Origin of the sequence: Roseospirillum parvum, assembly GCF_900100455.1 — a bacterium.
GTDB lineage: Bacteria > Pseudomonadota > Alphaproteobacteria > Rhodospirillales > Rhodospirillaceae > Roseospirillum > Roseospirillum parvum.
On sequence record NZ_FNCV01000006.1, the window covers coordinates 55,517 to 112,696 of the forward strand.

General features: G+C 71.0%; 45 protein-coding genes (2 of these 45 only partly in view). 18 read left to right on the plus strand and 27 right to left on the minus strand.

What is annotated here, in order from left to right; all coding sequences use genetic code 11:
* A protein-coding gene (locus tag BLR95_RS10155) for a glycerophosphodiester phosphodiesterase family protein (RefSeq protein WP_092619326.1) crosses the window boundary here: on the minus strand, window positions 1–354 show its beginning. 381 nt of this gene lie to the left of the window's left edge; only the first 354 of its 735 coding nucleotides appear in the window; it begins with the start codon at window positions 352–354; the stop codon falls past the left edge of the window.
* Window positions 355–474: 120 nt separating this feature from the next.
* On the opposite strand from BLR95_RS10155, the gene BLR95_RS10160 reads away from it, so the two are divergent.
* Window positions 475–2,337 (plus strand): hypothetical protein, encoded by a 1,863-nt coding sequence (locus BLR95_RS10160; RefSeq protein WP_092619329.1) that lies wholly within the window; start codon window positions 475–477, stop codon window positions 2,335–2,337.
* A complete protein-coding gene (locus BLR95_RS10165) occupies window positions 2,334–2,831 on the plus strand; it encodes an RNA pyrophosphohydrolase (RefSeq protein ID WP_092619332.1) in 498 nt (165 codons plus the stop codon). The genes BLR95_RS10160 and BLR95_RS10165 overlap by 4 nt, the downstream gene beginning before the upstream one ends.
* Before the next feature lie 265 nt (window positions 2,832–3,096).
* Here the strand turns inward: BLR95_RS10165 and BLR95_RS10170 are convergent, their stop codons facing one another.
* Window positions 3,097–3,843, minus strand: a complete 747-nt coding sequence (locus BLR95_RS10170) for an SDR family NAD(P)-dependent oxidoreductase (protein ID WP_092619335.1) — start codon at window positions 3,841–3,843, stop codon at window positions 3,097–3,099.
* A 65-nt stretch (window positions 3,844–3,908) separates the two neighbouring features.
* Here BLR95_RS10170 and BLR95_RS10175 point away from each other — a divergent pair, with 65 nt between their 5' ends.
* Window positions 3,909–4,526, plus strand: a complete 618-nt coding sequence (locus BLR95_RS10175) for an SOS response-associated peptidase (protein ID WP_092619338.1) — start codon at window positions 3,909–3,911, stop codon at window positions 4,524–4,526.
* An 11-nt stretch (window positions 4,527–4,537) separates the two neighbouring features.
* On the opposite strand, the gene BLR95_RS10180 is transcribed toward BLR95_RS10175, so the two are convergent.
* The 7 genes from BLR95_RS10180 to BLR95_RS10210 all read right to left on the minus strand — a co-directional run bounded on the left by BLR95_RS10180 (window position 4,538) and on the right by BLR95_RS10210 (window position 13,255).
* Complete coding sequence (locus BLR95_RS10180; RefSeq protein WP_092619341.1) at window positions 4,538–5,359, minus strand: nickel/cobalt efflux transporter; 822 nt, start codon at window positions 5,357–5,359, stop codon at window positions 4,538–4,540.
* A 34-nt stretch (window positions 5,360–5,393) separates the two neighbouring features.
* Window positions 5,394–5,711 (minus strand): metal-sensing transcriptional repressor, encoded by a 318-nt coding sequence (locus tag BLR95_RS10185; protein WP_092619344.1) that lies wholly within the window; start codon window positions 5,709–5,711, stop codon window positions 5,394–5,396.
* 122 nt (window positions 5,712–5,833) lie between these two features.
* The gene (locus tag BLR95_RS10190; RefSeq protein ID WP_245689433.1) at window positions 5,834–7,135 is read right to left on the minus strand and encodes a quaternary amine ABC transporter ATP-binding protein; all 1,302 of its coding nucleotides are present in this window, start codon (window positions 7,133–7,135) and stop codon (window positions 5,834–5,836) included.
* A complete protein-coding gene (locus BLR95_RS10195; RefSeq protein ID WP_092619347.1) occupies window positions 7,128–8,027 on the minus strand; it encodes an ABC transporter permease in 900 nt (299 codons plus the stop codon). Before BLR95_RS10195 ends, BLR95_RS10190 begins: the two co-directional genes overlap by 8 nt.
* A 154-nt stretch (window positions 8,028–8,181) precedes the next feature.
* Window positions 8,182–9,189 (minus strand): ABC transporter substrate-binding protein, encoded by a 1,008-nt coding sequence (locus tag BLR95_RS10200; RefSeq protein ID WP_092619350.1) that lies wholly within the window; start codon window positions 9,187–9,189, stop codon window positions 8,182–8,184.
* A gap of 237 nt (window positions 9,190–9,426) precedes the next feature.
* A complete protein-coding gene (locus tag BLR95_RS10205; protein ID WP_092619353.1) occupies window positions 9,427–10,953 on the minus strand; it encodes a Ppx/GppA family phosphatase in 1,527 nt (508 codons plus the stop codon).
* A 28-nt stretch (window positions 10,954–10,981) separates the two neighbouring features.
* Complete coding sequence (locus tag BLR95_RS10210) at window positions 10,982–13,255, minus strand: RNA degradosome polyphosphate kinase (RefSeq protein ID WP_092619356.1); 2,274 nt, start codon at window positions 13,253–13,255, stop codon at window positions 10,982–10,984.
* Between the two features lie 103 nt (window positions 13,256–13,358).
* Here BLR95_RS10210 and BLR95_RS10215 point away from each other — a divergent pair, with 103 nt between their 5' ends.
* Window positions 13,359–13,886, plus strand: a complete 528-nt coding sequence (locus BLR95_RS10215) for a SixA phosphatase family protein (RefSeq protein WP_092619359.1) — start codon at window positions 13,359–13,361, stop codon at window positions 13,884–13,886.
* Window positions 13,887–13,890: 4 nt separating this feature from the next.
* On the opposite strand, the gene BLR95_RS10220 is transcribed toward BLR95_RS10215, so the two are convergent.
* Genes BLR95_RS10220 through BLR95_RS10230 form a run of 3 tightly spaced genes read right to left on the minus strand, consistent with a single transcriptional unit; the run spans window position 13,891 to window position 16,745 of the window.
* Window positions 13,891–15,093 (minus strand): glycosyltransferase family 4 protein, encoded by a 1,203-nt coding sequence (locus tag BLR95_RS10220; protein ID WP_245689434.1) that lies wholly within the window; start codon window positions 15,091–15,093, stop codon window positions 13,891–13,893.
* The gene (locus tag BLR95_RS10225) at window positions 15,090–16,415 is read right to left on the minus strand and encodes a 3-deoxy-D-manno-octulosonic acid transferase (protein ID WP_245689436.1); all 1,326 of its coding nucleotides are present in this window, start codon (window positions 16,413–16,415) and stop codon (window positions 15,090–15,092) included. Before BLR95_RS10225 ends, BLR95_RS10220 begins: the two co-directional genes overlap by 4 nt.
* Before the next feature lie 36 nt (window positions 16,416–16,451).
* Window positions 16,452–16,745, minus strand: coding sequence for a hypothetical protein (locus BLR95_RS10230; RefSeq protein ID WP_092619361.1), 294 nt, complete (start codon window positions 16,743–16,745; stop codon window positions 16,452–16,454).
* A gap of 328 nt (window positions 16,746–17,073) precedes the next feature.
* Between BLR95_RS10230 and BLR95_RS10235 the strand changes: the two genes are divergently transcribed.
* A complete protein-coding gene (locus BLR95_RS10235; protein ID WP_176787778.1) occupies window positions 17,074–19,416 on the plus strand; it encodes a PAS domain-containing sensor histidine kinase in 2,343 nt (780 codons plus the stop codon).
* Between the two features lie 67 nt (window positions 19,417–19,483).
* On the opposite strand, the gene BLR95_RS10240 is transcribed toward BLR95_RS10235, so the two are convergent.
* The 3 genes from BLR95_RS10240 to BLR95_RS10255 form a co-directional block, all read right to left on the minus strand.
* Window positions 19,484–19,819, minus strand: a complete 336-nt coding sequence (locus BLR95_RS10240; protein WP_425438441.1) for an ArsR/SmtB family transcription factor — start codon at window positions 19,817–19,819, stop codon at window positions 19,484–19,486.
* 208 nt (window positions 19,820–20,027) lie between these two features.
* The gene (locus tag BLR95_RS10250) at window positions 20,028–23,213 is read right to left on the minus strand and encodes an efflux RND transporter permease subunit (RefSeq protein ID WP_092619367.1); all 3,186 of its coding nucleotides are present in this window, start codon (window positions 23,211–23,213) and stop codon (window positions 20,028–20,030) included.
* A 7-nt stretch (window positions 23,214–23,220) separates the two neighbouring features.
* On the minus strand, window positions 23,221–24,381 hold the full coding sequence (locus BLR95_RS10255; protein WP_176787781.1) for an efflux RND transporter periplasmic adaptor subunit: 1,161 nt from the start codon (window positions 24,379–24,381) through the stop codon (window positions 23,221–23,223).
* A gap of 199 nt (window positions 24,382–24,580) precedes the next feature.
* Here BLR95_RS10255 and BLR95_RS10260 point away from each other — a divergent pair, with 199 nt between their 5' ends.
* The 5 genes from BLR95_RS10260 to BLR95_RS10280 all read left to right on the plus strand — a co-directional run bounded on the left by BLR95_RS10260 (window position 24,581) and on the right by BLR95_RS10280 (window position 29,947).
* Window positions 24,581–25,513: a histone deacetylase family protein gene (locus tag BLR95_RS10260; RefSeq protein WP_092619373.1), complete on the plus strand. Its 933-nt coding sequence runs from the start codon at window positions 24,581–24,583 to the stop codon at window positions 25,511–25,513.
* A gap of 209 nt (window positions 25,514–25,722) precedes the next feature.
* A complete protein-coding gene (locus tag BLR95_RS10265; RefSeq protein ID WP_092619376.1) occupies window positions 25,723–26,010 on the plus strand; it encodes an exodeoxyribonuclease VII small subunit in 288 nt (95 codons plus the stop codon).
* A gap of 49 nt (window positions 26,011–26,059) precedes the next feature.
* Entirely contained in the window at window positions 26,060–26,956 is an 897-nt protein-coding gene (locus BLR95_RS10270; RefSeq protein WP_092619379.1) for a polyprenyl synthetase family protein, read from the plus strand.
* A 44-nt stretch (window positions 26,957–27,000) separates the two neighbouring features.
* Entirely contained in the window at window positions 27,001–28,932 is a 1,932-nt protein-coding gene (dxs, locus tag BLR95_RS10275; protein ID WP_092619382.1) for a 1-deoxy-D-xylulose-5-phosphate synthase, read from the plus strand.
* Window positions 28,933–29,209: 277 nt separating this feature from the next.
* Complete coding sequence (locus BLR95_RS10280) at window positions 29,210–29,947, plus strand: TlyA family RNA methyltransferase (protein ID WP_245689438.1); 738 nt, start codon at window positions 29,210–29,212, stop codon at window positions 29,945–29,947.
* A 7-nt stretch (window positions 29,948–29,954) separates the two neighbouring features.
* Here the strand turns inward: BLR95_RS10280 and amt are convergent, their stop codons facing one another.
* From amt to BLR95_RS15810, 5 genes are all read right to left on the minus strand, one after another.
* Entirely contained in the window at window positions 29,955–32,519 is a 2,565-nt protein-coding gene (gene amt, locus BLR95_RS10285; RefSeq protein ID WP_092619385.1) for an ammonium transporter, read from the minus strand.
* 305 nt (window positions 32,520–32,824) lie between these two features.
* Window positions 32,825–33,868 carry an ACR3 family arsenite efflux transporter gene (gene arsB / locus BLR95_RS10290; RefSeq protein WP_092619388.1) on the minus strand — a complete coding sequence of 348 codons (1,044 nt, stop codon included), beginning with the start codon at window positions 33,866–33,868 and terminating at the stop codon, window positions 32,825–32,827.
* The gene (locus BLR95_RS10295; protein WP_092619391.1) at window positions 33,865–34,737 is read right to left on the minus strand and encodes an arsenate reductase/protein-tyrosine-phosphatase family protein; all 873 of its coding nucleotides are present in this window, start codon (window positions 34,735–34,737) and stop codon (window positions 33,865–33,867) included. The genes arsB and BLR95_RS10295 overlap by 4 nt, the downstream gene beginning before the upstream one ends.
* Before the next feature lie 103 nt (window positions 34,738–34,840).
* The gene (locus BLR95_RS15530; RefSeq protein WP_176787788.1) at window positions 34,841–36,814 is read right to left on the minus strand and encodes an O-linked N-acetylglucosamine transferase, SPINDLY family protein; all 1,974 of its coding nucleotides are present in this window, start codon (window positions 36,812–36,814) and stop codon (window positions 34,841–34,843) included.
* Window positions 36,811–37,704, minus strand: coding sequence for a hypothetical protein (locus BLR95_RS15810; protein WP_176787789.1), 894 nt, complete (start codon window positions 37,702–37,704; stop codon window positions 36,811–36,813). The genes BLR95_RS15530 and BLR95_RS15810 overlap by 4 nt, the downstream gene beginning before the upstream one ends.
* Before the next feature lie 484 nt (window positions 37,705–38,188).
* Between BLR95_RS15810 and BLR95_RS10310 the strand changes: the two genes are divergently transcribed.
* The 6 genes from BLR95_RS10310 to BLR95_RS10335 all read left to right on the plus strand — a co-directional run bounded on the left by BLR95_RS10310 (window position 38,189) and on the right by BLR95_RS10335 (window position 44,839).
* The gene (locus tag BLR95_RS10310; protein ID WP_092619394.1) at window positions 38,189–39,088 is read left to right on the plus strand and encodes a flagellin; all 900 of its coding nucleotides are present in this window, start codon (window positions 38,189–38,191) and stop codon (window positions 39,086–39,088) included.
* A gap of 264 nt (window positions 39,089–39,352) precedes the next feature.
* Entirely contained in the window at window positions 39,353–39,751 is a 399-nt protein-coding gene (locus BLR95_RS10315) for a flagellar biosynthesis repressor FlbT (protein WP_092619397.1), read from the plus strand.
* The gene (gene flaF, locus BLR95_RS10320) at window positions 39,738–40,178 is read left to right on the plus strand and encodes a flagellar biosynthesis regulator FlaF (protein WP_092619400.1); all 441 of its coding nucleotides are present in this window, start codon (window positions 39,738–39,740) and stop codon (window positions 40,176–40,178) included. The genes BLR95_RS10315 and flaF overlap by 14 nt, the downstream gene beginning before the upstream one ends.
* 36 nt (window positions 40,179–40,214) lie before the next feature.
* Window positions 40,215–42,848: a tetratricopeptide repeat protein gene (locus BLR95_RS10325; RefSeq protein WP_092619402.1), complete on the plus strand. Its 2,634-nt coding sequence runs from the start codon at window positions 40,215–40,217 to the stop codon at window positions 42,846–42,848.
* The gene (locus BLR95_RS10330) at window positions 42,845–44,578 is read left to right on the plus strand and encodes a tetratricopeptide repeat protein (RefSeq protein WP_176787790.1); all 1,734 of its coding nucleotides are present in this window, start codon (window positions 42,845–42,847) and stop codon (window positions 44,576–44,578) included. The genes BLR95_RS10325 and BLR95_RS10330 overlap by 4 nt, the downstream gene beginning before the upstream one ends.
* Before the next feature lie 54 nt (window positions 44,579–44,632).
* Window positions 44,633–44,839, plus strand: coding sequence for a hypothetical protein (locus BLR95_RS10335; protein ID WP_143130975.1), 207 nt, complete (start codon window positions 44,633–44,635; stop codon window positions 44,837–44,839).
* 193 nt (window positions 44,840–45,032) lie between these two features.
* Here BLR95_RS10335 and BLR95_RS10340 read toward each other — a convergent pair whose 3' ends face one another.
* Window positions 45,033–48,518, minus strand: coding sequence for an FAD-dependent oxidoreductase (locus tag BLR95_RS10340; protein WP_092619411.1), 3,486 nt, complete (start codon window positions 48,516–48,518; stop codon window positions 45,033–45,035).
* A 295-nt stretch (window positions 48,519–48,813) separates the two neighbouring features.
* On the opposite strand from BLR95_RS10340, the gene BLR95_RS10345 reads away from it, so the two are divergent.
* A complete protein-coding gene (locus BLR95_RS10345; RefSeq protein WP_092619414.1) occupies window positions 48,814–52,014 on the plus strand; it encodes a PAS domain S-box protein in 3,201 nt (1,066 codons plus the stop codon).
* Window positions 52,015–52,125: 111 nt separating this feature from the next.
* Here the strand turns inward: BLR95_RS10345 and BLR95_RS10350 are convergent, their stop codons facing one another.
* From BLR95_RS10350 to BLR95_RS10360, 3 genes are all read right to left on the minus strand, one after another.
* Window positions 52,126–52,608 (minus strand): CarD family transcriptional regulator, encoded by a 483-nt coding sequence (locus tag BLR95_RS10350; RefSeq protein ID WP_425438442.1) that lies wholly within the window; start codon window positions 52,606–52,608, stop codon window positions 52,126–52,128.
* A gap of 574 nt (window positions 52,609–53,182) precedes the next feature.
* Window positions 53,183–53,521 (minus strand): ferredoxin FdxA, encoded by a 339-nt coding sequence (gene fdxA, locus BLR95_RS10355; protein WP_092619420.1) that lies wholly within the window; start codon window positions 53,519–53,521, stop codon window positions 53,183–53,185.
* A gap of 211 nt (window positions 53,522–53,732) precedes the next feature.
* Entirely contained in the window at window positions 53,733–54,182 is a 450-nt protein-coding gene (locus BLR95_RS10360; protein WP_176787791.1) for a tellurite resistance TerB family protein, read from the minus strand.
* A 269-nt stretch (window positions 54,183–54,451) separates the two neighbouring features.
* Between BLR95_RS10360 and BLR95_RS10365 the strand changes: the two genes are divergently transcribed.
* Complete coding sequence (locus BLR95_RS10365) at window positions 54,452–55,120, plus strand: DUF938 domain-containing protein (RefSeq protein ID WP_092619426.1); 669 nt, start codon at window positions 54,452–54,454, stop codon at window positions 55,118–55,120.
* Here the strand turns inward: BLR95_RS10365 and BLR95_RS10370 are convergent.
* The 3 genes in view from BLR95_RS10370 to metX are tightly spaced (each overlapping or abutting the next) and all read right to left on the minus strand, a layout consistent with a single transcriptional unit that may run on beyond the window.
* Window positions 55,021–55,458, minus strand: a complete 438-nt coding sequence (locus BLR95_RS10370) for a YbaN family protein (RefSeq protein ID WP_092619429.1) — start codon at window positions 55,456–55,458, stop codon at window positions 55,021–55,023. The two genes, BLR95_RS10365 and BLR95_RS10370, sit on opposite strands and share 100 nt — an antisense overlap.
* The gene (gene metW / locus BLR95_RS10375; RefSeq protein ID WP_092619432.1) at window positions 55,455–56,096 is read right to left on the minus strand and encodes a methionine biosynthesis protein MetW; all 642 of its coding nucleotides are present in this window, start codon (window positions 56,094–56,096) and stop codon (window positions 55,455–55,457) included. Before metW ends, BLR95_RS10370 begins: the two co-directional genes overlap by 4 nt.
* On the minus strand, window positions 56,093–57,180 hold the 3' portion of the coding sequence (gene metX, locus BLR95_RS10380) for a homoserine O-acetyltransferase MetX (RefSeq protein WP_425438443.1). The gene runs 118 nt beyond the window's last position; the window shows 1,088 of its 1,206 coding nt (coding positions 119–1,206); the start codon falls outside the window, past its right edge — the gene reads right to left on this strand; the stop codon is at window positions 56,093–56,095. Before metX ends, metW begins: the two co-directional genes overlap by 4 nt.

Genomic DNA, 57,180 nt, shown 5'->3' on the forward strand with positions numbered 1-57,180 from the left:
CCGCCCCGGGCAGGGCTTCACCTCGAGGTCCAGCCCCAGGCCGAGGTCGAGGATCAGGTCCAGCGCCTCCTCCAGGGTGGGCACCGTCTCCCGCGCCATCTCGCGCGAGAAGTTGAGGCCGGCCGAAAAGCCGGCCAAAACCTCGAGCGGGGTGGCGGCCAGGTCGCCCAGACCGTCGGTGGTGCGCTCCAGGGTCTCGTCGTGGAACAGCACCGGGCGGCTGTCGGCGGTCAGCTTGACGTCCACCTCGACCGCCGGCACCCCCAGCCGGGCCGCCGCCTTGAGGCCGGCCAGGGTGTTTTCCGGGGCGACGGCGGCAACGCCGCGATGGCCGACCAGGGGGGGCAGGAGCATCGGTCACATTCCTTGCGGTTGGGCGGCCGCCGCCGGCGCTGCCCGGTTGGCCGAGGGGGCCAACATGGACTACTCTCGCCCCGGCCCGCAACCCGCCCGGTCCGGGGAGTTTCACCCGCCATGCACCGCCCGCTCGTTCTGCTTGCCGCCGCCCTGATGGTTGTCGCGGCGCTCGCCCTGATCGCCCTCACCGGGCCGCATGGCAGCCTGCACGGCCCGCTGGTCGATTCCGACTGCTACATGCGCCTGCTCAGGGTCGAGCAGCTGCTCGCCGGGGGCGGCTGGTTCGACAACCGGGTGCCCTGGATCAATGCCCCCCACGGCGACGCCCTGCACTGGACCCGCCCCTTCGACGTGGTGCTGATCGCCGTTGCCGCGCCGTTCCGCCTGGTCACCGATTGGCCCCAGGCGCTGTTCCTGGGTGGCCTGATTGTCAGCCCGCTGCTGATGATCGCCCTGGTGCCGGTGCTCTCCTGGGCCTACCGGCCGCTGCTCGGCAACGGCTGGTTCCTGTTGATGGTCCTGCTGGCCTGCCTGCTGCCGGGGGTTCTCTCGGCCTTCGCCTACGCCCGACCCGACCACCACGGCTTCCAGGCCCTGTTGGCGGTGGCCGCCATGGCCGCCTTGCTGCGCGCCCTCGACGGCGGCGATGGGCGCCGCCCGGCGGCTCTCGGGGCGCTCTCCGGCGGGGTCGCCGGGCTGGCCCTGTGGGGCAGTTCGGAGGCGCAACTGGTCATCGTCACCCTGGCCGCCGTGCCGGCCCTGATGTGGCTGGTCGGCGGCCGGGCCGAGGTGCGCCGGGTGCTCGCCGCCTTCCTGGTCGGGCTGGCCGGGGTGGTCGCCCTGGCCCTGCTCGCCGACCGCCCGCCGGGGGCCCGGCTGGTGGTCGAGCTGGACCGCATCTCGGTGGTCCATCTGGTGCCGTTGGGGCTGGCCGCCGCCCTGTTCGGCGCCATCTCGGCCCTGGCCGGGGGGCGGCTCGACGCCCTTACTGGCCGCCCCGGCTGGCTGTCGCGCGGCCTCGTGCTGGGCGCCGTCGGCCTGATCCCGGCGGTGGTCCTGGCCCTGTGGGAGCCCCGTTTCTTCGCCGGCCCCTATGCCGCCATCGATCCGCGCATCACCGCCTCGTGGCTGGAGCGGGTCAGCGAGGCCCAGCCGCTGCTGCCGACCGACGGCTGGACGGCGATGCTGTTCGCCATCCACCTGGGGCCGGCCGTGCTCGCCCTGCCCTTCGCCGCGTGGCGCCTGTGGCACCGCCGGGCCGGGGACGATCCGGCCCGCCCGGCCCTGCTGCTGGGGCTGATCGGCGGACTGGTCTTCACCGCCGTCGCCATGCACCAGTTGCGGGTCGTCACCTATGCCCAGCTGATGTACCTGTTCCCCTGGGTGGCGCTGATCCGCTTCGCCTGGGAGAGCAACCCCAGGCTGACCCTGGGTAGCACCCGGGTGCGCCTGCGCGCCCCCGCCTTCCTGGTTGTGCTGCTCATCCACTACGTGCCGGCGGTCGCCCTGGGGGCGCTGGACCACGGGCGGGAGCGTCTGGTCGGCTGCCCGTGGGGCGGTATCGCCGATCAGGTGGCCGATCAGGTGGCCGATCAGGTGGCCGCCCTGAACGCAACCGACCCGGCGCCGATCCTGCTGACCAACCTCTACGCCGGGCCGCAGTTCGCCTACGAGGCCCGCGTCCCGGTGGTCGGCGCCCCCTACCACCGCAGCGCCGACGCCATCGCCGACACCCTGACCGTGCTCTACGGTGAAGACCCCGAGGCAGCCCGCCAGGTGGTCGCCAAACGCGGCGTCGACCTGCTGGCGGTGTGCCGCAGCCCGCTCGATACCGACCCCTATCTGGCCGACGAAAACAACCTGCGGGCCCGCCTGCTGCTGGGCCAGGCGCCGCCGTGGCTGGAGCCGCTGCCCCTGCCCGAAAACCTGCGCGACATCGCCGGCCTCTACCGCGTCCGCCCCGGAGACCTCAAACCATGACCACGCCCGCCGACCTGCCCTACCGCCCCTGCGCCGGCATCATGCTGATCAATCCGGCCGGCCTGGTCTTCGTCGCCCGCCGCATCGACACCCCGAAAGACGGCGAGCGCGAAGCCTGGCAGATGCCCCAGGGCGGCATCGATCCCGGCGAAACCCCCGATCAGGCAGCCCACCGCGAACTGGAAGAGGAAATCGGCACCAACCAAGCCGAGATCATCGCCGAAACCAAGGAATGGCTGACCTACGACCTGCCCGACCACCTGATCGGCAAGGTCTGGAAAGGACGCTACCGGGGCCAGAAACAGAAATGGTTCCTGATGCGCTTCACCGGTACCGATACCGACATCAACATCCACGACCGACCCCACCCCGAATTCGACGCCTGGAAATGGGCCAACCCCCAACACCTGCCCGAGATGATCGTCGCCTTCAAACGCCCCATCTACCAACACCTGCTCACCGAATTCACCCCCCTGATCCCACCCCTCCGCTAGCCGGCGTCGTGCCGGCCCAAGTCAAAGGGGCGCCGCCCCTTTGAAATCCCCGCTGGGGAGGCCGGGAGGCCTCCCCAGACCCCACCATGAGTCAAAGCCGTGAAGAGGGGGGTATCCGAGCGCACGCGCTCGGATACCCCCCTCTTCACGGCTTTAAGTCGCGGCGGGGGTCCGGGGGGGCCCCTGGTCCCCCCGGCGGGGGTTCCAAGGGGGCAGCGCCCCCTTGGCTGGGCTGGGCCCGGTGCCGACCAGCGGCGGGGTGGGGTCAGTACAGGTGTTGGCCGCCGGTGACGAAGATTTCGGTTCCGGTGACGTATCCGAATTCGTCCGAGCACAGTCGGAAGACGGTGGTGGCGACGTCTTCGGGGGTTCCCATGCGGTCGAGTGGGATGCGGGGGATCAGGGCTTCGTATTCCGGGCCGACCATTTCGGTGGCGATTTCGCCGGGGGCGACGGCGTTGGCGCGGATGCCCAGTTGGGCCAGTTCGGCGGCCATTTCGCGGGTCAGGCCGGAGAGGGCGGCCTTGCTGGTCGAGTAGGCCGAGCCGGCGAAGGGGTGCACGTAGTGGCCGGCGATGGAGGTGATGTTGACCACCGAGCCCTTGGCCTTGTGCAGGTCGCTGGCGAAGCCCCGGGCGAGGATGAGGGGGGCGAAGAAGTTCAGGGCGAAGACGTCGCGCCAGCCGGCGATGGGGCCGTTGAGGACGCCTAAGCGTTCCTTGAACTCGGTCTTGGGCGAGACGCCGGCGTTGTTGACCAGGGCGTTCAGGGGGGCGCCGCCGAGCAGTTTTTTCACGTCGCGCACGAAGGCCTCGACGGCGTTGCCGTCGGCCAGATCGACCGTGAAGTGGTCCTGCCACAGTTCGGTGCGGGTGGGGTCGTCGGGCAGTGGGCCACGGGCGCAGGTGATGACGCGCCAGCCCTCGTTCATGAAGCGCCGTGCGGTGGCCTGGCCGATGCCGCGACTGGCGCCGGAGATGACGACGGTTTTCGGGGTGGAGGCGTTGCTCATGGGCTCAAGTGTTACCTTCCCCGGGGGGCGCCCGCAAGCCGTCCGTGTGTGGTAGTTTGGGGTCCATGTGCGGACGTTTCGAACAGAACCTGACGGGGGCCGAGGTGGCGCGGCGGTTCGGGCTGGCGGTGCCGCCGCAAGTTCCGCCGCAAGTTCCGCCGCAAGTGTCGTCCGAGGTGCCCGGCGGCACGGTGCGGCCGACCCAACGGGCGCTGGCGGTGACCGCCGGGCGCGACGGCGGAAGGGTGGCCGGGCGGCTGCGCTTCGGGCTGTCGGTGGACTGGCAGGCCGGGCCGGTGATCAACGCGCGGGCCGAGACGCTGGCCGAGAAGGCGACTTTCCGGCGGTTGCTCGGGCAGCGCTGTTTGGTGCCGGTCAGCGCCTGGATCGAGTGGCGGGTGGACGCCGCCGGCGGACGCCATCCGAACCGGCTGGGTGGGGCCGGGGTGTTGGCTCTGGCGGCGCTGTGGCGGGCCGAGGAGCTGGTCATCGTGACCTGCGCCGCCAGCCCGGCGGTGGCCCGGGTGCACGACCGCATGCCGGTGGTGCTCGACGGCCCCGGGGCCGAGGCGGCGTGGATCGATCCCGGGCGGGATTTTGGCGAGGTGGCCGGGCTGCTGGTGCCCTATCGGGGGGCGCTGGAGGTCAAGGAGGACCCGCCGGCCCAGGCGGCTCTTTTCTGACCTGCGGGGGGTTACGCGGCCGGCAGGTGCTGCCAGCCCATGACCACCATGCCCAGGCCGATCAGGCCGATCAGGGCGGCGGAGAGGTAGGGGGCGCGGGCCATCAGGGTGTCGAGGCGGCGGGTCCGCCGGGCCACCGTGCGCACCGCCAGGGCGGCGATCAGCCCGGCGGCGACCAGGGTCAGCGCAAGGCCGGCGCTGAACGCCCCGACCAGCCCGACGCCGAGCCAGAAGCGGTCCATGTGCAGGCACAGGATGAGCACGGTGAGGGCGGCCGAGCAGGGGATCAGCCCGCCGCTCAGACCGAACAGCACGGTTTGGGTCAGGGTGGTGCGGCCCTGGCCGGCGAAGCGCTGTTCGATCTCCTGGGCGTGGGCCTGGGCGTGGGCGTCGCCGGGCGGGGGGTCGGGGTGATGGTGGGCATGGTCGTGAGCGTGGCCATGGTCGTGGCCGTGCGCGTGGTGATGGTCGTGGCTGTGGGGTGCCGGCCGGGCCACCCGACGCAGGCGGGCCAGCATCCACAGGGCGATCAGGATGACCAGGACGCCCGAGGCCATCATGAACCAGGGCTCCAGGTTTTCGCCGATCAACGCCTGGCCGAAGTGGAGGGCGAGCAGGGCCAGCACCCAGACGATCAGGGTGTGCGACAGGGCGGCCGACAGGCCCAGCGCCACGGCCTGGGCGGGGGTGCCCCGGACGGCGATGATGAAGGCCGCCATCATGGTCTTGGAATGGCCCGGCTCAAGCCCGTGCAGGGCACCCAGCAGCAGGGCGGTGGCGGCCAGCGGCAGGGGCGAGGCGGTGCCCTGGGCGAGGGCGGCGGTGAGGTCCATGGGGGGTGGCCTTCAGGGGGGGCAGTTTCAGGGGTTACAGATAGCGCGTGATGTCCTTGAACTCGGCCAGCACGGCGCGCCCTTGCGGGCCGCCGGTCAGGTGGCCGTCCAGGCAGTGGTCGATGTGGTCGCGGATGAACACCTGCTTGGCGTTGTGCACGGCGGCCTCGACGGCGGCCAGTTGCTGGGCCACGTCGACGCAGGGTCGGCCGTCCTCGATCATGCTGGCGATCTTGCGCAGATGCCCCTCGGCCCGGCGCAGGCGCTTGACCACCTCGGGGTGGCTGGTGTGGCGGTGGGCCTCCTGGTCCGGCGGGGTTGCGGGCTGGTTGTCGGTCGCGGGGTCGGACATGGCGGGCGATCCTGGCTGGATTGTGTGCGATGATCCTATCCCCGGGGAGGGGATATAGTCAACGAGGGGCAAAAGGAAAGGGGGGCGACACACGCCCCCCTTGCGTCCAGCCGGCCCTGGCCTCAGACCTTGGCGGTTTCGGTGGGTTTTTCGGGGTCCTCGGCCGCCACCTCCTCGGCGTAGGTCAGCACCTCGGCCAGGGCCTCGCGGGGCAGTTGGCCGACCAGCTCGCCGTTCTCGTCGAGCACCGCCAGGGGATACTCGGCGTCGAGCGTGCCGGGCAGGGCCTGCTCGATCAGATCGCCGGTGGTGACGGCCGGCGAGTCCTCCCAGTGCGCCTCGTTCAGCGGCGCGTTGGCGTCGGCCCGGGCGGCCTCTTCCAGCGCCTTCTGCGAGACCACGCCCTGGTAGCCGTCGTCGTTGAAGTAATAGCCGTAGTCGCCCTTGTGGCCCTTCATCTGTTCCAGCGCCTCGCCGATGGTTTCGGCGGTGATGCGGTGCGAGGGGGGCTTCATCACCGTGTCCACGGTCAGGGCGCGGGCCCGGTTGACGTCCTTGACGAAGGCCTTGACGTAGTCGGTGGCCGGGCGCAGCAGGATGTCGACCGGCGCCCCTTCCTGGACCAGTTCGCCGTCCTTCAGGATGGCGATGCGGTCGCCCAGGCGCAGGGCCTCGTCCAGGTCGTGGGTGATGAAGATGATGGTCTTGTGCAGCTTTTCCTGAAGCGCGATCAACTGGTCCTGCATCTCGCTGCGGATCAGCGGGTCGAGGGCCGAGAAGGCCTCGTCCATGAGCAGGATGTCGGCATCGGTGCACAGGGCGCGGGCCAGCCCGACCCGCTGCTGCTGGCCGCCGGAAAGCTGGGCCGGGTACATGCCCTCGTAGCCCTCCAGGCCGACCGCCTCCAGCCAGTGGCGGGCCTTGGCCAGACGCTCCGCGCGGGGCACCCCCTGGACCTGCAGGCCGTAGCCGATGTTGTCGAGCACCTTGCGGTGGGGCATCAGGCCGAAGCGCTGGAAGACCATCGACATCTTGTGGCGGCGGAACTGCTCCAGCTCCCTGGGCGACAGCGCCATGACGTCGGTGCCGTCGATCAGGATGCGCCCGTCGGTGGGGTCGATGAGGCGGTTGAAGTGGCGGATCAGGGTCGACTTGCCGGAACCCGACAGCCCCATGACCACGTAGATGCGGCCCTTGTCGATGGTCAGGTTGATGTCCTTCAGGCCCACCGTGTGGCCGGTCTCGGCCAGGATGTCGGCCTTGCTGCGGCCGGCCTTGACCTGATCCAGCACGCCCCGGGGGTCGGGGCCGAAGACCTTGTACAGCCCTTCGACGCGGACCAGCGGACCGTCGGTGGCGCCGCGCGGGTCGGCCGGCGTGGCGCTGGCGCCCGGCATCGGCTGGTCGGGAGTCATCTCAGTCATGGGCCGGGCCCCCCATGTGGGCCTGGCTGCGTTTGGCGTAGGCCTGCGAGACGCGGTCGAAGATGATGGCCAGGGCGACGATGGCCAGCCCGTTCAGCAGGCCCAGGGTGAAGTACTGGTTGGTGATCGATTTCAGCACCGGCTGGCCCAGCCCCTTGACCCCGATCATCGAGGCGATGACCACCATGGCCAGGGCCATCATGATGGTCTGGTTGATGCCGGCCATGATGGTCGGCATGGCCAGCGGCAACTGCACCCCGACCAGCCGTTGCCAGCGGCTGGCCCCATAGGCGGTGGCGGCCTCCATCACCTCGCGGTCGACCAGCCGGATGCCCAGGTTGGTGAGGCGGATGACCGGCGGGATGGCGTAGACGACCACGGCGATCACGCCCGGCACCTTGCCGATGCCCAGCAGCATGACCACCGGGATCAGGTAGACGAAGGCGGGCATGGTCTGCATCACGTCGAGGATCGGCGTGGCGATGGTCTGCACGCGGTCCGAGCGGGCCATGGCGATGCCCACCGGAATGCCGATGCAGATGGCCATCAGGGTGGCGACCAGGATGATCGCCATCGTTTGCATGGTGTGTTCCCACATGCCGAAGTAGCCGATCAGCATGAACGCCGCCACGGCCCCGACGGTGAGCTTCCACGAGCGGGTGGCGGCGAAGATCAGCCCGGCGATGACGGCCAGCACGGCCCACCAGGGCGAGGAGATCAGCAGGTCCTCGAACCACACCAGGAAACGCAGCAGGGGGGTGAAGAAGCTTTCGATGGTCTCGCCGTAGGCGCGGGAGAAGTCGCGGTAGAGGCCATCCAGGGTCTTGCGGATGGTCAACAGGTCGCCGCGGTCCATCTGCGGGATTTCATGCAGCCAGGAGGTCTCGGCCATGGGCGGGGTCCGTGTTGGTTGGCCGCCGCTGGCGGCGTGTCAGGTTTGTCGTCGCCGCCGGCGGCTCATCAGGCGTGCCGCCGGCGGGGGCCCGAAACGCGGCTGGCCGGCGCCACCGTCCCGGGGGAAGGCGGCGCCGGCCAGGGCAGGGGGATCAGAAGTCGTCGACGGCGGCCTGAACCTTGGCCGCCACGGCCTCGGGCACCCAGGCGCGCCACAGGTCCGGGCGGTCGGCCAGGAAGTGGATGGCGGCGATCTCGCCATCCGCCTGGTTGTCTTCCATCCAGGCCAGCAGACCATTCATCTCGTCGTTGGTGAAGGCGCGGCTTTCCAGGTAGCCCATCACCTCCGGGGCGCGTTCGGCCAGATCGGCCACGACCAGGGTCTTCACCGGCGAGGGCGGGTACATGGTCGGCTTGGGATCGGCGCAGTCGGGCTTGGCGATGCAGCCGTAGTAGTGCTCGGGGTCGGTGCCGGAGCCGAAATCGACCTTGACCATGGGGTACTTGCCGAGCACCGCGGTGGGCGCCCAGTAGTAGCCGACCCAGGGCTCCTCACGCTCGTAGGCCTTGGCGATGGAGCCGGCCAGCGAGGCCCCCGAGCCGGGATCGACCAGCTCGAAGCCGGCCGCTTCCAGGTTCATGGCGTTGAACAGGTTGGTGCTGCTGATCTGGCAGCCCCAGCCGGCCGGGCAGCCCATGAAGCCGTTCTTGTCCGGGTCCTCGGGGTGGGGGAACATGGCGGCGTTGGCCTTGATGCCCTCGATGGTGGCCATTTCCGGGTGCGCCTCGACCAGGTACTCGGGCACCCAGAAGCCTTCCTCGCCGCCGTCCGACAGCGAGTTGCCGGCGACGATCAGGCGGCCTTCCTCGACCCCCTTCTCCACCGCCTGGGCGAAGTTCGAGGTCCACATTTCGGGGGCCAGATCGGGTTCGCCCTTCTCGATCATCGAGGTGCCGGTGGGCATGGTGTCGCCGGGCACCAGCTCGGCCTCGCAGCCGTAGCCGTGCTCCAGGATGAAGCGGTCGACGTGGGCCATCAGGGTGGCCGAGTTCCAGTTCATGTCGGCGATGGTCAACCGCCCGCACTCGGCGGCGGCGGGGGTGGCGCCGATGGCCAGCGGCGCGGCGACGGCCAGGGCGGCGATGAGCTTGGTGCGCATGGGGCTGTCTCTCTCCTCCGATGGTGGGCCGGATGTCTTGGCGGCCGGCCCGGAAGGGGCATCGATTCCGCCCCCCGGATAGACGCCGACACACCGCAAGGCCACGCAAGATTGTCTCAAGGTGGGCGGTGAGGTCTTGGGCTCGGTTGTGGGGAGGAATCCGTGCCTGGAAGGGTAGCCGGCCACGTCCGGGCTGTCAAACCGGCCCCTGGATAAGGCCCGTCCCGGCCCCCGGCCTCAGGCGATTTTCGGCTGGCGGTCCAGGGCCTTGGCCAGGGCCTCGAAGCGGCCCGAGAAGGCGCTGGTCAGGAAGGCCGGATGCTTGGGTTCCAGGCTCAGGGTCAGGGTTTGCGCGTCCATCGCCAGCGCCGTTCTGGGCAGCAGGCCGGGCGCCCCGGCCGACAGCGCGTGCCCCAGGCGCAGGGCCAGCCCGATGACCCGGGCCCGGGCGACGTCCCCGTCGTCGAGCAGGGCCAGCGCCTGGTTGACCAGCGGGTGGGAGAGGTCGCCCCGGTAGCGGCTGTGCACGGTCAGCGCGAGGCGCGCCCGGTCGCGGTGATCGAGCCCCATGAAGGGCAACCGCAGGATCCTCAGGAAGGCCTGCAGGGCGCGATAGTCGGGGTGTTCGGTCCAGAAGCTGTCGCCCAGCAGGCAGGCGGCGAGGCGCAGCCGGCGTGCCGCGTGCGCCTCGTCGGGGAACAGCGGGTCCATCCAGGTCATCAACTCGTCGGCCTGCTCGGGGAAGCGGCCGGCGGCCAGCGACATTTCGGCCGAGGCGGCGAGCAGCGGGTCCTGGCGCCGCACCTCGGGTTTGAGCTGGCGGTAGAACTGCCCCTCGCGCATGCCGTAGACCGAGAACACCAGCCGCTCCGGCTCGATCAGCTCAAGCAGCCGTTCGAGCAGGGCGGCGGCCAGCCACAGGGTGGGCAGGCGCTTGCGCGACACCCCGGGAATCTGCTCCAGCGATTTGCGGCCCAGGCGCGAGATGATCTCCAGCAGCTGGTGGGCCTCGGCCCGCCTCAGGGTGTAGTTGTCGAGCACGTGCAGCGGGTACTGCATCTGATCGATGCACACCCGGGCCAGCGAGCGCCAGGCGCCGCCCACCGCGTACAGGCTGCGCCCCTTGCCCTCGCCCAGCCAGTCGAGGTCGCCCAGGTGGCGGTCGATCTCGGCCAGACAGCGCTCGCGCTTGCCGTCGGCCGCCTCGTCCAGGCGCAGCACGCCGAGCGGCCGGGAAACGAACTTGCCGAAGCGCCCGCCGGCCACGGTGACCAGCTCCAGGCTGCCGCCGCCCAGGTCGGCCACCATGCCGTCGGCCTCGGGCACCGAGCACAGCACGCCCAGCGCGGCCCGCTTGGCCTCCTGCTCGCCCGACAGCACCTGCACCTGGATGTCGTTGCGGGCTTCCACCTCGCGCACGAAGTCGGGGCCGTCGCTGGCCTCGCGCACCGCCGCCGTGGCCAGCACGTCGAGCCGCGCCACGTCCATCGCCCGGGCCAGGGCGACGAAGCGGCCGATGGCGTCAAGCGCCAGGATTACCCCGTCCGGGTTGAGCCGCCCGCTGGCCCCCATGCCGGCGCCCAGGGCGCACACCGCCTTTTCGTTGAACAGGGCGGCCGGCGAGCGGGTCAGGCCGTCGTAGACGACCAGCCGCACGCTGTTCGAGCCGATGTCGATCAGCCCCACCGGCTTGCGCCGCGGCTTGCGCCCGGGGGGGCTGGGGATGGCCAGGGGCGGGGCGCTGTCGGCGCTGTCGGAGGTCATGGGCGACGGACCGGCGGCGGGGGCGGGCTCAGGCCGGACCCTGGCCGTGCCAGCGGCGCGGCGACAGGGCCAGCTTGGGCACCGCGCGGGTGGTCTGCTGAAGGGCGCTGCCACGGCCCGAGAGGCTGGGATTGGTCATGAAGTACTCGTGGCACGAGAAATCGTCGTCGGCCGCCTCGATGCGCCGGAAGGTGCCGTCGGGCAGCAGGATCCAGCTTTGCTTCTCGTCGCGCATGTTGGCCACCATGATCTGGTCCAGCACCTGGGCATGCACGGTGGGGTTCTCGATCGGCACGAAGGTTTCCACCCGGCGCGACAGGTTGCGGGTCATCCAGTCGGCCGAGGAGATGTAGATCAACGCCTGGGGCGAGGGCAACACATGGCCGTTGCCGAAGGCGACGATGCGCGAGTGCTCCAGGAAGCGGCCGACGATGCTCTTCACCTGGATGTTGTCCGACAGCCCCGGCACCCCGGGGCGCAGGCAGCAGATGCCGCGGATGACCAGATGGATGTTCACCCCGGCCTGGCTGGCCCGGTACAGGGTGTCGATCACCGCCACGTCGACCAGGCTGTTCATCTTGCCCCAGATGGTGGCCGGGCGGCCGGCCTTGGCGTGGGCGATCTCGCCCTCGATGCGCTCGATCAACTGTTCGCGCAGGGCCAGCGGGGCGATGGCCAGCTTTTCCATGCTTTCCGGCCGGGCATAGCCGGTCATGAAGTTGAAGGCCTTGGCGGCGTCGCGGCACAGTGCCTTGTCGCAGGTGAAGAACGACAGGTCGGTGTAGATCTTGGCGGTGATCGGGTGATAGTTGCCGGTGCCGTAGTGGACGTAGCTGACCAGCTCGCTGCCCTCGCGGCGCACCACCAGGGAAATCTTGGCGTGGGTCTTAAGGTCGATGAAGCCATAGACCACGTTGACCCCGGCCCGCTCCAGGTCGCGCGCCCACTGGATGTTGGCTTCCTCGTCGAAGCGCGCCTTCAGCTCGACCATGGCGGTCACCGAGATGCCGGCCTCGGCCGCCTCGATCAGCGCCTTGACGATGGACGAGCCCTTGGAGGTGCGATAGAGCGTCTGCTTGATCGACACCACATGCGGGTCGGCCGCCGCCTGACGCAGGAACTGCACCACCACGTCGAAGCTCTCGTAGGGGTGGTGGACGATGATGTCCTTCTTCCTGATGGCGGCGAAGCAGTCGCCGCCAAAGTCGCGGATGCGCTCCGGGAAGCGCGCCGTGAAGGGCACGAACATCAGGTCCGGCCGGTCGTCGGCGATCAGCGTCTTGGTGTCGGCCATGCCGATCAGGCCGTTGATGCGGAACAGGTCGGTCTCTTCCACCTCGACCTCGTCGCAGATCAGGCGGACCAGATCCTCCGGCATGTCGGCGTTGATGGTCAGGCGGATGCAGTGGCCGCGCCGGCGCCGCTTGAGCGCGCTTTCGAAGCTGCGCACCAGGTCCTCGGCCTCTTCGTCGATCTCCATCTCCGAATCGCGGATGACCCTGAAATGCCCCGCCTTGCTCACCGTGAAGCCGGGGAACAGCTTGTTGAGGAACAGGTTGACCAGATCCTCGAGGGCCAGGAAGCGGATGTGCCCGGGGGCGTCGGCCAGGGCCTTCAGGCGGATGAAGCGGGTGATCTGCGGCGGCAGCGGGACCAGGGCGCGCAAGGTTTCCTGGTCGGCCTCGCGGGTCAGCTCCAGGACCAGGGCGTGGGCCAGGTTGGGGATGAACGGGAAGGGGTGCGCCGGGTCGATGGCCAGCGGCGTCAGGACCGGGAAGACATGGTCCATGAAATGGCTTTCCAGGTCGGCCATCTCCTCGGCCTTGATGCCGTCGCGGCCGACCACCTCGATGCCGTTGGCCGCCATCTCCTTCTTCAACTGGCCCCAGGCATGGCCCTGCTCGCCCAGCAACTGGCGGGCCCGCTCGTTGATCTCGGCCAGTTGCTGGGCCGGGGAACGGCCGTCCTGGCTGGGCTTGGTCACCCCGGCCGCCACCTGGCCCTTCAGGCCGGCGACGCGGACCATGTAGAACTCGTCCAGGTTGGAGGCGGAAATGGACAGGAAGCGCAGCCGTTCGAGCAGCGGGTGGCGCTCGTTGTAGGCCTCCTCCAGCACCCGGGTGTTGAAGTCCAGCCACGACAGTTCGCGGTTGATGAAGCGCTCCGGGCTCTCCATGGTGATCTTGGGCAGGCTGGCCGCCGCCGACGCCCGGGCCTGCTTGGCGGTGCCGGCGGTCTGGGCCGTCGGCTTGTCGGCGGCGTTGTTCCTGCCGCCGGCCGCCGCCTTCTCGGGATGGTCCATGGCGCTTGCCTCCGCTGTTCGGGCCCCTGTCCAACCCGGGTTATAGCCCATCGCTCAGGGGATCAGGCAAGACCACCCCACCCCTGGCGTCAAGGAAAGTTCCATGACCGACCGCCATCTGGTGCTGCTGCGCCACGCCAAATCGGCCTGGGACGCGCCCGACCTGCCCGACCACGCCCGCCCCCTGGCCGAGCGCGGCCAGCGGGCCGGCGCGGCGATGCGCCGCTGGCTGGAGCAGGGGCGGGTGCCCCGACCCGACCTGATCCTGTGCTCGGACGCCGTGCGCGCCGTGCAGACCCTGGCCCTGGTCCACCCGGCGTGGCGCGCCGATCCGCCGCCGCTGGCCTTGCGGGGCGATCTTTACGCCTTCGCGCCGGGGCCGCTGCTGGCGGCGCTGACGGCGCTGCCGCAGGCGGTGGGCACGGTGCTGCTGATCGGCCACAACCCGGCCCTGGAAGAACTGGCGGAAGGCCTGATCGCCGGGGGTGATCCGGTGGCCCGGGGGCGTCTTCAGGCCAAGTTCCCGACCGCCGCCCTGGCCCATCTGACCCTCACCGGCGCGACCTGGGCCGACCTGGGCTCGGGGAGGTGTGATTTGGCCGCCTTCATCCGGCCGGCCGATCTGATTTAGGGGCTCAGACCCCGGCCAGGGCGTCGAGCAGGCGCCTGATTTGCGCCCCCCAGGTCCACCCGGCCATGAAGCGGGCGGCGGTGGTGCCCAGGCGGTGGCGCAGGTCGGGATCGGCGTGGAGGTTCTCCAGGGCGGCGGTGGCCTCGTCGGGCAGGGAGTCGCCCCAGCCGGCCAGCCCCGGGGTGCCGCTGATCTGCCCCAGGTCGATCTGACTGTCCAGGCTCAGGCAGCGCTCGGGCCCGATCAGGTCGAGGTGGCCGGTGTTGGCCGACAGGATCACCGGCAGGCCGCAGGCCATGGCCTCCATGGCGACCAGATTGGTCCCCCCCTCGCAGCGGCTGGGCAACAGGGCGGCGTCGCACTCGCGCAGGATGGGCGCGGTCAGCCGGTGGTCCAACTCGCCGAGATCGAGCACCTGCGCCGGGTCGAGGCCGTTGTCGGCCGCCCAGCCGGCGATGTCGAGGCTGCCGTCGGGGCGGTGCCGGGGCTGGCCCTGGCTGTGCGGGGCGTTGGCGATGCTGGCCAGCGAGGCCGGCCAGCGGTTGTGCCAGGCGGTGACGAGCAGGGCCTCCGGATGGCGCCGGGCGAAGGTCTTGAAGGCGGCCAGGGTGATGTCCTGCCCCTTGCGGTACTCCAGCTTGCCGCCGGCGAAGACGGCGAAGCGCCCGGCGAACAGGCCGCGCCGGGGGGCCGGGTGGAACAGCGCCGGGTCGATCCCTTGCGGGCAGAAGGCGAGGTTGGTCAGCCCCGCCTCGGCCAGCGCCCGGTGATTGAAGGTCGAGCCGGTGATCACCCGGGCCAGCCCGGCCGCCGTCTCCAGGTTTTCGGGCGGGATGTCGGTGTGCTCCAGGAACACCACGCCGATGTCGGGCCGACCATTCAGGTGGCGGGTTTCCGGCGGGAAGGACAGCCGGTCGCCGAGGGCGTGCAGCACCGGATAGGGAAACGCGCCGCCGCCGTGGCTGTCGAGCAGGTGCCGAAGGCGGACATGGTCGCGCAACGCCGGCTCCAGCACGAAGCGGCGGGCCGGGTCCAACGGCAGGCTGTCGGGCAGGAAGAACAGGTGCGGGCGCACCCCGGCCAGCCGCGCCTCCAGGGCCAGGTTGAGGCCATAGGTGCCCCAGCCGCTGGGCAGCCCGGCGGTCCAGGCGATGCCCAGATCAGACAGACCGTCGGAGAGACCGTCAGGGAGGGCGGGGCGGCTCACGCGGCGGCCTCCGGGAGTTCCAGCAGGGGGGCGAGCAGGGCTTCCACCCGGTCCACCGCCTGGGCCTCGGCGGCGGCCCAGGCGGCGGCGGCGCGGCCCTGGCCGGCGACCGCCTCGGGATCGCTCAGCAACCGATCCAGCGCCGCCGCGAGGGCCGCCTCGTCGGCCACCTCAAGGGCCGCCCCGGCGGCGTCCATCTCGGCGCTCAGGCTGGCGAAGTTGTCCATGTGGGGCCCATGCAGCACGGCGCAGCCCAGGCGGGCCGGCTCGATGGGGTTCTGCCCGCCCCGCCCGAGCAGCGACTTGCCGATCAGCACCAGCGGCACCTGACGATACAGCAGGCCCATCTCGCCCAGGGTGTCGGCCAGATAGATGTCGGTGGCCGAGGTCGGGGCCTGACCGGCGGCGCGGCGGGCGACGTTCAGGCCCTGCCCGGCCAACTCGGCGGCGATCCGGGGTCCGCGCTCCGGGTGGCGCGGGGCGATCACCGTCAGCAGCCCCGGATGGCGCCGCGCCAACCCCTGGTGCAGGCGCCCGGCCAGGGCTTCCTCGCCGGGGTGGGTGCTGGCGGCCAGCCAGCGCGGCCGGGGGCCCAGGGCCTCGGCCAGGGCGGCCAGGGCTTCGGGCGCGGCGGGCAGGGGCGGGGCGGCCCGCTTCAGGTTGCCCACCCCATCGACCGGCCGGCCGGCCAGGGCGGCCAGCCGCGCGGCGTCTTCCGGGCTTTGCGCGTGGATCACCCGGAAGGTGCCGAGCAGCCGCCGGGCCAGCCCCGGGGCGCGCCGCCAGCCGGCCAGCGAGCCGGCCGACAGGCGGCCGTTGAGCAGGGCGGCCGGCAGGCGGCGCCGGGCAATGGCGGCCAGGGTGGTCGGCCACAGCTCGGATTCCACCCACAGCACGGCGTCGGGGCGCCAGTGGTCGAGGAAGCGCGCGACCCAGGCCGGATGGTCGAGCGGCGCGAACTGGTGATGCGCCCCGGCCGGCAGGCGCTCGGCGAGCAGCCGGGCCGAGGTGACGGTGCCGCTGGTGATGAGCACCGACAGCCCGTGTGGCGGGGCGACCAGACGGTCGATCAGCGGCAGCACCGACAGCGATTCCCCAACGCTGGCGGCATGCACCCAGACCAGCCGCCCGGCCGGGCGGGGCAGGGCGGCGCGGCCGCGGCGTTCGTCGAGGCGGGCCGGGTCTTCCTTGCCCCGGGCGGCGCGGCGTTTCAGGTGGCGTTCGAGCAGCGGCGCGCCGAGGCGCACGGCGCCCCGCCACAACACGAGAAGGCCGCCGCCGAAACGGTCGGCGGGGGTTGCCGGGGAGGGCTCGACAGGCACCGGGAACTCAGGAATCGGGGGGCGGGAACCGGGAGGTCAGGATTTGTCGCCGGTGACCAGGTACTTGACCAGCAGGCGGGTGGTCGGCGCCTCGATCCCCGACTGTCCGGTCTGGGCATCCAGCTCGGCCATGGCGGCGTCCAGCTCCAGCGGGTACTGCTTCATCAGGGCGCGGATCACCACCTGGGCGGCGAACACGTTGGCCGCCAGATCGTCCATGGCGCCCAGCACCTGCTCGGTGTTGTCCTGGGAGTTGTTGCCCAGGCGGTCGACCTCGTCGGAGACGCGGTTGAGCATGTGCTGGATCTGGCTGAGCATCAGTTCGGACATGACGGATCAGGCTCCCGGGATGATGGTGTCGGTCCGGCGTTGGTGGCCGGGCAGCGTCCCGTTCAGATGTACCCCATCCGGCAGCCCGGGAAAAGCACCAGCCACCTCCCGCCCCATCTCGCACCATCTGCTCTTGATTTCAGGTGGGGAGCCGAGAGCGAAAAATCGGCAACCACCAAGTGGTTCCTGTTTTTCGCTCTCGGCTCCTTGATCCGGGTTCCGGGATTCGGGCTCCGGCTTTCCGCCGTTGCCTTGTTTCCCTGGGTGGAGGACACTGCTCCCAGTGGGGGCGCAGGGGTGCAGGGGGGCTGGAAAGTGGACCATCGCGTTGGACATCGAGGTTGACCTGCTGAACCACCTGCTTCCGCTGGTGGCGCTGGCCTTGCGGCGCACCGGAGGGGAGCCCCCCGGACCCGTGGCCGGCATCGACCACGGCCTGATCGCGGCCATCCCGGTGCCGCTGTTCGTGAAGGACGAGGCCGGCCGCTACGTGGCCGCCAACGAGTCCTTCGCGGCCTTTCTCGGCCTGCCCCGGGCGGCCATCATCGGCCACACCGCCCACGACGTGTCACCGCCGGACCTGGCGGTGATCTATCATCAGGCCGATCTTGACCTGCTCGCCGCCGGGGGGGCCCAAACCTACGAGGCCGATGTGCAGTCGGCCACCCGGGGGCGGCGTCGGGTGGTCTTCCACAAGGCGGTGATGGCTTGCACCGGGTCTTCGCGGCGCTGTCTGGTCGGCCTGATCCTGGACGTCACCGAGCGCCACCAACTGGAGCGCGAGCGGGCCGAGCTGGCCCGCGAAATGGCCGACCGCGAGCGCAACTTCCGCACCTTCTTCGAAACCCTCAACGACATGGTGTTCGTGCTGTCGCCGGAGGGCGCGGTGATGCACGCCAACCAGGCTGCCCTGCATCGCCTGGGCCATGCCCTCGATCATCTGGTCGGCCGGCGGCTGACCGATCTGCACCCGCCCGCCGAGGCGGCCGAGGTGGCGCGGGCCATCGAGCGCGCCCGGGGCGGTCAGTCGACCCACTGCGAGGTTCCCTACCTGAGCGCCGGAGACGCCACCATTCCGGCCGAAACCCGGTTCTGGCCGGGGCGCTGGGACGGCGCCGCCTGCCTCTTCGCGGCGGCCCGCGATCTGAGCCGCGAGGCCGCCGCCGAGCACCAGACGCGCGTCTGGTTCGAGCGCTTGTTCCGGCGCAATCCGGCGCCGATGATCCTCAGCGACGTGGCCGAGCGGCGGCTGATCGACGCCAACGACGCCTTCCTTGAAACCTTCGGCTTCGACAAGGCCGAGGTGCTGGGCCGGCGCACCGTCGATCTGGGCATCCTGCCCGACCTCGAGGGCCATGCGCGGCTGGCCGAGCGTCTGCTTGCCGAGGGACGGGTGAGCAGCGTCGAATTGCCCCTGAAGCGCCGCGACGGCCAACGGCTTTACGGCCTTTTCTCGGGCGAGGTGATCGCGCGCCCGGAAGGGCCGGTGTTCCTGTCCCTGTGGCTCGACACCACCGAGGCCCGGCAGGCCAAGGACGCCCTGGCCGAGAGCGAGGAGCGCCTGCGTCTGGCCCTGGACGCGGCGCGCGACGGCATCTGGGACTGGGATACCCTGAGCGGCCAGGTGACGTGGAGCCCCCGCGCCTACACCATGCTCGGCTTCCCGCCGGACGCCTTCACGGTCGACTATGCCACCTGGGCCGACATGGTCCACCCGGACGACCGGGCGGCGGCGGCGGCGGCGGTCCAGGAGGGGATGGCGAACGGTCAGGGCTTTGCCGTCGAGTTCCGGCTGAAGTGCCACAACGGCGACTGGCTGTGGGTCCTCGGGCGGGGGCGGCCGGTGGCCTGGGACGATGCCGGGCGGGTGGCGCGGGCGGTTGGCACCCACACCGAGATCGAGGCCATGAAGCGCACCGAGGCCGACCTCGAGCGGGCCCGCCGCGAGGCCGAACGGGCCAGCCAGGCCAAGTCCGAGTTCCTGGCCGGCATGAGCCACGAGTTGCGCACCCCGCTCAACTCGATCATCGGCTTCGCCTCGCTGCTGCTGGAGATGGGCGAGCGCTCGCTGTCGCCGGGCCGGGGGCGCGAATACCTGCGCGACATCGAAGGCTCGGGCCGCCACCTGCTGGGGCTGATCAACGACATCCTCGACCTGTCGGCGATCGAGGCCGGCAAGGTGGAGCTGGCTTCGGAAACCCTCGACGTGGCCGAGGTGCTCGACGAGGCGGCCCGCCTGATCGCCCCCCGGGCGGCCGATGCCGGGGTGGTCTTCGAGGTTCAGGCGCCCTCCGGCCTGCCCTCGCTGCTGGCCGACCGGCGGCGGGTGTTGCAGGTGTTGCTCAACCTGTTGTCCAACGCCGTCAAGTTCACCCCGGCCGGCGGCCGGGTCGGGCTGACCGCCGCCCCGGAGCCGGGGGGAGGGCTGGTGATCGGTGTCGAGGACAGTGGGATCGGCATGAGCGACGCCGGACTGGCCAAGGCCCTGAGCCCCTTCGAGCAGGTGGACAACGTGCTGTCGCGGCGCCACGACGGCATCGGCCTGGGCCTGCCGCTGACCCGCCATCTGATGGAGATGCACGGCGGCCGGCTGGAGCTGACCAGCACCCCTGGCCAGGGCACCATCGCCCGCGCCCGCTTCCCGGCCGGGCGGGTTGGCGCCGGCGGCTGAGCCGCCCGGTGTCGGATCGGCTGAGCCGCCCGGTGTCGGATCGGGTGAGCCGCCCGGTGTCGGATCGTCAGCCGTTGGCGGCGGCCCGGTCGGTGCCGCAGTAGAGGCCATAAAGGGTGGCGATCACCGCCGAGGCTTCCTCGCCCTTCAGCGAGTAGAAGATGGTCTGGGCGTTGCGCCGTGTCTTCACCAGGTTGTCGCGGCGCAGCCGGGCCAGGTGTTGCGACAGGGCCGACTGGCTGAGGCCGATCACCGCCTCGAGCTGGCCCACCGAGTGCTCGCCATGCAGAAGCTGGCACAGGATCAGCAGGCGGTGCTGATTGCTCATGGCTTTCAGCAGGGTGCTGGCCCGGCGGGCGTTGTCCTGCAGTTGGTCCAGGTCCAGGGTCGGCGGGGGGCTCATGGGGCGGTCCTGTCCGGTGCTGTTTCGGGCATCTGGGTTTGTTTTCAGGGGTGTTTATTTTCGATGACGGCGCGAGGGCATTCAAGCCCGCAGCGCGGGCGACGGCATTCAAGCCCGCAGCGCGGGCGACGGCATTCAAGCCCGCAGCGCGGGCGACGGCATTCAAGCCCGCAGCGCGGGCAATGGCATTCAAGCCCGCAGCGCCCGATCAGGCCTTGGCGCCGCGCCGCCGGCGCTTGCGACCGGCCCGCCGGCCCTCGATGGCGCCCACCGTCAGCGACAGCAGCGGCGGCATGATGATCAGGGTCAGCACGGCCGACAGCGCCAACCCGCCCAGCACCACCGTGCCCAGGCCGCGGTAAAGCTCGCTGCCGGCGCCCGGGAAAAGGACCAGCGGGGCCATGCCGAACAGGCTGGTCAGGGTCGACATGAAGATCGGCCGCACCCGGTCGCGGGTCGCCGCCGGGATGGCCTCGGCCGGCGGCATGGCGTCGACCCGCAGGTGATACAGGGTCTGGTGGACCAGCAGGATGGCGTTGTTGACCACGATGCCGATCAGGATGACGAAGCCGAGCAGGGTCAGCATGTCCAGCGGCTGGCGGACCCAGACGTTGAGCAGGGCCAGCCCGAGCACCGCCCCGGCCGAGGCCATGGGCACGGTGAGCAGGATGATCAGCGGGTAGACGAAGCTTTCGAACAGCACCGCCATGACCAGATAGACGATGGCCACCGCCAGCAGAAGTTGCCAAACCATGGCCTGCCAGGCCTCGGTCAGCTTGTCGGCGGTGCCCGAGAGGGTGAGGCGCACGCCATCGGGCAGGCCGCCCTCGGTGAGCGGCGCCATCACCTGTTGCTCCAGGATCTCCATGGCCGCTTCCAGGGGCAGGGCGTCGGCCGGGCGGATCTGCAGGGTGACCGTGCGCACCCGCTCCAGATGGCGGATCTCGGTCGGCCCGGCGGTGGTCACCACGCGGGCCAGCGAGCCCACCGGGACGATGGTGCCCAGGCCGGTGACCACCGGCAGGTGGGCGATGCCTTGGGTGCTGGCCACGTGATCCAGCGGCCCGGCCAGGGTCAGGTCGATGCGCTCGCCGCCGACGGTGATCTCGGCCACCCGCAGGCCGTCGTTGAAGGCGTCCACCGTCTGGGCCAGGTTGCGGGCGCTCACCGAGGCATCGGCCAGGGCCAGCGGGTCGGGCAGCACGCGCACCTCGGGCGCCCCCAGTTCCAGCCCCGGGCGGGGGCGCAGTTGGGTGCCCTCTTCGCGCGGCAGGGCCGCCCCGACCAGCCCGGCGGCCTGTTGCGCCACGTCCAGCACCACATCGAGGTCGGGCCCGGAGATGTTGAGGTCGACCGAGCGCCCGCCGCCCACCGAGCGCCCGAACAGCGACGGCTGGGTGACGAAGGGCAGGGCGCCCGGCTCCTCGAACACCGGCCGCGCCACCACCGGGATCAACTCGGCGGCGCGCCGCGGATCGAGCGCCGTGGCACCGACGAAGGTGAAGCTGTCCGAGGCGACGAAGAAGAAGTTGTCGATGGCCGGCGGGCCCTCGGGGTCGGGCGGCGGACCCTCGGGGTCGTGCCACAGGGGCTTCAGGGCCTGCTCGATGTTGCCGGCCAGGGCGGCGGTGGTCTCAAGGTTGTAGCCGGGCGGCACGATGACGCGCCCGAAGACCATGTTGCGGTTGCCTTCCGGCAGGTATTCGAGCTTCGGCAACAGCAGCCAGGTGGTTGCCGAGGTGACCGCCACCAGGGCGCCAATCACCCCCACCGCCACCCACTTGCGCCGGGTGACCAGGGCGGCCAGGGACTCGATGCCCTTCAGGAACCCCCGGGCCGCCGGGTCGATCAGCGGCAGCCGGAAGGGCGGCGGGGCGCCCTCGGGCCGGCGTTTGCCCAGCAGCCGGCGGGCCAGCGCCGGGACCACGGTGATGGCGACCAGCAGCGACAGGGTGACCGAGACCGAAATGGCCACCGCGATGTCGCGGAACAACTGGCCGATCTCGATCTCGAGAATAAGGATGGGGATGAACACCATCACCGTGGTCAGGGCCGAAACCAGGATGGCGCCCCACACCTGGCGGGTTCCGGTCAGGGCGGCGGCGGCCCGGCTCAGGCCCCGTTCGCGCAGCCGGAAGATGTTCTCCAGCACGACGATCGCCGCATCGACCACCATGCCCACCGAGAAGGCGATGCCGGCCAGCGAGATGACGTTCAGCGAGCGGCCCATGGCGGCCATCCCGACGAAGGCGCCGATGACCGACACCGGAATGGCCAGGGTGACCACCAGGGTGGCCCCGGCGGCGCGCAGGAACAGGGTCAGGATGGCCGCCGCCAGCAGGCCGCCGACATAGATGTTCTGCACCACCAGATCGATCGCCGAGTTGATGTAGGTGGTCTCGTCGTAGACCTGGCGCAGATACAGACCCACCGCCTTGGCCGGGCCGTCGTTCAGCTCGGCCACGGCGGCGCGCAGGTTGTCCATGGTCTCGATGACGTTGCTGTCGGTCTCGCCGACCACGCCGAAGGGGATCGCCGGCTCACCCCGGAAGCGGCGGGTGGCGGTCGGCTCGGTGTAGGCGAAGGCGACCCGCGCCACGTCGCCCACCCGAAGGCGGGCGATGCCGCCGCCCTCGGGGTCGGGTAGGGCGCGGATGACCACGTCCTGGACCTGGGCCGGGGTCTCGAACTCGCCCTCCACGCGGACCACGTAGCGCCGCTTGCCCTCGTCCACGTCGCCGGCCGACAGCGACACGTTGGCCTCGCGCAGGCCGCTCACCAGTTCGGGCACGGTCAGGCCGTGGGCGGCCATGCGCTCGGGGTCGATGACCACCTTGAGCTCACGCTCCGAGCCGCCGTAGATGTTCAGCCGCGAGATCCCCTCGACCCGCTCCAGGCGGTCGCGCACCACGTCTTCCATGAAGTCGCCGAAGTGGTCGATGGGGGTGTCGTTGCCGGGCAATCGGCGGGTGACGAACCAGGCGATGGAACGGTCCTCGGTGCCCGAGGTGGAAAGCGCCGGCTCGTCGGCCTCCTCGGGATAGTCGCCGACCCGGTCCAGGCGGTTGGCGGTCAGCAGCAGGGCGCGGTCCATGTTCTGGCCGGGGGCGAACTCAAGCTCGATGGAGGCGCGGCCGGGGCGGGCCCGGGCGCTCATCTGGCGCACCCCTTCAAGGCCCTTCAGGGCCTCCTCCTGGCGGTTGATGATCTCGCGCTCGATGTCGACCGGGGCGGCGCCCGGCCAACTGGTGTCGACGTTGATCACCGGCTGGCGCACGTCGGGGGTGAGCTGGATGGGAATGCGGCTGGCCGCCAGCAGGCCGAACATGACCACCATCAGCACCGCCGCCAGGACGGCGATGGGACGGACAATGGCGGTGCGGATCAGGTCCATGGCCGGGTCAACCGTTGCTGCCGGTGTCGGTGCCGGTGTCGGTGCCGGTGTCGGTGCCGGTGGTGCCGTCGCTGTTCGGCCGGGGATCGACCGGCTGGCCGTCGCGCAGCCGTTCGTTGCCGCGCACCACCGCCAGCTCGCCGGGGGCAAGGCCGGACTCGACCACCCAGCGCGGGCCCACCGCCGGGCCCAGGGTCAGGCGGCGCAGGCGGGCCGTGCCCTCGACCACGGCAAAGGCGATGGGGCCGTCGCGGCGCTCGATCACCGCGTCCTTGTGCACCGTCGCCGCCTCGATGGCCGGCCCGGCGGGGACCTCCAGGCCGACCCGCTGGTCGGCCGCCAGATCGCTTTGCCCGGGCGGTTGCTCCAGGGTCAGGCGGACCCGGCGGGTGCGGGTGCGCGGGTTCTCGCTGGGCAGCACGGCGCGCACCCAGGCGGTCAGCGGGTGTGCGCCGGCCTGGATCTGGACCGGGGTGCCGGGGGCAAGGCCGCCCAGCAGGTCGGCCGGGATGTCGGCCTCGGCCTCCAGTTCGCGGTCATTGAGCAGATCGACCACCGTGTCGCCGTCGTCCAGGTGGGCCCCGACCTCGGTGTGGCGCGCCGTGACCACCCCCGGGTAGGGGGCGATGATGGTGGCGTGCGACAACTCCACCCGGGCCAGGGCGAGGGCGGCGCGGGCCCGGGTCAGGTCGGCGCTGGCGGCATCGACGGCGGCGGCGCGGCTGGCCGCCTCCTGGCGCCGCTCGTCGAAGTTGGCCTGGTTGAAGGCGGTTGAACCACGCAGCCCCTCCAGCCGTTTCAGGGCCAGCCGGGCCTGCTCGAGGCCGGCCCGGGCCTGGTCCAGGGTGGCCTCGGCGGTGGCCATCTCGGCGGCGGCGAGGTCGCGCCGCAGGGCCAGGGTTTCTTCGTCGAGCAGGGCGATCGGGGCGCCGGCCTCCAGGCGGTCGCCCACCTCGGCCACCACGGTGCGCACGGTGCCGGCGGTGCGCGCCGCCACCGGCCCGGCCTGACGGGCCAGCAGGCGGCCGACCACGGGGACGGTGCGGCGCACCGTTTCGGTGCGCACCGGGTCGGTCCACACCAGCGCACCCGGGCTGTCCTGGGCCTGGGCCGGGGCCAGGAACAGGCACGGGAAGAGGCACAGGGCCAGGATCGGGAGGACGCGCAAGGACAGGGGTCGGGGCACGGTGGGGGGCTCGCGACAATCTTGAGGAAGGGAGGTGAGGATAGCCCGGATTTGGCGCCAGGACGAGGCCCGCCGTGCCCGATCGCGGCACCCGACGGCACCCGCGACGACCTTGCACCACGCCCGCCGACCGTGCCAGATAGGAGGTTCTGTCTCCCCTCCCCGAGCGACGGACCCGCCCATGGCCACCCTGCTGGTTTCCCATCACGACTGCATCGAGCACGACACCGGCCCCTTCCACCCGGAAAGCCCGGACCGCCTGCGCGCCGTGATGCGGGTGCTGGAACACGAGGACTTCATGCTGTTGCACCGGGCCGAGGCGCCGCACGCCACCCGCGAGCAGCTCCTGCACGTCCATCCGCTGTCCTACATCGAGGAAATCCTCGGCCGGATTCCCCACGAAACCCTGCACGCCATCGATGACGACACCTTCGTCTCGCCGATGTCGGGCGAGGCCGCCCTGCGCGCCGCCGGGGCGGTGGTGCTGGCCGTCGACGCGGTGGCCAAGGGCGAGGTGAAAAACGCCTTCTGCGCCGTCCGCCCGCCCGGCCATCACGCCGAAATGCACAAGGCGATGGGCTTCTGCCTGTTCAACAACGTCTGTGTCGGCGCCTTCCAGGCCCGCGTCGAACATGGCCTTCAGCGGGTGGCGATCATCGATTTCGACGTTCACCACGGCAACGGCACCCAGCATATCGTGTGGGACGATCCGGGGATGTTCTATGCCTCGACCCACGAGGCCGGCAGCTTTCCCGACACCGGCTTTTCCGGCGAGACCGGGGCCCACAACAACGTCGTCAACTGCCCGCTGCCGGCCGGCTCGGAGGGCATCCAGTTCCGCCAGGCCTTCGAGGGCCAGGTGATCCCGGCCCTGAAGGCGTTCGATCCCGATCTGATCATGATCTCGGCCGGCTTCGACGCCCACGCCAACGATCCCATGGCCCACCTGCGCCTGACCGTGGCCGACTTCACCTGGGCCACCCACCAGTTGCTGGCGGTGGCCGACGAGGTGTGCGAGGGGCGGCTGGTCTCGGTGCTGGAAGGGGGCTACGACCTGCCCGCCCTGGCCGGCTCGGTGGTCGCTCACGTCAAGGCGCTGATGGGCATCGACTGAGGCGGCGGCAGGGATCGCGCCCCCCGGCCGACATGTGTCGGAAGGGTCGGCACCCTGGCCGAGGGTGGTCAATCGGGTCGGCCCTTGGGCCGACATGCGGCTTGCCTCGCCGGCCGGCCGGCGCGTAGACTGCCGGCCTTTCCGCGCCGCCCGATCCCCTTCTGCGCCCTGGCCCCCTGGTCGCCCATGAGCAAGTCGCCCGCCCCCCCATGAGCAAGTCGCCCGCCCCCCCGCCCGCCGAGCCCGCGCCCACCGACCCCGAGTCGCTGAGCTTCGAGGACGCCCTGGCCGAACTGGAGACCATCGTCCGCCGGCTGGAAGGTGGCGAGGTCCGGCTCGATCAGGCGGTCGGCGCCTACGAGCGCGGGGTCGCCCTGAAGCGGGCCTGCGAGCGCAAGCTGGCCGAGGCGCGCCTGCGCGTCGAGCGGATCAGCGTCGGCGAGGACGGCGCGGCCCGCGTCGAGTCCGCCGGCGACGGCCCGGACGGCGCCGCCTGACCTCCACCCTTCACATCTGTCCCTTGTCCTGCCGGAGACCCGACCCCCGATGACCGACCTCGCCGCCGCCCTGGCCGCCTCGGCCGAGAAGGTCAATGCCCGCCTCGATGCCCTGCTCGCCCCGGTGGACGGGGACGAGGGACGGGTGATCGAGGCCATGCGCTACGGCACCCTGCAGGGCGGCAAGCGGCTGCGCCCCTTCCTGGTCCTGCAGGCGGCCGGGCTGTTCGGGGTGCCCGAGGCGCGGGCCCTCGACGTCGGCTGCGCCCTGGAGATGATCCACAGCTACTCGCTGGTCCACGACGACCTGCCGGCGATGGACGACGATGACCTGAGGCGCGGCCAGCCGACCTGCCACCGCAAGTTCGACGAGGCCACCGCCATCCTGGCCGGCGACGGCCTGCAGGCCCGCGCCTTCGAGGTGCTGGCCGGCGACACCGTGCACCCCAACCCGCTGGTCCGCTGCCAACTGGTCGCCGCCCTCGCCGAGGCGGCCGGCGCCCCGGGCATGGTCGGCGGCCAGATGGTCGACCTGATGGCCGAACACCGCGACCCGGCCACCATCGACATCCCCCACATCACCCGCCTGCAACAGCTCAAGACCGGGCGGCTGTTCGAATACGCCTGCGTGGCCGGGGCGATCCTCGGCGAGGCCCCCGAGGCCGACCGCCAGGCGATGATCGCCTACGCCCGCGACATGGGGCTGGCCTTCCAGATCGCCGACGACCTTCTGGACGTGGAAGGCGACGAGGCCACCGTCGGCAAGGGCGTCGGCAAGGACGCCGCGGCCGGCAAGGCCACCTTCGTCTCGCTGCTCGGCATCGAGGAGGCGCGCCGCGAGGCCGACCGGCTGGCTGAACAGGCGGTCGGCCAACTGGCCGCCTACGACGCCCGGGCCGACCTTCTGCGCGCCGTCGCCCGCTACATGGTCACCCGCCAATCCTGACCGCCGTTCGTTTTCACAAGCTTCCCCGTCCAGGGAGATACATCGTGTCCCAGCGTCCCTCCACGCCTCTGCTCGACACCATCCAGAGCCCCGCCGACCTCAAGGGCCTGAGCCTCGATGCGCTGAACACGCTGGCCGGCGAGCTGCGGGCCGAGATGATCGACGCGGTCAGTTGCACCGGCGGCCATCTCGGGGCCGGCCTGGGCGTGGTCGAGCTGACGGTGGCCCTGCACCACGTCTTCAACACCCCCGACGACCAGTTGATCTGGGACGTCGGCCACCAGTGCTACCCCCACAAGATCCTCACCGGGCGGCGCGACCGCATCCGCACCCTGCGCCAGGGGGGCGGCCTGTCGGGCTTCACCAACCGCTCGGAAAGCCCCTACGATCCGTTCGGGGCGGGGCATTCCTCGACCTCCATCTCGGCCGGCCTGGGAATGAGCGTGGCCCGCGACCTGGGTGGCAAGGACCACAACGTCATCGCCGTCATCGGCGACGGCTCGATGAGCGCCGGCATGGCCTACGAGGCGCTCAACAACGCCGGCTCCATGGACAGCCGGCTGATCGTCATCCTCAACGACAACGACATGTCCATCGCCCCGCCGGTGGGGGCGATGAGCAACTACCTGTCGCGCCTGCTGTCCTCCAAGCCCTGGCTGTCGGTGCGCAACCTGGCCAAGGAAGTGGTCAACCGCTTCCCCGGGCCGCTGGAGCGCGCTGCCAAGCGGGTCGACGAATACGCCCGCGGCATGGTCAGCGGCGGCGGCACCCTGTTCGAGGAGTTGGGCTTCTATTACGTCGGGCCGATCGACGGCCACCGCCTGGAGCATCTGGTCCCGGTGCTGGAAAACGTCCGCGCCGCCGATGCCGACGGCCCGGTGCTGCTGCACGTCGTCACCCAGAAGGGACGCGGCTACGCGCCGGCCGAGGAAGCCCCCGACAAGTACCACGGGGTGAGCCGCTTCGACGTCGTCACCGGCGCCCTCAACAAGCCGAAAAGCAACGCCCCCAGCTATACCGGGGTGTTCGCCAAGGCCCTCATCGCCGAGGCCGAGGCCGACGACAAGGTGGTCGCCATCACCGCCGCCATGCCGGGCGGCACCGGACTGGATAAGTTCGGCGAGCTGTTCCCGGATCGGGTGTTCGACGTGGGCATCGCCGAACAGCACGCCGTCACCTTTGCCGCCGGGCTGGCCTGCGGCGGCTACAAGCCGTTCTGCGCCCTCTATTCGTCGTTCCTGCAACGGGGCTACGACCAGTTGGTCCACGACGTGGTGTTGCAGGGCCTGCCGGTGCGCTTCGCCATCGATCGCGCCGGGCTGGTCGGCGCCGATGGGGCGACCCACCACGGCACCTTCGATCTCGCCTTCCTCACCTGCCTGCCCAACCTCGTGGTCATGAGCCCGGCCGACGAGGCCGAGTTGATGCACGCCGTGGCCACCGCCGTGGCCCACGATGACGGCCCGCTCGCCTTCCGCTATCCGCGCGGCGAAGGCGTCGGCGTGCCGCTGCCCGAGAAAGGCGAGGTGCTGCCCATCGGCAAGGGCCGCATCGTGCGCGAGGCCAGCCAGCCCAAGGTGGGCATCGTCTCGCTCGGCACCCGCCTCGCCGACAGCCTGAAGGCGGCCGAGGAACTGGCCGCCCAGGGCCTGCCGACGACGGTCGCCGACGCCCGCTTCGCCAAACCCTTCGACCGCGACATGATCCGCGACCTGGCCGGCAAGGTCGACGTGCTGATCACCGTCGAGGAAGGCTCGCCAGGCGGCTTCGGCGCCCACGTGCTGGAATTCCTGAGCAGCGAAGGCCTGCTCGACGGCGGCCTCAAGGCCCGCACCATGACCATCCCCGACACCTTCATCGAACACGACACCCCGGCCAACCAGATCGAACAATGCGCCCTGACGGCCCGCCATATCGTCACCCGCGCCCGCGACGCCCTGGACACAACCACCACCTCCAAACCCGCCAGCGCCTGAGGCTCACCGGTCCGCGCGTGTCAGAAGCAAAGGGGCGCCGCCCCTTTGAACCCCGCTGGGGAGGCCAAGGCCTCCCCAGACCCCACCATGAATCAAAGCCGTCCAAGAGGGGGGTATCTGAGCGCTCGCGCTCAGATACCCCCCTCTTGGACGGCTTTAAGTCGCGGCGGGGGTCCGGGGGAGCCCCTGGCTTCCCCGGCGGGGGTTCCAAGGGGGCGGCGCCCCCTTGGTTCCGGCACACGAGGGCTGGTCAGCCTCGGGCGGTGGAGGGGTTGGTGTGAAGCAGCGGTTGGATCAGGTGTTGGTGGCGCGGGGGTTGGTTGAGTCGCGGGCGCGGGCCCAGGCATTGATCATGGCTGGCAAGGTGGTTGATGGCGATGGTCGGCGGTTGACCAAGGCGGGTCATCCGGTGTCGGCGGATGTGGTGTTGGAGGTTCGTGGTCAGGATCATCCCTGGGTTTCGCGGGGTGGGTTGAAGCTGGTCGGGGCGTTGGATCATTTCGCCGTCTCGCCCGCGGGCTGGGTGTGTCTGGATGTGGGGGCCTCGACCGGGGGCTTCACCGATGTGCTGTTGGCCCGGGGGGCGGCGCGGGTTCATGCGGTGGATGTGGGTTATGGCCAGTTGGCGCACCGCTTGCGGGTCGATCCCCGGGTGGTGGTGCATGAGCGGACCAACGCGCGGCATCTGACCGCCGAGGCGATTGGCGAGGCGGTGGATCTGGTGGTCTGCGACGCCAGTTTCATCGGCCTGCGGACGGTGTTGCCGGCGTCGTTGGCGCTGGTTCGTCCGGGAGGCATGGTGATCGCGTTGATCAAGCCGCAGTTCGAGGTCGGCAAGGCGCGGGTCGGCAAGGGCGGCGTGGTGCGCGACCCGGCGCTGCATGACGAGGTCAAGGCGACCATCGCCGAGTGGCTGGGCGGCCTGCCCGGCTGGTCGGTGCTGGGCATCGAGGAAAGCCCGATCACCGGCCCGGAGGGCAACCGCGAGTTCCTGATTGCCGGGCGGCGCGGATAACCGCCCCTCAGTAGGCCTCTTCGGCCTCGCGGGTGGCGATGGCGCTGGCCTGGGCGCCGGCCTTGTCGAGGGCCGCCTTGGCGCCCCCCAGCTTGCCGACCATGCTTTCCAACTCGCCGGCGATGCGGAAGACGGCGCTGGCTGCCTCCTGCACGCGGTGGGCGGTGGCCGAGCTTTCCAGGGCCGCCTCGTTGACCTGTCCGATGATGTGGAACACCGAGTGGGTTTCCTGGGCCGCGTGGCGGGCGTCGAAGGATACCTCGCGGGCGGTTTTCGAGACGTGGTCGATGGCCCCGGAGATGGTCTTGGCCTCGTCGGCGGCGCGGCTCATGCCGCCGGAGATGGCGCTGATGCTCTCCTGCTGCACGGCGACGCTCTCATCGATGCGGTCGACCGCGCCGTGGACCTCGGTGATGACCCGTCCGATGTCCTCGATGACGCTGACCGCCGAGGAGGTTCCGCCGCTGACCGCGTCGATGCGCCGGCCGATGTCGTCGGCGGCGCCGGTTGCCTGATCGGCCAGGATGCGCACTTCGTTGGCGACCACCCGGAAGCCTTCGCCGGCGCTGCCGGCCCGTTCGGCCTCGATGGCGGCGTTGAGGGCCAGCATGCGGGTTTGCGCGGCGATGGCGCGGATGGCGTCGACGACCGAGGTGATCTCGCCGACGGCGCCGCTCAGGCTGTCGACCGTGGTGCTGGCGTCGTGGGCCCGCTCGGCGGCCGAGGCGGCGGTGTGGGCGGCGGCGCGGGCGGTTTCGGCGATGGTGGTGATGGCCTGGGCGATGCGGTCGACGTCATTGTGGGCGCCGACCACGTGGCCCGACATGGTCTGCGCGGCGTTGGCGATGTCGAGCACGTTTTCGTTCAGGCTGCCGACCCCTTGGGACATGTGGCTGACCCGTTGGGAGACATCGTTGGTCAGTTGCGAGACGTGGCCGGCGCGTTTGGTCATCTCGCCGGAATCGTGGCTCATGGTGTCGGAGATGCCGCGCAGGGCGAGCGACGACTGAAGCAGGTTGCGGGCATTGCCGGCCACGTTGAGGACCATCCCCTGCAGCCGTTCCATCAGCAGGTTGAACGACCCGGCCAACTCGCCCGATTCGTCGCCGGTGGTCTCGTCCAGGCGGTGCGACAGGTCGCCGTTGCCGGTGGCCAGTTCGAGCATCGCCTTCTGCAGCAGTCCGGTGCCCAGCGTGGTGCCGTGTTCGGCCTCGTTCAGGCCCTGCAATTCGTGCTCGGTGCTGACCCGGATGCCGATGGTCCACTTGAGGAGCAGGAAGAAGACCAGCGCCGCGCCGAAGGCCCAGACGAAGGCCATGCCGATGCCCAGGGCCTGGATCATCACCTGGGTCAGGCGGTCCTCGGCGACCAGGGCGTCCGGGGTGGCCAGGGCGCCGGCCATCAGGGTGCCCCAGGCGCCGCACACGCCGTGCACCGGCACGGCGCCGATGCAGTCGTCCAGGCGCAGCCAGTTTTCCATGGCGTGGGCGGCGATGACCACCACGATGCCACTGCTCAGGCCGATGGTGAGGGCGCCGTAGGTGGACACGGCGTCGCAGCCGGCGGTGATGCCGACCAGTCCGGCGAGCACGCCGTTGATCGCCCGGTCGGGGCGGAACAGGCCGTCGACCCAGCGCCCGATCAGCATCGAGGCGATGGAGCCGAAGGCGCCGGCCAATATGGTGTTGGAGATGATGTGCGCGAAGGCGGGGTCGCCGGTGGTGGTCGAGCCGCCGTTGAAGCCGATCCAGCCGACCCACAGCAGGATCGCCCCGGCGGTGGCCAGGGCGGCGCTGTGCCCGTGGATGGGCAGTGGCTTGCCGTTTTCGTCGAAGCGGCCGATGCGCGGCCCGATGACGATCACCCCGGCCAGGGCGACCCAGCCGCCCACCGAGTGGACGACGGTCGAGCCGGCGAAGTCGATGAATCCGAGGTCGGCCAGGATGGCCGGGTTGTCGCCGATCAGCAGGTTGCCCCAGGCCCAATGGCCGATCACCGGGTAGATGACGACGGAGATGAAGCAGGTCGCCGCCAGATAGGCGGAAAAGCGCATGCGCTCGGCCACGGCGCCGGAGACGATGGTCGCCGCGGTGCCACAGAACACCACCTGGAAGACGAAGAAGGTGTAGTGCCAGTCATCGAGTGATCCGAAACCCAGGCCGTTCCAGCCCAGCCAGCCGCCGCCGATCACCGAAGGGCCGAACATCACGCCGAAGCCGAGCAGATAGAAGCCGGCGGTGGCGATGACGAAGTCGGCGATGTTCTTCTGGGCGACGTTGATCGAGTTCTTGGAGCGCACCATGCCTGCTTCGAGGAGCAGGAATCCGGCCTGCATCAGAAAGACCAGGGCGGCGGCGGTCATGGTCCACATGTGGTTCATGCTGTCCTGTTGGGCAGCCAGAACAGCGTCCATGTGGGATTTGAGGGCTTCCAGTTCCTGCAGGGCCAGGCTGTCGGCGGTCTGGGCGGCGAGGTCGGGCGCCCCGCCCGAAAGCAGCGCCGCCACTGCCGCCAAGACCATCACCGCCCAGCCGGCGCCGCGTGCCGCGCGCCGTTCCGTGTCGCCACCCATCACCCGACCTCCCCCCACTGTCACGCACCCGGTCTGGCGTCCGCGCCGACGAGCGGTGCGCGCCCCAACACTGGTGGACAGTCACCCGGATCGGGTCCCGGTCGGCGCGGCCATCCGACGGGGGCGGTTCGGGTCACGGTGGAGCCCTGAATGCCTAAAACAAGTGCCTATAAAACAGGCGCCTACGGGAGCTGCCCACATTGCGAGCATACGCCGCCGCCGTCACGGGCGACCAGAAAAATCAACACCCCCGCCGCTCCGTGGTGGAGCCGGCGGGGGCGGGGGGGGGAGTGGGGGCCGGGATGTCAGCTTCGGCTGTCGGCCACCGCCGGGCCGGCCTCGTACCAGCCCTTGGAGCGGTTGACCAGGCGGACCACCGTGAGCATCACCGGCACCTCGACCAGCACCCCGACCACGGTGGCCAGGGCGGCGCCCGAATCGAAGCCGAACAGCCCGATGGCGGTGGCCACCGCCAGCTCGAAGAAGTTGCTGGCGCCGATCAGCGCCGAGGGCCCGGCGACGCAGTGGGCCACCCCGAAGCGCCGGTTCAGCCAGTAGGCCAGCCCGGCGTTGAAGTAGACCTGGATCAGGATGGGCACGGCGAGCAGCAGGATGATCAGCGGCTGGGCCAGGATCTGCTCGCCCTGGAAGCCGAACAGCAGGACCAGGGTGAGCAGCAGGGCGCCCAGCGAGAAGGGGTGCAGGCGGGCCAGGGTCTTCTCCAGCACCTCCGGGCCCCGGCGCAGCAGGTGGCGGCGCAGCAGTTGCGAGATGACCACCGGGATGACGATGAACACCGCCACCGACAGCAGCAGGGTCTCCCACGGCACGACGATGCTCGACAGTCCCAGCAGCAGGCCGACGATGGGCGCGAAGGCGACCACCATGATGGAGTCGTTCAAGGCCACCTGGGAGAGGGTGAAATGGGGCTCGCCGTCGCACAGGTGCGACCACACGAAGACCATGGCGGTGCACGGCGCGGCGGCCAGGATGATCAGCCCGGCGATGTAGCTGTCGATCTGTCCGGCCGGCAGCCAGGGGGCGAACAGCACCCCCAGGAACAGCCAGCCGAGCAGGGCCATGGAGAACGGCTTGACGGCCCAGTTGACGAACACCGTCACCCCCATGCCGCGCCAGTGCCGGCGCACCTCGCTGAGGGCGCCGAAGTCGATCTTCAGCAGCATGGGAATGATCATCAGCCAGATCAGCCCGGCCACCGGCAGGTTGACCTGGGCCACCTCCAGGCCGCCGACGGCCTGGAATGGGGCCGGGAAGAAATGGCCCAGGGTGATGCCGACAACGATGCAGGCGGCGACCCACAGGGTCAGATAGCGTTCGAAGAAGCTCATGCCGGCGCCTCGGTCGGCTCGGTGGTGCGGGCCGACTGGCCGATGGTGTCCAGGCGCTTCTGCAGGCTGAGCTTGTCGATGCTGGCCAGGGGCAGGGACAGGAACAGGGTGATGCGGGTGTACAGCATGCGGAAGACGTCGTTGGCCATCTGCGCCACCTCGGCCTCGGTGCCGGTGAACTTGGCCGGGTCGGGCACGCCCCAGTGGGCGCTCATCGGCTGGCCCGGCCACACCGGGCAGACTTCGCTGGCGGCGTCGTCGCAGACGGTGAAGACGAAATCCATTTTCGGGGCATCGGGGGCGGCGAATTCGTCCCAGTTCTTCGAGCGCAGGCCGTCCAGCGGATAGTTGTTGCGCTTGAGCACGGCGATGGCGCGGGGGTTCAACTCGCCGGCCGGCTTGCTGCCGGCGCTGTAGCCGCGGAAGCGGCCCTGGCCTTCGCGGTTGAGGATGCATTCGGCCATGATCGAGCGGGCCGAGTTGCCGGTGCACAGGAACAGCACGTTGAAAATCTTGTCGGGATCGTTGGGGGTCATGGCGCGCGGTCCTCGTCGGGTGGGGGGGACGGTGGGGCAGCGCTCGGGCTGGCCCTGGCAGCAGTCCTCGGTCAGAAAATCGATCAGGCGGCGCATCGCCGCCATGTCGGCCCGGTAGATGAGCTGCCGGCTGTCGCGCCGCACATCGATCAGCCCGGCCGCCTTCAACTCCTTCAGATGGAACGACATGGTCGAGGCGGCGGCGCCGCAATAGGCGGCGATCTCGCCGGCCGGGGCGCCTTCCGGGCCCTGGCGGACCAGATAGCGCATGGCTTCCAGCCGGGCCTGGCCGGCGAGTGCCGAGAGCAGGCGGGACGCCTCTGTCGTTTCCATATTTCCAATCCTATCGAAATATCGGCGAGGGTCAAGTGAGTCTTCGATGACGGCCGTCCGGCGATTTCGCCTCACGGCAGGGCGGCCTCACGGCAGGGCGGCCTCACGGCAGGGCGGCGATGAAGGCGCGCAGATGGCTGGCGAAATCGCGGGCGAAGCCCTTGTGGTCGAGCAGCGGCGAGGCCAGAAGGCGGGCCCGCAGCCCGGCCCGCAGCTCGGCCAGGGCCGCCGGGTCGCCCACCAGATCGGCGGCGATGCGGGCGAAGTCCTCGGCGTCGCGCGCCGCCAGATGACCCAGGCCGGCGTTGGCGAGGTGGCTCAGGCTGTGCCGGCTGGCGAAGGTGGGGCCGGGCAGGGTGACCACCGGCACGCCCATCCACAGGGCCTCCAGCGTGGTCAGGCCACCGCTGTAGGGGTGGGTGTCCAGGGCCACGTCGACCCGGCCATAGGCGGCCAGGAACTCGGCGTGCGGGCGCTTGCCGAGCAGGTCCAGCCGGGTCGCGTCGATGCCGCGCAGGCCGAAGGCGGCGAACACCCGGGTGCGCACCGTGGCATCCTCGTAGCCGCGAAAGGCCATCAGCAGGCGGCTGCCGGGGACGCGGGTCAGAGCCCCGGCGAACAGGTCGTAGACCACTTCGTTCAGCTTGGCTGGATTGTTGAAGCAGCCGAAGGTGGGCGGCGCGCCACCGGCCAGCGGCAGGGGGGCGACCGGCGGCGCGTCCTCGGGCGGGCTGTAGCAGATGTAGCCGTGGGGCAGCCGCAGGGGGCGCTCCACATGGTCGGCCTCGCTGCCCGGTGGGACATGGAAGCGGTCGCAGACCAGGCCGTCGATGGCGGCCAGCCCGGTGGTGCCGGTGTAGCCGGCCCAGCTCAGTTGCACCGGGGCCGGACGGCGGGCGAACAGCGACAGCCGGTTGCCGGCGGTGTGGCCGGCCAGATCGACCAGCACGTCGATGCCCAGCCCGGCGATGCGCCCGGCCAGGGCGTCGTCGTCCAGGCCGTCCAGGCGGTGCCAGCGGCAGGCCTCGGCGAGGCGGCGGCTGGTCGCGTCCTCGTCCTCGGCCCGGCGCAGCGACAGGGCGTGGACCTCGATCCCAAGCTCGGGCGCGGCGGCCAGGGCGCGCACCAGCCCGAGCATGAAAAAGCCGACCGGGTGCTGGCCCAGGTCGATCGACAGCAGGCCAAGCCGCAACGGTCCCTCGGGGTCGGGGCGCGGCCTGGCCGGCGGGTCCTGAAGGCCATGGCGGGCCGCCCACGCCTCGTGCAGGCGGCGCAGCATGGCCGGGGGGGTGTCCGGCAGGTACTGGTGGGCGCACAACAGGTTGCCGTGCCGCCAGGGGTGCTCGGGGGTCAGTTCGTGGGCCCGCCGGTAGTGGGGCAGGGCCTCTTCCGAGCGGCCCTGGGCGGCCAGCAGGTTGCCCAGGTTGGTTTGCGGCCGGGGGTCCCCGGGGTCGAGCGCGGCGGCCGTCGACAACGCCTGCTCGGCGGCGAACAGGCGGCCCCGGCGGCGCCGCGCCTCGCCCAGGCCGAGCCAGCCGGCGATCTCCACCGGGGCGGCCTCGGTCAGGGCGTCGAAGGCCTTCTCGGCTTCCTCGTCGCGCCCCTGGTCGAGCAGCAGGGTGCCCAGGTTGCGCCACGCCCCGGGGTGGCGCGGTTCGTGGCTCAGGGCGGCCGTGTAGGCGGCTTCCGCCTCGGCCCATTTGTCCTGTTGGGCCAAAAGGTTGCCCAGGTTGTAGTGGGCGGCGGCGAAAGCCGGCTGGATGTGGAGGGCGGCCCGGAAGGCCTTTTCCGCCGTCGCCAGATCGCCCAGCGCCTGGCAGGCCGAGCCCAGGTTGGACAGCGCCTCGACGAAATCGGGCCGCGCCTTGAGGGCCTCGATCAGCACCTGGCGGGCCATTTCCGGGCGCCCCAGGCGCAGCGCCGCGATGCCCATCAGGTTGAGCGCCTCGGGGTTGCCGGGGTGGGCGGTGAGGTAGGATTCGAGCGGGTCGAGGGCCTCGGCCGGGCGGCCCTGGCGCAGCGCCCGGGCGGCCTGCTGGTAAAGGACTTCGCTGGCGTCGCTGGCGTCGTGGCTCATGGGCTGTCGGTCACCGTGTCCGAGTGGCGGCGCAGGTGGCCGACCAGGGTGGCTTGCAGGCTGTCGTAGAAGGTGGCCAGGGCGGCCTTGGCGGCGCCGTCGCCGCCCTCGGCCTCGATGGCGCCCAGAAGGTCGGCGTGCAGGCGGGCCAGGGCGGCGACCGGCAGCTCCAGGGCGTGGGCGCTCTGCGGCGCGGCGCGGGCCTGGGTCTGGCAGCGGCCCAGCACCTCGGTCAACAGGTGGCCGAAAAAGAGGAAGCTGTGGTCGGCCCAGGCGCGGGGGTGGCTCACATGGCGCGCCCCTTCCAGGCGCAGGGCGCTCACCCGATGGCCGGCCAGCAGGGCGAACAGCGGCAGGGCGTAGTCCCAGAACGGCTGGCCCAGGCAGAAGGCGGCCGGGCGGGCCAACTCCCGGGCCAGTTCGGGAGACATCACGAAGTAGTCGAAGCCGGGCGAGAAGGCGGGGCGCGGCGGCGGACTGTCGAGACCAGGCAGGTCGTCCACGTCGCTGCGGTGGCCGGCCAGCAGGGTGGCCGGGCCGTGGGTCCCGGCCAGTTCGCGCCAGCGTTGGGGCAGCCGGCGCTCGGCGGCGAGCACGATGTCGGCGTTGAGGATCACCCCCAGGCGCGGCCGCTGATCGGCCAGGAAGGCCAGCAGGTCGTGCACGAAGGGCACCGGCTTGCCGACCAGGGCGCGGCCGTCGCGCTCGATGGGCACCACGGTGATGCCGGGGAAGGCGGTCGCCACCTCGGCCACCTCGGCGGTGGCGTTCAGCGAGGCCACCGCGAGGTCGGCCGCCCGCCAACTGGCCACCGCCCGTCGCTGGACCTCGCCCCTGGGTCCCTCCAGGCCGGGAACCAGCGAGGTGACGGCAAGCAGATCGGCGACCATCCGGCGGGGGCTCCCTGGCTGGTGGGGCGGCGTGGCGGGCGCCAGATGATGGCCCCGCGCGGTGCCCGGGGCAAGTCATCCCCGGCGGCTTCGATGCGGCGACTCTATGCCTTCTGGCCAGGCGAGGCCAAATTGACAATCGTCGCGCGGGAGCGTACATATTCTAGCGTATCCGCCATGCGTCATCGGCCCAGAAGGGCGCGGCCAGGGCGGGGCGCCGGCAGCGTCGCCGGTATGGTCTTTGGGCTGATGCCTCCGGAAAGCGGCCCTCTCGGGTCGATTGCCGGGGTCAGTGCCTGGGGGCTGGTGGGCCAAGAAGGCACGCCGCACCCATCGAAGGCTGATCGTGGCGCGGTTCGGAGTCTGTTAACGGGAGGTTTGCAAATCTCCCTTAAACCCGTGTCTTGGACAGAAACGTCCAGCCGCCGGGGGTGGCCCCAGCCAGGGCTGCTCACCCGGTTCCTAGAACCAGGAGACCACCACAATGGCTAACGACATTACCCTCTCGTCCGCCACGCGGACCAACCTGCTCTCCCTGCAGCGCACCACCTCGCTGATCGGCAGCACGCAGGAGCGTCTGTCCTCCGGCCTCAAGGTCAACAGCGCGCTCGACGACGCGCTGTCGTTCTTCAAGGCGCGTAACCTGAACAACCGGGCCTCCGACCTGTCGACCGTGAAGGACGGCATCTCCGAGGGCATCAGCGTCATCACCGCCGCCGTGCAGGGCCTGGAGAGCATGGAAGCGACGCTGAAGCAGATGAAGGCCATCGCCTCCTCTGCCCGCGCCGCCAGCGACTCCACCTCGCGTCAGAAGCTGGCCAGCCAGTTCAACGAGCTGCGCAGCCAGGTCGACGCCCTGGCCGAGGACGCCTCGTTCAACGGTATCAACCTGATCACCGGCGAGACCACCCGCGGCCCCGACACCCTGACCGTGAAGTTCAACGAAAAGACCGGCAGCTCGGCCTCCAACACCCTGGTGGTGAACGGCCAGAACATGTCGATCGGCGTGAACTCCAGCGGTTCGGCCGGTCAGCTCAGCTTCATCGGCAGTGCCATGACCAGCGGCACCACCTCGGCGAGCTGGGCCGACAGCACCAACTACGTGGCCAACATCGACGGCTTCATCGACAACATCGACTCGGCGCTGACCATCGTCCGCGATACGGCGCAGCAGTTCGGTACCAACGCCTCGATGCTGGAAATCCGCCGCGAGTTCACCGACAACCTGATCAACACCCTGAAGAGCGGCGCCGGCGATCTGGTCAACGCCGACATGAACGAAGAGTCGGCGAACATGCTGTCCCTGCAGACCCGTCAGCAGCTGGGCACCATCTCGCTGTCCATCGCCCAGCAGTCCGAGCAGTCGGTGCTGCGTCTGTTCTAATCCTTCCCGACCGATGCTCTCGGGACGGCCCCGCCGTCCCGGGGCGCCTTCCGCCGCAGCGCCGGAGGGCACGTTTCACGAAGCCGCGGATCCCACCCCAGGGGCCGCGGCTTTTCGTTGGCCCTGCGCCCTCTTTTCGCTGGGGCCCCGGCGGCGCTATACTCGGCCCGCTGAAGGAGACGCCCCGGCCGGCCCGGCGCGCCTCGCCGATCCTTTTCCTCCGCCCTGCCGCAGGAACCGCCCCGCCATGCCCGCCCCGTTGCCATGCCGCTGAAGCTGTCGCTGAAACCGGGCGAAAAGGTGCTGATCGGCAGCGCCGTGGTGGCCAACGGACCGCACAAGAACGAGCTGGTCATCCTCAACCGGGTGCCGGTCCTGCGCGAGAAGGAGATCATCACGCCAGAGGAGGCCGACACCCCGGCCAAGAAGCTCTACGTGACCATCCTCAACATGTACGTCAATCCGGACCGGGAGCGGGAATTCCATCAGGTCTATTTTCTCCTTCTTAACCAGTTGGTGCATATGTCTACGGACATGCGGATGATCGATCTGGTGCTGGATGTCTCCAAGCGGATCATCGCCGGCGACCATTACCGAGCCCTCAAACTGTGCCGCAAGCTGATCGACCACGAGTCGGAGGTCCAAGAGAATGCCCAAGCATGAGGTCGGCGCCTACCAGCGCACCCAGAAAACCAACATGTCGCCGCGCGAGGTCGAGGCGATGGCCTTCCTCAAGGCGGCCAGCCTGCTCGAGGACGCCAAGGGCAAGGCCGGTTCGCTGGAGGAGTTTTCCAAGGCGCTGCGCTTCAACCACCTGCTGTGGACCATCATCCAGGCCGACATCACCGAGCCCGAGAACCAGCTCCCGCCGGAGATCAAGGCCAACGTGATGAGCCTGTCCATCTTCGTCGACAAGCAGACCAACAAGGCCCTGCGCACCAACACCCCGGCCGATCTTGACGTGTTGATCAACATCAACCGCAATCTGGCCGCCGGGCTGCGCGAAAACCCGGACGCGCCGACCGCCGATGGCGCCCCCCCGGCGGCCGCCCCGGGCGGCCCGCAGGCCGGCGGCGGCACGCTGGCCTGATCGCGGCGGCGCCACCGGCGCGCCGCCTGTCCCGACATGGATACCCCTCCCCCCGACGCAGCGGACGGCCCGGACCTCGCCGCCCGCTACGCCGCCCGGGCCGCCCAGGCCCTGGAGGCGGGTGACCCCACCCAGGCCCTGTTCCTGGCCGAGGCAGCCCGCGACCTGGACGACGGGCGCCTCCCCCCGTGGCTGATCTCGGCCTCGGCCTGCCGCCTGCTGGGCCGCCTGGAAGAAGCCGCCGAGCATCTGGAGCGGGCCGTTGCCCTGGCCCCGGAGCAGCCCGGGGTGCGGGCCATGGCCGGCCTGATGGCCCACCGCCTGGGCCGCCCGGCCGTCGCCCGGCCGCATCTGGAGCGGGCCCTGGCCCTCGATCCCCGCCAGGGGGCGGTGCGCAGCGCGCTGGCCCTGATCCTGGCCGCCGCCGACCAGCCGAGGGCGGCGGATGATCTGCTGGCCGAGGGGCTCGGCCTCAGCCCCGACGATCCCGACCTGTTGTGCAATCTGGCCACCCTGCGCGCCGGCCAGGGCGATCCGGCGGCCGCCCGGACCTTGCTGGAACGCGCCCTGGCCGCCGCGCCGGGACATGTCGAGGTGCTGGTCAACCTGGGTCTGCGGCTGCTCGACGATGCCCCCGATGTCGCCGCCCGGGAACGCGGCGCCCGCCTGCTGGAGGAGGCCGCCACCCTGGCCCCCAACCGGCCCGAGGTGCTGGGCGCCTGGGCCACCGCCTTGCGTCGTCTGGGCCGAGCGGAGGCGGCGGTGGCGGTGCTGGGGCGGGCGGTCGAGATGGCCCCCGACGACCCCGGGGCGCGCAACAACCTGGCCCTGGCCCGCCTCGACGCCGGTCAGGCCGAGGCCGCCGAGGCCGACCTGCGCCACGCCCTGACGCTGGCCGGGGCGCGCGGCGAGGCGGGCACCCTGATCGCCAGCAATCTGGGCATGCTGCTGTGCCGCCTGGGCCGCCTTCAGGAAAGCATCGCGTGGCTGCGCGCCCTGCTCAAGACCGCCCCGGACTGCCTGGACGGGGCCATCAACCTGGGCAACGCCTTGCTTCAGGACGGCCAGTTGGCGGCCGCCGAAGACCTCTTCCAGGAGCTTGCCGAGCGCCACCCGGAGCACCCCACGCCACGCCTCGGGCTGGCCAATCTGGCCTGGGAGGGCCACCGCTACGGGGCCGCCGTGCGCCACGGCCGGGCCGCCCGCCGGCTGGCCCCGGACAACCCCAACATCCTCAACTCGCTGGGCGTCACCCTGAAGGACATGGGCAGCCCGGCCGAGGCCTTCGCTCTGTGCCGCCGCGCGGTGGCGCTGTGCCCGGTGCCGGCCGACCGCCAGGACTACCTGTCCAACGCGCTGTACAGTTGGCAGTACCGGGCCGATGCCTCGGCGGCGACGGTGGCCGCCGTCCACGGTGCCGCCGCCCCGGTCTTCGAAAGCGGCCGGCCCGACCCGGCGCGGCCCCACCTGAATTCACCGGACCCCGAACGGCGGCTCCGGGTGGGCTATTTCTCGGCCGACTTCCGGGCCCACGCGGTGGCCTTTTTCCTGCAAGGGGTGCTGGCCGGGCATCGGGCCGAACAGGTCGAGGTGTTCGCCTACTCGGCCACCGTCAAGCCCGACGCCATCACCGCCCGCCTCAAGGCCGACTGCGACCACTGGCGCGAGGTGACCGGCCTGGGGCCGCGTGCCCTGGCCGATCTGGCGGTGGCCGACGGCCTGGACATCGCGGTCGATCTGGCCGGGCACACCGCCGGCAACCTGCTGCCCGCCCTGGCCCTGCGGCCGGCGCCGCTGGTCCTGAGCTGGATCGGCTATCCCGGCACCACCGGCCTTCAGGCGGTCGATTATCGCCTTTCGGACGCCCGGGCCGATCCGCCGGACGATCCCTGGCCGGGCAGCGAAAAGGTGCTGCGCCTGCCCGACTGCTTCCACCTCTATACGCCCGAGGCCGACCTGCCGCCGGTCGCTCCCGCCCCCTGCCGGACCCGCCGCGCGGTGACCTTCTGCAGCTTCAACAACCTGGCCAAGGTGACCGATCAGGTGATCGCCGCCTGGGGGCGCATCCTGGCCGCCCTGCCGGAGGCCCGGCTGCTCATCAAGTGCAAGCAGTTCAAGGACCCCGAGCTGGTCGCCGCGACGGTGGATCGGCTGGTCGCCGCCGGGGCCGGGGCCGGGCAGGTCGAGCCGGTCACCTACGCCGCCAACCTGGATGCCCACCTGGCCATCTACGGGTTCGCCGACCTGGGGCTCGACACCTTCCCCTACAACGGCACCACCACCACCTGCGAGGCCATGTGGATGGGGGTGCCGGTGCTCTCGCTGGCCGGGGATCGCCACGCCGGGCGGGTCGGGGCCAGCCTGCTGGAGGCGGTCGGGTTGGCCGATCACCTGCTGGCCGACGACGTGGACGACTACGTGGCCCGCGCCATCGCCCTGGGCCGCGACTTGGAGCGGCTGGCCGGCTGGCGCGACACCCTGCGCCAGCGCTTCGCCGCCTCGCCGCTGTGCGACCGGGCGCGGTTCGTCGAGCATCTGGAGGCCGCCTACCGCCACATCTGGGGCGACTGGTGCGCCCGGGTCGCCGCCCACGGGCCGACCCACCAGTGGCTGCCGCCCGACCTGCTGGCCCAACCGGCGTGGCCCGACACCGCCGAGGGTGGGGCGTGAGCCGGGCCCGCGCCCTGAGCCTGCTCGGTCTGGCCGAGCACCTGGAGGGGGCCGGTCAGGCGGCCGAGGCCGCCACCTGCCGGACCGAGGCGGCCGAGTTGGCGCGCGCCGCCGCCGATCCCTCGGCCCTCAATCAGGTGGCCCTGGCGCTGGAGGGGGCGGGTGATCTGGATGGCGCCCACGCCTTGCTGGTGGCGGCCCACCAACTGGCGCCCGACCGCCTGGAGCCGGCGGTCAACCTGGGCAACCTGCTGCGTCGTCTGGGCCGCCTGGAGGAGGCCCGGACGGTGCTGGAGGCGGTCGCCCGGGCCGCGCCCGACCATCCGGCCCTCAACCACAACCTGGGTCTGGTGCTGGCCGAGCTGGGGCGCGGTCCGGCGGCGCTGAAGGCCCTGCGGCGGGCGCTCGACGGGGTGGCGGGCGACCAGCCGGCCGAGGCGGTGGTGGCCAGCGATCTGGGCGCCGTGCTCAAGGACCTGGACCGCCCGGCCGAGGCGCTCTCGCTGCTGCGCCGGGCCCACGCCCTGGCCCCCGGGGATCGGCGCATCGCCACCCAGTTGGCCGGGGCCTGCCTCAAGGCCCTGCACGTGGCCGAGGCGGTCGAGCGCTTCGAGGCCCTGGCCGCCAGCGCCCCCGACGACGGCCCGGCCGAGGCCGGCGAGGCGTGGAGCAATCTGGCCGCCGCCCTGATCGAGGCCAACCGGGCCGAGGACGCCATCGCCGCCGCCGGGCGCGCGCTGGGGCTCGATCCCCAGGCGCCGGGGGCGCTCTTCAACCGGGCCGTGGCCCGTCTGCTGGCCGGCGACTGGGCGGCCGGCCTGCCCGAGTATGGCTGGCGCTGGCGGGGCGCCGGGGCCGCCCGCTATGGCCGCGCCCCCGACCTGCCCACCTGGGACGGCGCGCCGCTGGCCGCCGGGCAGAGCCTGTGGGTGCGCGGCGAACAGGGGCTGGGCGACCATCTGATGCTGGCCCGCTACCTGCCCCTGCTGGCCGACCGGGTGGCCCCCGGCGGGCTGGTCATCGAGTGCTATCCCAGCCTGACCCGGCTGCTCGCCGTCCTGCCGGGGTTGGCCGGGGTGCCGTTGGCCTTCGGCAACCCGGCGGCGGAGCGCCCGCCGCCCGGCGCCCCGGCGCAGATCGACCTCTATGACCTGCCGGTGCATTTTCCGACCACGCCCGAGGCGGTGCCCGGCCGGGTGCCCTATCTGGCCGCCCCGTCGCCCGGCCCCGACTGGCTGGCCGAGGTCGAGGCCCTGCCCCGGCCGCGCCTGGGGCTGGTCTGGGCCGGCAAGCCGAGGCCGCGCGACCGGGGGCTGCCGCTGGCCGATCTGCTGGCGGCGCTGGACGGTCTGCCGGGCAGCCGGGTGGCCTTGCAGACCGGCCCCGGGCGGGCCGAGCTGGCGCGTCTGCCGGCCGGGCGGCGCCCCTTCGATGCCGGGGGGCGGGTGGGGGATCTGGCCGACACCGCCGCCGTGATGGCCCGCCTCGACCGGGTGGTCAGCATCGACACCGCCGCCGCCCACTTGGCCGGCGGGCTCGGCGTGCCGCTTGATCTGTTGCTGATTCATGGCGCCGACTGGCGTTGGCTGCGCGACCGTGCCGACAGCCCGCTCTACCCCTCCGCCCGCCTGTTCCGGCAGCGGAAAGAGCGCGATTGGGAGGCGCCGTTGCGGGCCCTGAGGGTGCATCTTGCAGGGCGCGTCACGGAAGATTCACCAAGCATCGCGTGACAGATCGCCCATCGACTCCCAAATGTCACTGAACAGCGACGCCAAGGAGGCATGATGAGCGACACCCCCCTGCCTGAAACCGCCACCCTGGAAATCGCCGGCTTCCGCCTGTCCTGGCCGGAGCCGCTGGCCAACAGCCTGCTGTCGCGCTGGCTGGGCATCGACAATGGCCCCGAATGGGCCCCCGACTGGTCCAGTGCCGAGGAAACCCCCACCGACCTGGGCTGGGGCTTCCCGCTGTCGGCGCCGCCCGCCGGCTGAGGAACCGCAAGGGGGCGCCGCCCCCTTGACCCCCGCCGGGGGGACCAGGGGCCCCCCCGGACCCCCGCCATGACTTAAAACCCCACCGAGGGGGGCAAGCCCCCTCGGTGGGGTTTTGAGTAAGGGTGGGGTCTGGGGAGGCCTCCCGGCCTCCCCAGCGGGGATCAAAGGGGCGGCGCCCCTTTGCTGGCCCTCAGCCGACGGCGTGGAGGCAGCGCGCCAGCCACGCCTTGGTCTGTTTCTCCGCCGTGGTGTTCTGGGACAGGCGCTGGGCGAGGCCCGGGAAGTCCACGTGGTCCAGCGGCTGGTCCTGGTTGTAGCAGGAGAAGACGACGGACTTCTCACCCGTCTCCGGGTCGATGTGGGTCTGCAGGCACTGGGCGCAGATTTCCTTCAACATGCACTGCATGGGGGAGTTGATCGACCCGATGGCCAGATGCCCGGCCTTGAGGTAGGGCGCCAGCACCCCGTGGCGGGCCTCAGCGACGGCGGCCATCATGCGGTCCGAGCCGATGGCGATGATGCGGTCCACCGCGCTCAAGGGGATGTCCACCGGCCCCAGTTGGCCGGCGCCATACGCCTCCATGGCCTTGACGATGTTGCCGATGAACACCTTGTCGCCCGGCCGCTCGGGCGTGAACTCGGGGGCCTCGGTGTCCGAGCACCAGACCACGGTGTCGGAGGCGGCCAGGATGTCGGCCACCTTGTAGCGGTCCTCCGGGCGCCGGTAGCCGGCGAAATAAAGCACCTTGCAGCCGGCCTGACGCATCGCCCGGCCGATCGAGAACAACACCGCGTTGCCCAGACCACCGCCGGCCAGAAGAACGGTCTCGTTTTCCGGGATGTGGGTCGGGGTGCCGGTGGGACCCATCACCACCAGCGGTTCGCCGGGCTTGAGCAGCCGGCAGAGGTCGGAACTGCCGCCCATCTCGAGCACGATCAGCGACAGAAGGCCGGCTTCGGCATCGACCGCCGCCCCGGTCAGGGCCAGGCCCTCCATGGCCAGCCGGGTGGCGCTGGGACCCTGGCCGACCATGGGGGCCAGGCTTTCCAGGTTCTGAAGGCGGTAGAACTGGCCGGGCTGGAAGTGGCGGGCGGCGGCCGGGGCTTTCACCACCACCTCGACAATGGTCGGGGTGAGGCGGTTGACGGCGTGCACCGAGGCCCTGAGGTCGCTCTCGAGCCGCGCCCGGAGGGCGGTCGGCTCGCCGGCCGGCGGGGTCTCGGCGAGCAGGGCGGAAATCACCGGATAGCCCTGCTTGGCGCTGGCCATGGCGCTGACCACGTTGCCGGCGAACGACGGGTGCTGGTCGCCGAAGAAGCTGATCCCCCGGCCGTCGGCGCGGCGGTGGGTGAGGACGTGCGGCTGGGCGGGCTTGACCCGGCGCTCTGGCGCAACCGGGGTGCCGTCGGCCTCGATGGCCTGGAAGAAGCGGCCGTCCAGGGTCAGGCCGGGCGTCTCCCGGGCCAGGGTGACGTTGGGCACGGTGCCGGCGGCGACGATGATGGCCCGCGCCGCAAGGCGGTGCTTGCCGCTGGGGTGATCGACCAAAAGGGCCTCGGCCTGGCCGTCGCCGTCCACCTCGACGGCCAGCGGGCTGCCCTGTTCGATGAAGCGGATGCCCTCGGCCAGGGCGTGGGTCACCTCTTCCGGGTTGTTGCGGTAGGCCGGGCTGTCGATCAGCCGCTTGCGGTAGACCACGCTGGCCCCGCCCCAGGAGTCGAGCAGTTCGCGCAGCCGGGGCTTCTCGCCGGCCGCCTTGGCCCGGGCCCGCTCGCCGCGCAGTTGGCGGGCGTGGTCGAGCCACTCCTCGGCGACGTGCCGTTCGGCCGGGGTCAGGGCTTCCAGCACCGCCGCCTCGCCTTTTTCGGCGGCCAGGGCCTCGTGGCGGGTCAGGTACTTTTCCACCTGCACGGGGTAGTAGGCCAGCGCCTCGGTGCAGGCGTCGATGGCGGTCAGGCCGCCGCCGATCACCGCCACCGGCAGCCGCAGTTGCAGGTTGGCGATGCTGTCGGGGCGCGCCGCGCCGCCCAACTGAAGGGCCATCAGGAAATCGGAGGCCTGCCGCACGCCCGGCGCCAGCCCGTTCTCCATGGGGATCAGGGTGGGCCGGCCGGCGCCCAGGCACAGGGCGATGTGGTCGAAGCCGGCCTCGAAGGCCTCGTCCACGGTCAGGGTGCCGCCCAGGCGCACCCCGCCGTAAAGGGAAAAGCGGGCCCGGCGCTCCAGCAGCAGGCGGATCACGGCCAGGAAGGTCTTGTCCCAGCGCACCGTGATGCCGTACTCGGCGACCCCACCGAAACCGCCAACCAGACGCTGGTCCAGCGGCTGCTGGAGGTCGGCGATGTGGATCAGCGGGCGGAACGGCACCCGGCGGCCGTCGACCTCGACCCCCGACAGCTCGGCCGGCAGGGGCTCAAGCTTCAGGCCCTCGATACCGGCCACCCAATGCCCCTCGTTGAGCAGGTGGTGGGCCAGGGTGTAGCCGGCCGGCCCCATGCCGGCCACCAGCACCGAGCGCCCGCTGTCCGGGCGGGGCAGCGGGCGGGCCAGATTGAGCGGGTTCCAGCGGGTCAGCAGGCTGTAGATCTCAAAGCCCCAGGGCAGTTCCAGGACGTCCTTCAGGGTCCGCGTCTCGGCCTGGGGGATGTTGACCGGGTCGCGCTTCTGGTTCTGGTAGACGCAGGCCACCATGCAGTCGTTGCAGATGCGGTGCCCGGTGCCGGCGGCCATCGGGTTGTCGATGGCGATCAGGGCCAGCGGGGCGATCAGCAGGCCCAGGGTCTTGGCCTTCTGGAACTCGCTGATGCGCTCTTCCAGCGGGCAGCCCAGCATTTCGCGGCCCAGCGGGTTGACCTGGATGGCGCCGGTCTTGCGGTCCTTAAGGCCGACGGCGCAACTGTCCTTGCCCTGGGCGTGGCAGTGGATGCAGTAGTGCATCTCGTTCAGGCCACCGGTCAGGTCGCAGCCGGAGTCGGTCAGCGCGAAGCCGTCGCGCCCGTGCACCGCCTCGGGCGGCGCGACCAGGGCGGGCAGGCCATCGACCTCGGTGGTCACGGTGGCGACCAGCTTTTCCGCATCGTCGTTGCGCCCCGGCTGGCGGAACAGCACACCGTCGGCATGGGCCGCCCGGCCGGCCGGGGTGTGAGCCGCCCAGGCGGCGTAGCGGGCGGCCAGGGCCAGCGGCTCGGCGTGTGCCGCCTCGTCGGCCATCCAGGCCATCACCTGGGTGGCGAAGGCGGTTTCGTCATCCAGCCTGTGGCCGGCCGCCTCGGCCAACCGGTCGGCCAGGGCCGGGCCGTCGAAACCGGCCGCCTCGTCCGGCTTGTGGCGCTTCAGGGCGATGCGCTGCACGAACAGGCGCTTGGCGGCGAACAGCGGCTCCAGCGCCTGCTGGGCGGCGCTGGCCTGGGCCAGGTCCGCCGCGATGGGAAACAGCTTGCCGAGGAAGGCATCCAGGTGCGGCCCCAGGGCGAGCAGCAACTCGGCCTCGTCGCGCCGGCCCAGGCTGTTCGGGGCGCCACGGGCGGCGCGCAGGCGCTCCGCCAGATCGGCGTCGTCTGTTTCCAGGCGGTCGAGGAAGGCGGCATCCAGGCGGGCCAGGCCGGCCTCGTCGTAGAGGTCGGCAAAGGCGAAGCCCATTCCCAGCGGCGGGGAGGACGAGGCGGAGGCGGTCATCGGGAGCGGTCACCAGGCGATGGAAGGCGGGGAATGGAAGGCGCGGGAGGGAAGGCGCGGGAGGGAAGGCGCGGGAGGGAAGGCAAGGAAACGGCCGGTGGCGGCGCGCCTTGCGCGATCGTCGCCAATCTAGGGCGGTATGTTCAGGATTTAAAGCACCCCTGGCCGACAGCCCTTGAGTGATCCGGGGTTCATACGCTTAAATGGCCGACGGGCCGCAGACACACGCAAGGTCCGCCGAAGGGCGGGCCGTGGCAGGCACACGCCGGCCGCAGATGCCCCAGATCGGGATGCCATGACCGCCCCCGAGCCCCAGGCCGCGGACGCCCACGACCCCGAGCCATTCCGGGCCCGGTTCCGACCCAGTCTGTCCTGGCGGGTGTTCGGGCCGTTGGCCGTGGTGGTGATGACGGCCACCGGGGTGTTGACCGCAGAAATCGTCGAATCGTCCAACTTTCACGTTTTGCGGCACGAGGTGGCCGTCCACTGGAACGGCGTGCCCGACGCCGGCCCGGCCCTGGTCGGGCTGATCGAGGCCGCCCCCCAACAGCGGGTCAACCGGGCCGAGGCGGCCGCCCTGTTGCGCCGCATGACCAGCCCGGGCGGCTTCCATGAAGCCCTGCTGATCGAGGCCACGGGCCGGGTGGTGGTGTCCAGCCGGGCGCCGGCGCCGTCCCAGCCGTTCTTCCTGGACGAGCAGTCGCTGTCGCGGCTCGCCGCCGGGCGGCCGCATACGGTGATCCGCCAGCCCCCGCCCCAGCCGGGCAGCGCCACCCCTGGTCTGGACGGCGTGTACCTGCGGCCGCTGCCCGGCCAGGACGGACGCCTGTTGGGGGTGGTGGCCTTGCGTCTGCCGCTCGACCACCAGCTTCCCGGGCTGATCGCCGCCCGGCGCGTGGCCGGATTGACCAGCGCCGGTTTGGCCGGGCTGCTCGGCCTGATCGGCTTCACCGCCCTGCGCGTCACCGAGCGGCGCATGCGCGGCGCCGAGGCCGACCGCGACGCGGCGACCCGCGATCGGCACCAGGCCGACGCCGCCCGGCGCAGCCAGGAGGATCTGCTCGGCATCGTGCTGGACTCGGTGCCGGCGGTGATCAGCTACCTTGATCGCGAGGGGCGCTATCGGCTGACCAACCCGCGTCTGGCCGAATGGCTGGGCATCGAGCGGCACGGCCTGATCGGCCGCACGGTGGCCGAGGTGCTGGGCCCGGCCTACCAGACCGTCAGGCCGCATCTGGAGCGCGCCCTGAGGGGGCATGTGGAGACCTTCCAGTTCGATCTGCCCACCGGTGACGGAGGCGAGCGCACGGTGCGTGGCATCTACACCCCGCACCGGGTGGACCAGCGGGTGGCCGGCGTGGTCAGCATGGTCCAGGACATCACCGAGCGGATCGCCCTGGAGCGCGCCCTGCGCCAGGCCAACGACGCCATGGAGCGCACCGTCGAGGAGCGCACCCGGCAGTTGTCGGTCAGCGAGGCCCGCTTCCGCGATTTCGCCCAGGCGACCTCCGACTGGCTGTGGGAGACCGACGCCGAGCACCGTTTCACCTGGGTTTCCGGGCCCGGCAAGACCGATGTCGCCTCGCCGCTTGCCGCCCTGGTCAATCAGGACTCCGTCGACGGGGTGGGCATCCAGGCATCGCCCGGCGTGCTGGCCCGTCACCGCGAGGACATCGCGGCCCGCCGGCCGTTCCGCGATCTGGTGGTGACCGACACCCGCGATGCGGACCACCCGCGCACCCTGCGCATCAGCGGCCGGCCGGTGTTCGATGTGGCCGGGGTCTTCCTTGGCTATCGCGGCACGACCAGCGACATCACCCGGCAGACCGAGACCGAGGCGCGGGCCCGCCAGGCCGAGACGCGGCTGGCCGAGGCCATGGAAAGCCTGGCCGACGGCTTCGTGCTGTGGGACAGCGAGGACCGCCTGGTGCTGGCCAACCCGGCCTACTATCACCTGTACGGACCGGGAGTCGCCTCGATCCAGCCGGGCAGCACCTTTGCCCAGGCGGTCGAGGCCTTCCTGGCCACCGGGGTGCGCTATACCGACAACGCCTTCCAGGGGCTGGACCCGGCGCAAGTGCTGGTCACTCGCCAGTCGCACCATCACCGCGGCAACGCCTGCGAGGTGACCACCGCCGACGGGCGCTGGTTCCGCATCACCGAGCGGCCCACGGCGACCGGCAACGTGGTCAGCATGCACAGCGACATCACCGACCTCAAGACCATCGAGCTGGCCCTCAAGGACAGCCGCGAAGCCCTGCGCGAGTTGCACCGCCTGACCATCGGGCTGGGACGCGAGGACGGCAGCGGTGGGCTTGACCTGTTGCTCGACTTCCTGGCCCAGCGCTTCAGCCTGCCGGTGGCCTTCCTGGCCCGCCGCCAGGAGGCGCATCTGGTGATCGAGCGTTGCCGGGGCGACGCCGTCGAGGGGGTGACGCCCGGGCGCCGCCTGCCGCTGACCGGGTCGCTGGCCGGCGAGACCTTGGACAGCGCCGAGCCGGTGGTCGCCTGCGGTCCGCTGGCGGCGGAAGAAGCCGATCTGGGCAGTGGCACCTTCGTCGGCATCCGGGTGCTGGTGCACGGGGCTCCCTGGGGGGTGCTGGGGCTGGCAGGCGCCGATCCGCTGGACGATCCGACCACCCACCATCGCCTGGAGCTGCTGAAGCTGACCGCCCAGTGGATCGGCGGCGAGCTGACCCGGCGGGACAACGAGCAGTCGCTGCGCCGGGCCATGGAGGAGGCCGAGCTGGCCAACCGCACCAAGTCCGAGTTCCTGGCCAACATGAGCCACGAGTTGCGGACACCGCTGAACGCCATCATCGGCTTTTCCGAGATCATGGCCAGCCAGATCCATGGCCCCCTGGGCGACCCGGCCTACGGCGAGTACGCCGTGAACATCGGCGATTCGGGGCGCCACCTGCTGGCCATCATCTCCGACATTCTCGATGTCTCGAAGATCGAGTCCGGGCAGGTCACCCTGCACGAGGACGAGGTCGAGGTGGGCGAGCTGGTCGAAGCCTCGCTGCGGCTGGTCCGCGAGCGGGCGCTGAAGGCCGGCATCCGGCTCGATCACCGGCTGGCCCCGGACCTGCCGCGCCTGTTCTGCGATCAGCGGCGCATCAAGCAGGTGCTGATCAACCTGCTGTCCAACGCCGTCAAGTTCACCACCGGCGGCGGCCATGTGCGGGTGCTGGGCTGGCGGGCCGAGGAGGATGGCGGGCTGGTGCTGGCGGTGCGCGACAGTGGGGTCGGCATGAGCGACGCCGAGATCGTCCTCGCCCTGACCCCCTTCACCCAGATCGACAGCATCCTGATCAAGCGCCACGAGGGCACCGGCCTGGGCCTGCCGTTGTCCAAAAGCCTGGCCGAGCTGCATGGTGGCCGGCTGGTGGTGGACAGCGAGAAGGGGGTCGGCACCACGGTCAGCCTGTGGCTGCCGGCCGAGCGCCTGCGCTGGCCGACCGGACCGGCGGCGGGCGCGGCGGGCGAGGGCTGAGAAGCGGGCACGAAAAAGCCGGCGGGCGAGGGGACTCGGCCGCCGGCTGGACTTGATCGTGTGAAAGCTGAACCGTCGTCGCGATCCGTTCCGGATCGCGACGAAGATTTGCTAGGCCGCCAGCATCTTTTCCAGCTTCTCGGCGGCGGCCAGGCTGTCGATCTGCTCGACGGCGGCCAGCTCGTGGGCCAGCCGCTCCAGGGCCTGCTCGTAGATCTGGCGCTCGCTGTAGGACTGCTCGGGCTGGGTCGCCGAGCGGTGCAGGTCGCGCACCACCTCGGCGATCGAGACCGGGTCGCCGCTGTTGATCTTGGCCTCGTATTCCTGGGCCCGGCGGCTCCACATGGCGCGCTTCACCCGGGCCTTGCCCTTCAGGGTGTTGAGGGCGGTTTCCATGACCTTCTTGGTGGACAGGCGCCGAAGGCCCGAGTTCTTCACCTTGGCCACCGGGACTTTCAGGGTCATCCGCTCCCGCTCGAAGCTGATCACGAACAGCTCCAGGGGATGGCCGCCGATCTCCTGGGTCTGGCGGTCGATCACCTGACCCACGCCGTGCGCGGGGTACACCACATAGTCACCGGTCTTGAAGGTCATGCTGGACATTATCTGCCTGTATTGTCTGGTGTTGGTGCCAAGGGGTGGCGTTCCCTCTCGCCATCCCGTCCCGGTCTCCTCCCGAAAGATCCGATCCGCTACCCTGGTGTTCAGTCTGTTCGTGATTTGTGGTCGCGGTGTGGTTCAACGTGTCAGGCCGTGTCCGGGAAGCGCGGGCAGAGCCGGCGACGACCTCTCCGACCGGACCTTGCGCGTGTACAGGGTCCGGGGTGTCGGGGCAGGGCGGGGCGGTCCTGGGCCTCGTCGTCGCACAGGGCCGAGGCCGCGCGGGCGCGGCGTTCGGCCTGGGTGGCGTGCCAACCGTCCGCAACCGATTTTGTCGGCCGTCAGAGGCGGCCGGGCGGATCCGGGGGGGCGGGTGGTGAGCCGATGCGGCGACTCCAGACACGGATCGTCCGCCGATGGGGACCCATCAGCGGACGGCAACATGTATATCACAAAAATGACCCACAAGACAGGGAAAAGGCCGCCCCGTCATCCCCGGGCGCGGTCGGCGGCTCCCTGGCCGGCTTTTGGGTGTGGTGCGTGGGTGGGGTTTGGCGCCCGCGGTCGCTCAGGTGGTGCCGCTGCCGGGATTGGGGCTCAGCAGATCGGCCTTGCCGGGCTTGTCCTTCCAGTCGTCGGAATCAGGCAGCGGCGCGCCCTTGCGGGTGATGTTGGGCCACTGGGCGGCGTACTTGACGTTCAGCTCCAGCCAGTCGGTGGCCTTTTCCTCGCTGTCGGGCACGATGGCCTCGGCCGGGCATTCGGGCTCGCAGACCCCGCAGTCGATGCATTCGTCGGGATTGATGACCAGGAAGTTCTCGCCTTCATAGAAGCAGTCCACGGGACACACTTCCACGCAGTCCATGTACTTGCACTTGATGCAGTTCTCGGTGACGACGTAGGTCATGGCCGGCCTTTCCAGACAAGGTAGGGAGCCGCTCCGGCCCCGGGGTGCCGCGCCGGCGCCCCGCCGGGCTCCGGCGGTCGGGACAGACTTTCACCCCGCGCATCGGGACATTAGCCAACCCCGACGCCGCCCCGCAACCGGGAAAAAGGGGGGAGCGGTGCAACAACTAGAGCAAGTTCCGAGCCATCCGGAACGGATCGCGCCACATGCCCTAAAGGTGGGCCTCGACGCGCTTGCGGGCGGCGCCCGAATCGGCGTCCTCGACATACAGAAGGCCGGCCAGGCGGCGCATCAGGCCGGCCTCGAAATCGTGCAGCTCGCCGTTGGACAGGACCACCGTCCACAGCATCTCGACCAGTTCGATCCGCTCGTCGTAGTCCAGCTCGTTTTTCAGGCGCTTGGTCAGGCCGTAAAGCTGGGTCGATTTGCGGGCCGCCGTCTCGGCGCGGCCGATCAGCCCGGCCAGGGTGGCCCCGTCCAGGGCGTAGCGCTCGGCCAGCAGGCGTTCGATGGAGGCCTTTTCGGTGGCGTCGAAGTCGCCATCGACCAGCGCCGCCTCGACCAGCAGGGTGGCCGCCACGGCCGCTTCGGCGGCGGCCGCCGGGGCGGCGCCGGCGGCCTCGGGATCGCTGGCGAACAGGCGCTTCAGGGCGGCGAGCATCAAGGAGTCTCCGTTTGGCGTCGGGGTCGGGGGCGTACGACCAGGGGGCAGGGGGCGAGGCGTGGCGCTAATACCATGGGGCTCATACCAAAGCCCTGTCGAGGCGAGGGGGCGATGTCTTGAACCCGTCATCGCCGACCCCAACTCTAGCTGCATCGCGCCCTACAGATGGCGGGGTTTGCCGCATCGTTCAAGCCCACCGGGGGACGATTCCGGCCCATCCGCGTCCTCTCCGGCCGCCGTTCCCTTTCCTCCGTCGCCGAGTTTTCATGAACCGCCAGTTCGCCCCCGCCAGCGCTCGCAACCAGGAGCCCATCCTCGAGGTTCTGCGGCGGGTCTTGCCGGTGCGCGGCACGGTGCTCGAGGTGGCCAGCGGGACCGGCCAGCACGCCGCCCACTTCGCCGCCGCCCTGCCCCATCTGGTCTGGCAGCCCTCCGATCCGGATCGCGTTGCCCGCGACAGCATCGCCGCCTGGGCCGAGCAGGCCGGCCTGCCCAACCTGGCCCCGCCGCTCGACCTCGATACCCGGCAGACTCCCTGGCCGCTGGCCCGGGTCGATGCCCTGGTCTGCATCAACATGCTGCACATCGCCCCGTGGGGCGCCGCCGAGGCGTTGTTCGCCGGCGCTGCCCAGGTGCTGGCCCCGGGGGCGCCGTTCTACCTCTATGGCCCGTACCGGATCGGCGGGCAGCACACCTCGCCGGGCAACGCCGCCTTCGACGACAGCCTCAAGCAACGCGATCCCGGCTTCGGGGTGCGCGATCTGGAGCGGGTCAAGCACCTGGCCGAGACCAGCGGCTTCGGCTTCCGCGAAATCACCGCCATGCCGGCCAACAACTACTCGGTGGTTTTCGAGCGGCTGCCCTCGGCCGGCGCGGTGGCGTCGGAAAACGCCGCCCAGCCGCCGGGCGGGGCCGACGGGCAGCGCAGCAGGTAGGTGATCACCCCGGCCAGGATGAGCGCCTGCCCGCCTGCGATCCACGGATTGCCGGTGGCCAGCAGGGTGACCGGCACGCTGACCACCATGGCCGAGGTGGCGGCGATCTTACCCCCGCGCGAGATGGCCCGATGGTCGCGCCACGCCCTGAGCTTGGCGCCGAAGCGCGGGTGTCCGTAGAGCCACGCCGACAGCCGCGGCGAGGCCGAGGAAAAAGCCCACGCGGCGAGGATCAGGAAGGGCACCGTGGGCAGCACCGGCAGCGCCACCCCAAGCAGTCCCAGGCCCAGGGCCAGCCAGCCGACGACCAGCAGCAGGGGGCGGCGGGCCCACTTCATCGGCCCGCCTTGTCGCCCCGGGTGAGCAGGAACAGGGCCTGGGCGCCGAGCAGGTTGGCCAGCCGGTGGGTGGCCGGCATGCCCCTGGGCCGTCCCCGGTCGTCGAGCACGAAGCTCTGGTCGATGACGATGCCCAGATCGTCGCACAGGGCGACGAAATCGCGGATCGTGCACAGGTGGATGTTGGGGGTTTCGTACCAGGCGTGGGGCAGCACCGGGTTGGTCGGCATGTGCCCGCCGGCCAGCAGTTGCAGGCGGGCCCGCCAATACCCGAAGTTGGGGAAGCTGACGATGGCGGTGCGCCCGATCCTCAACAGGTTTTCCAGCACCCGGCGCGGGTTGCGGGTGGCCTGCAGGGTCTGGCTCAGGATGACGTAGTCGAAGGCGCCGGCCGGGTAGTCGGCCAGATCGGTGTCGGCGTCGCCCTGGATCACCGACAGGCCGTGCGCCACCGCCGCCTGCACGCCGTCCATCGACAGCTCGATGCCGCGCCCGTCGACCTGCTTGAACTGGTACAGGTAGTCGAGCAGGGTGCCGTCCTCGCAGCCGATGTCGAGCACCCGCGAGCCGGGCGCCACCAGATCGGCGATCAGCTCAAGGTCGACGCGGATCGGCCGTCCGGCCGGACCGGGATTCATGGGGTTGCCTCCGCATGGGGCAGGCCGCGATGTTCGGCGGCGCCGTCGAGGAAGCCGGCCAGGGTGTCGTGGAACTGCGGCTCGTCGAGCAGGAAGGCGTCGTGCCCCTTGTCCGAGGCCACCTCGACGAAGCTGACGTTGGCCGCCACCGCGTTGAGGGCGTGCACCACCTGGCGGCTTTCCGAGGTGGGGAACAGCCAGTCGCTGGTGAAGCTGACCACGCAATAGCGCACCGGGGTGCCGGTGAAGGCGTTGGCCAGCACCCCGCCGTGCTCCAGGGCCAGGTCGAAATAGTCCATGGCCCGGGTGATGTAGAGATAGCTGTTGGCGTCGAAGCGCTCGACGAAGGTCGAGCCCTGGTGGCGCAGGTAGCTTTCCACCTGGAAGTCGGCGTCGAAGCCGAACGACAGCGCCGCCCGGTTCTGCAACCGGCGGCCGAACTTCCTGTGCAGCGCCGGCTCCGACAGATAGGTGACGTGGGCCGCCATGCGCGCCACCGCCAGCCCGCGGTGCGGCGTCTTGCCCTGGTTCAGGTAGTCGCCGCCGCACCAGTCGGGGTCGGCCATGATGGCCTGGCGGCCGACCTCGTGGAAGGCGATGTTCTGCGCCGAGTGGCGCCACGAGGTGGCGATCGGCACGGCGCTGAACACCCGGTCGGGATGACGCGCCGCCCATTGCAGCACCTGCATCCCGCCCATCGAGCCGCCAATCACGCAGAACAGGCTGTCGATGCCCAGATGGTCGAGCAGGCGGACCTGGGCCTCGACCATGTCGCCGATGGTGATGACCGGGAAATCCAGGCCATAGGGGCGGCCGGTCTCCGGGTTGGTCTCCTTGGGCCCGGTCGAGCCCATGCAACTGCCCAGCACGTTGGGGCAGAGGACGAAGTAGCGGTCGGTGTCGATCACCTTGCCGGGCCCGACCAGTTGCTGCCACCAGCCCGGCTTGCCGGTGATCGGGTGGGGGTCGGCGACGTACTGGTCGCCGGTCAGGGCGTGGCAGATGAGAATGGCGTTGGAGCGCTCGGCATTGAGCCTGCCGTAGGCCCGGTAGGCCACCGTGAAGGGGCCCAGCTCGGCCCCGC

Coding starts and splice junctions, on each gene's coding strand:
- BLR95_RS10160 (WP_092619329.1), top strand. CDS start 475: ATGCACCGCCCGCTCGTTCTGCTTGCCGCCGCCCTGATGGTTGTCGCG.
- BLR95_RS10165 (WP_092619332.1), top strand. CDS start 2,334: ATGACCACGCCCGCCGACCTGCCCTACCGCCCCTGCGCCGGCATCATG.
- BLR95_RS10170 (WP_092619335.1), bottom strand. CDS start 3,843: ATGAGCAACGCCTCCACCCCGAAAACCGTCGTCATCTCCGGCGCCAGT.
- BLR95_RS10175 (WP_092619338.1), top strand. CDS start 3,909: ATGTGCGGACGTTTCGAACAGAACCTGACGGGGGCCGAGGTGGCGCGG.
- BLR95_RS10180 (WP_092619341.1), bottom strand. CDS start 5,359: ATGGACCTCACCGCCGCCCTCGCCCAGGGCACCGCCTCGCCCCTGCCG.
- BLR95_RS10185 (WP_092619344.1), bottom strand. CDS start 5,711: ATGTCCGACCCCGCGACCGACAACCAGCCCGCAACCCCGCCGGACCAG.
- BLR95_RS10190 (WP_245689433.1), bottom strand. CDS start 7,135: ATGACTGAGATGACTCCCGACCAGCCGATGCCGGGCGCCAGCGCCACG.
- BLR95_RS10195 (WP_092619347.1), bottom strand. CDS start 8,027: ATGGCCGAGACCTCCTGGCTGCATGAAATCCCGCAGATGGACCGCGGC.
- BLR95_RS10200 (WP_092619350.1), bottom strand. CDS start 9,189: ATGCGCACCAAGCTCATCGCCGCCCTGGCCGTCGCCGCGCCGCTGGCC.
- BLR95_RS10205 (WP_092619353.1), bottom strand. CDS start 10,953: ATGACCTCCGACAGCGCCGACAGCGCCCCGCCCCTGGCCATCCCCAGC.
- BLR95_RS10210 (WP_092619356.1), bottom strand. CDS start 13,255: ATGGACCATCCCGAGAAGGCGGCGGCCGGCGGCAGGAACAACGCCGCC.
- BLR95_RS10215 (WP_092619359.1), top strand. CDS start 13,359: ATGACCGACCGCCATCTGGTGCTGCTGCGCCACGCCAAATCGGCCTGG.
- BLR95_RS10230 (WP_092619361.1), bottom strand. CDS start 16,745: ATGTCCGAACTGATGCTCAGCCAGATCCAGCACATGCTCAACCGCGTC.
- BLR95_RS10240 (WP_425438441.1), bottom strand. CDS start 19,819: ATGAGCCCCCCGCCGACCCTGGACCTGGACCAACTGCAGGACAACGCC.
- BLR95_RS10250 (WP_092619367.1), bottom strand. CDS start 23,213: ATGGACCTGATCCGCACCGCCATTGTCCGTCCCATCGCCGTCCTGGCG.
- BLR95_RS10260 (WP_092619373.1), top strand. CDS start 24,581: ATGGCCACCCTGCTGGTTTCCCATCACGACTGCATCGAGCACGACACC.
- BLR95_RS10265 (WP_092619376.1), top strand. CDS start 25,723: ATGAGCAAGTCGCCCGCCCCCCCGCCCGCCGAGCCCGCGCCCACCGAC.
- BLR95_RS10270 (WP_092619379.1), top strand. CDS start 26,060: ATGACCGACCTCGCCGCCGCCCTGGCCGCCTCGGCCGAGAAGGTCAAT.
- amt (WP_092619385.1), bottom strand. CDS start 32,519: ATGGGTGGCGACACGGAACGGCGCGCGGCACGCGGCGCCGGCTGGGCG.
- arsB (WP_092619388.1), bottom strand. CDS start 33,868: ATGAGCTTCTTCGAACGCTATCTGACCCTGTGGGTCGCCGCCTGCATC.
- BLR95_RS10295 (WP_092619391.1), bottom strand. CDS start 34,737: ATGGAAACGACAGAGGCGTCCCGCCTGCTCTCGGCACTCGCCGGCCAG.
- BLR95_RS15530 (WP_176787788.1), bottom strand. CDS start 36,814: ATGAGCCACGACGCCAGCGACGCCAGCGAAGTCCTTTACCAGCAGGCC.
- BLR95_RS15810 (WP_176787789.1), bottom strand. CDS start 37,704: ATGGTCGCCGATCTGCTTGCCGTCACCTCGCTGGTTCCCGGCCTGGAG.
- BLR95_RS10310 (WP_092619394.1), top strand. CDS start 38,189: ATGGCTAACGACATTACCCTCTCGTCCGCCACGCGGACCAACCTGCTC.
- BLR95_RS10315 (WP_092619397.1), top strand. CDS start 39,353: ATGCCGCTGAAGCTGTCGCTGAAACCGGGCGAAAAGGTGCTGATCGGC.
- flaF (WP_092619400.1), top strand. CDS start 39,738: ATGCCCAAGCATGAGGTCGGCGCCTACCAGCGCACCCAGAAAACCAAC.
- BLR95_RS10325 (WP_092619402.1), top strand. CDS start 40,215: ATGGATACCCCTCCCCCCGACGCAGCGGACGGCCCGGACCTCGCCGCC.
- BLR95_RS10335 (WP_143130975.1), top strand. CDS start 44,633: ATGAGCGACACCCCCCTGCCTGAAACCGCCACCCTGGAAATCGCCGGC.
- BLR95_RS10340 (WP_092619411.1), bottom strand. CDS start 48,518: ATGACCGCCTCCGCCTCGTCCTCCCCGCCGCTGGGAATGGGCTTCGCC.
- BLR95_RS10345 (WP_092619414.1), top strand. CDS start 48,814: ATGACCGCCCCCGAGCCCCAGGCCGCGGACGCCCACGACCCCGAGCCA.
- BLR95_RS10350 (WP_425438442.1), bottom strand. CDS start 52,608: ATGACCTTCAAGACCGGTGACTATGTGGTGTACCCCGCGCACGGCGTG.
- fdxA (WP_092619420.1), bottom strand. CDS start 53,521: ATGACCTACGTCGTCACCGAGAACTGCATCAAGTGCAAGTACATGGAC.
- BLR95_RS10360 (WP_176787791.1), bottom strand. CDS start 54,182: ATGCTCGCCGCCCTGAAGCGCCTGTTCGCCAGCGATCCCGAGGCCGCC.
- BLR95_RS10365 (WP_092619426.1), top strand. CDS start 54,452: ATGAACCGCCAGTTCGCCCCCGCCAGCGCTCGCAACCAGGAGCCCATC.
- BLR95_RS10370 (WP_092619429.1), bottom strand. CDS start 55,458: ATGAAGTGGGCCCGCCGCCCCCTGCTGCTGGTCGTCGGCTGGCTGGCC.
- metW (WP_092619432.1), bottom strand. CDS start 56,096: ATGAATCCCGGTCCGGCCGGACGGCCGATCCGCGTCGACCTTGAGCTG.